Genomic DNA, 57,671 nt, shown 5'->3' on the forward strand with positions numbered 1-57,671 from the left:
GGCTACAACATGTCCGGGTACGGGCGGGAGAACGGCCGCGACAGCTACGACCAGTACCTGCAGACCAAGGCCGTCTGGATCCGAAGGAAGTAGCGAACGCAGGTCACACGAGCCGTCCCCTGACGAGCCCCATTATGCAGTAGGTTTTTAGTGAACGGTAAGAAACTACGACCAAAGCAAAGGGGCTCGTCATGGGTCAGCTTGAGGGCAAGACCGCGATCGTCACCGGCGGCACCACCGGAATCGGCCAGGCGACCGCGCAGCGCTCGCGGCCGAGGGCGCGCACGTCTACATCACCGGCCGCCGCCAGGACGTCCTCGACGCCGCCGTCGCCACGATCGGCACGGCGCGACCGGTGTACGCGGTGACATAACCGACCTCGCCGACCTGGACCACCTCTACGCCACGGTGGCCGGCGACAACCGGCGCATCGATAGATTGTGCAGTGCCCGACCGTGAGTGGACGGACCCTGACTTCTCTACTCTATCCCGCCATGGGGAGAATCGGCGGGCTGGTGCGCCCCTCTAGTCGTTCGTGCACACCCAGGGGCGACGTCGTCTATCAGCAGTCGGCTTGACTGGCATATTCAGTACCTCACCAGTAATGGCTTCGCTATAGCCGAGGTTGACTATCGAGGCAGCTCCGGCTACGGCCGGAAGTTGCGGCGCGAGTTGTATGGGCATTGGGGCACTGCCGATGTTGAGGACTGCATCGCTGTTGCCGCACATTTACTCGATGCTGGCCGTACCAGCTCGGGTCGAGTATTCATCACCGGTGCCAGCGCAGGCGGCTATACCGCGCTTCAAGCGGTCTCGCAACCGTCGCCGTTCTCGGGCGCCGTAGCGCGTTCGGCAATTACCGACGCTGATCGATGGAGATCGACTGCACCGCGCTGGCAGCGACCTCACGCCGCCGCCTTGGCTGGTCCGGCCGGCCCGGTATCTCCAGAGCGAATTCAGCAGCCAGTCCTGTTGATCCACGGCAGCGATGACCACGTCGCACCGGTGGCTGAGGTACGCCGGCTCAGTCGCGGCCTCGAGGCTAGGGGGCTGCCTCATAGGCTGCTCATCCTCGATGCCCGCCACCAGGTTTCTGCGCAGCAGGCGGCGGCTCAGGCACTGGAAGCGGAACTCGATTTCTACCGCGGCCTGCTTGGGACCTAACCCCGAAACGTCATGCCGCAGCGGGCAGCACCTCGTTGATGTAGTCGATCAGGTCCCGGACCGTCTGCACATCCTCGTACGGGATCAGGTCGGCCCTGACCTGGGCGACACACGCTGAACGGCGCGCAGAGGCGGTGCAAGTTGCAAGATCGACAGCGTCACGGGCCGCCGCAAGCACATTGTTAGGCGTGATCACGGCATCGCTTCTGCGCGGCATCGGCACCTTCCCTGGTCGCCACTCGTCCCCACTCTGCAACCGAGGCGCGTGCCCCGGGTAGGAAGGATTCTCCGGCATCCTCGACGACGATGACAACCACGCTGCACCGCCACGACCGGCGCCATCCCGAGTATCTCGATGCCGCCCAAGGCAACCCGGTCCCCGAGGCGGCGTCGGCTATGCCGTGGCGCTGATCCGATCGAGCTTCACCAGCAACCCGTGAGACCAACTCGAGAGCTCGCTGATCTCGAACGTTGGCCAAGCGGCGGAAATCGACGGTGCGAAGCCTAGGCCTTCACTCGATCGCGGGACGGCAAGGACCAGCCGATCCACTGCGTGAAGAGATAGAAGCGCTTCCGCTGCACGTCCTTGGCCGCACAGTAGAACCGTACGGACACCTGCCTTCTGCGCGTCGGCAAGCCACGTGGCTAAGTGCTGCCGTGGCGGCTGAAGATCGCGCAGGTCAAGGTGTCGAGTGCTGTGACCGCCCGCAACGCCTTCCTCGATCCGATCATCCGTGACAACGATGTCCGCGCTCGAACGCAGCTGGTCCAGCAGCGCTTCCCCCCGTTCGTCCTCGGCCTCCACCACGTACGCCAGCGTTAAGTGGGGCGTTTTCCGGGTCGTTGCCAGCAGCCAGGGGCCCAGCACGCTCATGACTTCGGCGGCGAGCACGCCGGTTTCAACGTCAATGCCCATTGCGGCCAAGACCGCGGCTCCTCCGTCACCTCGGGAGGTGGGATCCATGACGCCGATGACGACGCGGGCTATGCCTGCGTCAATCAAGGCTTGGCGGCACGCAGGCGTCACGCCGACATGGTTGCAAGGCTCCAAGGTCACCACTGCGGTACCACCTCGGGCTGCTGAACCTGCAGCGCCAAGGGCGTTGACCTCAGCGTGGGCTTCTCCTTTGCGGCGATGAAACCCGGTGCCCACAATATGCCCCTGCCGGTCAAGGATGATGCAGCCCACCGGCGGATTCGGACTTGTCGTTCCCAAGCCGAGTGCCGACAGGATGATCGCTTGCCGCATCGCGGCGCATTCGACTTCAGATGCCATCAGGCTGTCCCCGCGAGGTCCTCAAGGTAGGCCGACACCTCGGCCAAGTTGCGGTGCGGTTCCAGGCTAGCGCCGAGATCATTGAGGCCCTGCAGAAGGCGCCGTGCCCCGGCACGCCGTGCGATCGGCAAGGCGGAATGCGCGGTGGTGGCGGCTGCCTCGGGCTCGTCCGCGTCGTGGTGCGCGGCGGCCTTGGTCAGCAGGGCAGAGGCGTAATCTTGCCGGTGCAGCCGCGGTATCGCAGGGACGGCGGCCTCCAGGACCGCGATGGCCTCCGTCGGCCGGCGGGCGAGCCGCAAGCACGCGCCGCGATACACCTCGATGTACCCGCTCGTGCAGTACGAGCCGTGGTCACCGTCTGGCGGGCCGTGGTGTCGATCGGCGGCCCAGCGGTGGGCCTCGTCGATCAACGTGAGTGCTTCGTCGACGGCTCCCCCCGCTGCCAGCGCATGAGCCTGCTGAACGCGGATCGCCGCGCGCATCGGTGCCGGCAGATTGAACTCGTGGCGCGCGGCGATATTGGCGTGCTCCGCCGCACGCCCCGGGACGCGCCGGGAAAGCCAGTGCTGGCTGCTGCGATACCGCGCCCATGCGGTCATAACCTTGTCATCGGTTCGCGAAGCCAACGTGAGCGAGTGTCGAGCCCAGCGCTCCGCGGCGGCATCATCGTCAAGCGACTGTGAGAGCCACGCGGCGGACTCCGAGTAAAGGGCGGCGAGCCGGTTGAGCTCACGATGGAAAGTCTTTGGGGACTGGCCAAGATGCGTATCCAGCAGATCGAGTTGCCGGGTGACGCCAACCAATGCATATCCCGGGCCGAAGAGCTTGTCGTTGTCCACGAGCAACCGCCATTCGGCCCGGAAGTCCTCGAGGGTCGCCTCCCAATCGTCCGCGCCGACGCGCACCGTGGCGCCGTGATCGGACTGCGCACTCTCGGTGCGGCGAGGACTGAATAGGTCGAGTTCGATGTCGGTAGCAACGCCGAAGACGTACCGCAGGGCGGCGCGGCGTTCCTCAGACGGCCACCGAGTCTCGCCGCGTTCCAGTTTGCCCACCCAACGGGCATCGACGTAGAGGGCACTCAGCGCGCGGCGGGGGTACAGCCGGTAGAGTGCGCGGTTGACGGCGTCGGCGAATTCGGGGCGGGACATCTTCTGTCCGGGCCTATACGGCGACCGGAGCCCCTCGCGCAAATCAAGGAGCACCTTATTGGGGGTGACGATCGCTTCAGGATGCCGTGGCAAAACGTCTCCCCTTCCCAGCGCCGACGTCGCCGTGCTCCCGGCCTGCTCCGCGCCGGTGGTGTTAGAAGCATCCGGCATGTCGTGCGGAGACAGCAAGGCATGGCCTCTAGCCCGTCGTCGTGCTGCCTCACTACTCGGCGTACCAGAGTCCGCCAGCTAACGGCATCGACGTAGCGTGAGCGTCGTCAATCTCGCTATTAACTGGAGGGGCACCATTTCAAGGCGACGACAGAATCTTCGGGTGCCTACAGATCGAAACGACCGGCGCGAACTTCTTCAATGAATCTTTTCCACGAATTTAGGTCGAATTCCAGGATCGACCCACCCCGGTCTTTGGTGTCTCGTACTCCGACGTGCCTTCCGCTGTCGGACGGGGATACCTCCACACAGTTACCCTCGTCGCTTCGCGTGGACTTTCGCCACGCACTGTAGGTCTCAGAGGTCACGCTGCTACTCCTTCGATGACATTGAATTGATCGACTACAGCGGTGAGCATCCCAATGCTTTCCTGAGGGCTCAGAGAAGCTGCCTTGAGTCGACTATGCAGGTGGCGGTAGGCGTCGACTTCGGCCGGCTCGGTGAAGATTAGATCCGTCGTCAGTGTGTCCACGGCCACCGCTACGGTCTCATGTCGGTCCCGATATCGGTATATTGAGTACGCCGACCGGGGAGCACTGTGTCCCTTCATCGTGGCCGACATTGGCAGAATGCGAACCCTGAGCGAGTCGTGCGCCCGGCACAAGGCGACGATGTGGCGCAGTTGCTCAGCGACGATATGCCGCTCAGCCGCACACCGACGAATGGCGGATTCGTCAATCACCACGTCATAGATTGGACCGCAGGCAGCAAGCAACAAACTTTGACGACGCGCCCGAGCCGCCACCGCCACAATTGGGTCAACCTGTTCAGACTGCCGGGCGGGGTCGCTACGGATCCGCGCGTCCGCGAACTCCGCCGTTTGCAGAAGGCCAGGTATCAGCGCTAGCGCGTACTCGGCAATGGCCGCTGTTCCGCTTTCCAGATCCGCATAGCAAGCCTGCCGCTTACCCATCTGATCGGTTTGCTCATCCCACCAGCCGCGAGCCCAGCCGTCGGTAGCTGCGCTGATGATGTCATCGCGCCGTTTTGGCCCGACTTGCAGGTAGTCACAGATTCCCGAGACGAGGTCGATATCGGGTCCACGATGAGCGTTCTCGAGGGCACTGAGTTGCTGCGCGGAAAAACCGACAGCTCGGGCAAGGTCCGCCGCCTTACAGCCGTGCTCGCGACGAAGACTACGGATCTCCTCAGCAAGCCATCTGCGGCGAACGTAGGGACTGGGGCCAGTCACCGGCAGCCTCCAACAGGGATCCACGTCGGCGCGGCCAGGGCATAGCGCTAGCCGAGTGCGACCACTGTAACCCCTGTAGCGGCTGAAATGATCTTCACGAATCGGATCGTCCGGACGATTCTCCAGGTCAGAGCCCGGTCGAACCGAAAGTCGGTACAAGAAGTCGGACACAAGGTGGGTATTCCCGCCCACCGCACAATTCGTGATCGTTGGATGCGACGAACTCATCGCGACGGCGTCCACAGGCTCCTGTCAGCTCCAGAGAACCACACATCGACGTCAAACGCCCTAAGCGTTCAGGTCACTTCAGCTCCAGGAACCACCGACCAGTGTCAAACGATTACGGAGAGGAGTCGAGATGGTCTGCACGGTCGCATCGGGCCATCTCGCGGCCGGTGATGTCGTGCAACAGCTCAAGAACGTCAGAAACTGCACTGCCGGCGAACGGACGCATTCGAGTCGGTCAGCGATGAACTTCTCCGGGGCGGGCGCGCTTCTAATCGCCGCCCGCCTCGGAGAGAGCCGCGAAAGTTTCTGCACGTCGACCCGGTAGACGTCGCCTTAATGCGGCCGGAGCCGAAGGAGGAGAAGCCGATGCATCCGCCCCAACGAGCCGATCGGCTTCGCCAGCGAGACGTGCAGTCCCCTGGTGGTATGCCGGCCCTAAACGCCCCCCGAACTGGTCGGCACACCACCCCAGGTTGGCGCCGTCTCCCTCCTTCTCATCCCAACGAGAGACCTCCGTCCATGGCCTTTGGCAAGTCCGCGAGCGTCCTCTCAGATCCGGTCGGCGTCCACAGCCAGCCGCTGCGGAACGCTGCATCGCGGGCCACGCAAGCAGCGGAAGCGGATTATGCGGTCCGCTCAACCGGGGCGAGGTGAGAAGTGGTTCAGCGAACGCTGTGGACGCTCTCGCCACGAGGGCCAGCGGTCAACCGCGGGCTGGCTCTATACCGGTTGCGGAAGGTGGAGGGGTGATGGCCGTGGAGTTGTTCAGGCCGGACGCGAACACTCACTTGGTTTGTCTCCTGGGTGCGCCGATGTCGGGAGTGTCCGAGGTCGCCGGCGAACTCGGTAGGCGTTATGAGCCGTCGGAGCCTGCCGTCGGAGCCGACCTGGGTGCTTGGAGGTGGGTGGCGTCTCGCCCGATGATCTCGTTTGAGGCCGGTCCGCTGCCCTCCACGGTGGTCGTGATGCCTGACGTTCCGGCAACCGAGCGTGACGTGCGGCTTCTCGCGGTGGTCGCCCGCACGTGCGGCTTGCCGCTGACCGTGTTGGAGCTGACGGCCGATGACCTCGACTTGGCGCGCCGCGCCTACCAGCGCAGCTGGCCGAACTGTACCTCGAGACCATCAACCGAGCCGGCTGCGGGATGTGGCTCGCGAGGTTGCATGACCTGCGGAGGCGTCGATGCCACGTCGTCGGTTTTCGAGCCGTCGGCTTTCCTGCGGGACTTGGACGGCTATCGCCGGCGCGTCATCGGGTTGCGGCAGGAAGCGGCCCGTCTTGACCTGGCATGGATCAGGTTCCCCGGCCCCGACGACCTACATGAACGCGTTGCCGTAGTGCGGGAGGCCATCGAACACTTGATTGTTCCAGCGGCCTCGGGCCGGACTGCCGCAGCTATGCCGGGACGGCTGAACACGGCAGCCGCGTTCCTCGAGCCAGCTCCCAGGGTTTCCGCCTCGGATTCCTGTGGTTCCGGTGCGCACCGGCCGTCGCTCGCACGAGGGCGGTTCTCGTGATCAGCAGGCAGAAGGACTTGAGGGAGTGTTCGTGGTGAAGGATGGCCGTGACGGTGTGGGATACCCCGAGGTTGGGCCGCTGGGAGTCAATATCAACGTGCCGCACTCGGCGCGGATCTACGACTACTGGCTCGGCGGTAAGGACAACTTTGCCGTCGACCGCGCGGTCGGTGAAGCGATGATCCAGGCCATTCCCGGGATGCGATTTATGGCCGCAGAGAACCGCAAGTTCGTGCACCGGGCGGCCCGTGAACTGGTCGTGCAGCAGGGCATTCGGCAGTTCCTGGATGTCGGGACGGGTATACCGACGCGCCCGAACTTGCACGAGGTCGCGCAGGGCATCTCCCCGCAGGCCCGGGTCGTCTACGTCGACAACGACCCGATCGTTCTCGTGCACGCCCGCGCGCTCATGCTCAGCACGCCTGAGGGGCGCAGTGAGTACGTCTCCGCTGACCTAAGGCAGCCGGAGTCGATCCTTTCCGATCCGACGGTCAAGGACACTCTGGATCTGAGCGAACCGGTCGGGTTGACCCTGATCGCGATCTTGATGCTGCTCGGCGACGACGATGACCCGTGGGGCAAGGTGACCGAGCTGCGTGATGCGTTGCCGTCGGGCAGCTGCCTTGCGATTACGCACCCGACCGCTGACTTCGCTCCGGCCGAGGTGGAGCAGGCGGTGGCTGCCGCCACGGGCGCCGGAATGACCCTGGTCGCCCGTTCCGAGCATGACGTGCTCCGGTTCTTCGGTGATTGGGACCTGCTGGAGCCCGGGCTTGTGCCGGTATCGGCGTGGCGGCCTGACGAGCCGGTCGGGGAGCCGCGGGCCGCGTACTACTGGGCCGGCGTGGCCCGCAAACCGTAGGGGCGAGGCGGTCCGGCTAGTCGGCGCCATCACAGAACTTGCGCCCGCTCTCTTGGTTCGAGGCCTCGCTCGTGCGCAGCGCGCAAGGCCTCCTACCGGACGGGCACCTTCATTGTCATCGACCTTCTGTTGGTGAAGCCGCGCCCGGCTTCATCAACAGCACGAGACGGGGATAGCCATGCCAGGTCATACCCAGACCACCGATCGGCCGAAGGTAGCTAGCGGCGCCGCTGATCGGCCGGGCAAGGGCACGGTCACGCCGAACCAGAAACTGGTCGGCCGTCTGTTGCGTAAGCCGTCGGCGGAGCAGACGCTTCCGGATGGCAGGCCGGCGCGTATGCCGCGGCCGGAGGCGGTGGCAGCGATCAACGCGATCATGACGGAGCTGTTCCCCGACGTCGACCTCGCGGTGATCACCGGCGGTTGGCTCGACGAGGCGGAACTTCGCCGCTATGAACGCGGCGAAGTGCACTGGCCGTCGCGATACCGGCGTGCCGCGATACGCGCGTTCCTCGGCGCCACCTCCGATCAGGACCTCGGGTTCTACCGGTCGCAGAAGCTCGAGCCGGTGCTCGACGACGACGCCCTGGTGGAACAGTCGGACAGCCTCAGCGGCGCCCCCGGCCAAGGCCCCGCGGCCACGGCGCCATTCGTATCGGGCGCCGGCGCCGACCTAGCCACGCAGGCCTCTACAGCCGACACCGGGATCGCTAAGGTGAAGGCTGGCGGTACGCCGCCGGCCCGGCGACCCGGGAGGAGGTCAGGCATCGTGAACACCAGCGAAGCGCATCCCGCCCGGGTGTACGACTACTGGCTGGGCGGCAAGGACAACTTCGCCGCCGACCGGGCGTTCGCTGATGCCATCACACAGAAGTTTCCCTGGGTGCCGGTAGCCGCTCGGGCGAACCGTGACTTCCGGGCCCGAGCGGTGCGCGTAGTGGCGCAGACCGGAGTACGGCAGTTCCTGGACATCGGGACCGGGTTCCCGGCTCCCGGCAACACCCACGAAGTCGTTCAAGAGGTCGACCCGGCCGCCCGTGTGCTCTATGTCGACAACGATCCCCTCGTGATGTCACACGCGCGAGCCCTACTGACCCCCACGCCGCAAGGCCGCACCGACTACATCGAGGCTGACCTGCGCGACCCGGATGACATCCTGGCCAACCCTGCTCTGGCGGACACCCTCGATCTGGGCGAGCCGGTATGCCTGGTGCTGGCGGCGGTCCTGCATTTCATCCGCGATCTCACTGAGGCGCGGCAGGTGGTGCGGACGCTGCTGGGTGCGCTGCCGTCGGGTAGCTATCTGATCGTCTCGCACGGCACCCCGGATTTTGTGTCACCCGAGGAGGCCGCGGAGTACGAGCGGATGTACGCGGCCGGTGAAGCCGCTGCCCGCACCCGGTCCAAGCAGGAAATCGCGTCGTTCTTCACCGGCCTAGAGGTGCTGAATCCCGGGTACGTCGCGGTCAGCCAATGGCGCCCGGACGACGACCCCACTAAGCGGCCGGAACCCCGCCACGTGAGCCTCTACGGCGTCGTTGGCCGCGTCCGATAAACCCGCCGCCAGCTGCTGCCCGGCGGTTCCGCGCGGAGCCAACAGCGGCTACTGAGGAGGACCGCCGCCCTCGGCGAAACGCAGGCGGCCCGAATCGTGTACGGCGTCGTGGCTGCCGTATGGCCTGGCGCCGAACGGGCCGGGCGGTCCACAGCCGGCGGCCTCCGCCGGTTCTCGCGAGCTGAGGACTGCCAGATCCTGCAAAGCGACGGTGTGACCGCACCCGGTAGGTGGTGCTGGCGGGATCCCTTGCGGTGTTTTGCCCACCGTCCTGCGCGTCCAACCAGCTGCGGGCAAATCTACTGCGCAACAGGGTGTTGCCGATCGCTATATCGCATGCTCATGCAATCGCAGCACCAAAGAGTGTGCGTGACAATTCCGGCCGCCCTTCACGCCCCGGCCCTTGAGCGGGCGATGGATGCACCCTTTTAACAAGGTCACACGGCGACCGAGGGAGCCAGACCGCCGCCGTTAGCGGCTGGGGCCCCTCTGACGGTGGATCCGCTCGGTGTAACCGGAGGGCGCGACGAGCCTCCAGTGTGCTCACAATCGGTAAATCCGCTGGCAATGGCGTTATGAACGTCGATCTGATTGCGTGCATGCGTGTCGATTTGCTATTTCCTACGGCCAATGTTTATGCCATTGTTGACGGCGCGTGGAGATGTATCGGTCCGTTGCGTTGTGGGCAGCTTCGTTGAAGCCGCCTCGAACACGTACTCGCGGCTGGATGGGTTTCTCGGAACGAGAAAGGGTCGCTCGGAGGTGCTCCGCCGGCGTGTTACACACCCGGAGCGCGCATGCCGGCGCGCCTCCTTTCCGCGGATATTTTGCTCTCACTTTTCAAGGGGTGTTTCCTGTGATGTCGTTTCGCCGCGAACTGCGCGGCGGCGTCGCCCCGCAGCCGGCCCAGGTGGTGACACGAGCGGTCGCCGGCGCGGAACTGACGATCGCTGCCTGCGTCGCCATTGCCCGGGATGCGGTCCGCAGCCGGTCGGGCCGGTGCGCCCGGCAGCAGGGCAGGCAGGCCAGCCTCCGTTGGCAGCAGCGGCCTCGCAGGGGGGCACTCCACGGCGGTGCGCGGTTAGGAGCGGATCGCCGTAGCGACAGCGCCGCTGGTGCACCGGACTATCACTCGGTTGCACCTCGTGGCGGCCCATCACCTACCGCTCTGTGCCTATCGGGACCGCCGGGCAGAAATGTCGTCCGAGACATCGTCTCTACCCGGTAGCCGCTCATGGGCGCCAGCGCGGCAAACGTGCCGGCCGCTTACGCGTACACCGCACCCGCTGACAGCACGCGGCGGCTTCGGTGCTCAGCCGCTTACTCGATGAACCAGCGAATAGGCACACCAGGCGACAGAACCTTGCTCGACGCCGAACCTATTGAAAGGAGCGGGCCCGTGGTCACCCATCAGAGCCCGCCCGGGCAGACGGAATGGGCGACGGGCGCGCCGTCACCTCGTCGTCCCGGGCATCTCGAACCACTGCGCGCTGCCGACCCTATGGTCGACGAGACGACGATGCTGCCGGCGTACCAGGTGCCGATAGTCCCGGACCTTCCGTCGTCGTCATTGATGACGAGTCCGATGTCGTCGGCCGGAGATCGGCGGGCTCGCCATGCCGCGCAACCTGGGCCCGAACGGTATGACTGGTCGCAGTTTCTGAAGGTCTCACCATGGTCGGATTACAAAGCGGATCTGAAGTGGTCGCCGCAGAAGTGGCCGCTGGTCGCCGATGATCTGTGGCGGATCGCGCACGAGGACCGCAAAGGCGCCCGCCGAGCGGATTCCCGGGTCATCGGGTTGGGGCTGGCCGGGGCGTTGCTCAGCGAGCTGATTCTGACCGGGCAGGTCGACCTCACCACCGGGCGAGTCTGTCTTCCCGAACAGGTCCTGGCCGCGCTGAGCCGTCCGGCCGCGGTCAGCGCCCGGCAGCAGTTCGGGTCCGCGTCGATCGTGCCGGACCGGATCGCCGACGAACTGCTGACCCTGATCTTCGACGAGCCTGAGCCTCTTCCCGTTGAAAAGTGGCTGGAGTACCTCACGCCGCGGGCGGCAGGGCACGTGGCGAGGCGGCTGCTGGACGCCCGGCACGTGACCAAGGAATCGACATGGCGAGGGCTGCATCGGGAAGCGGTCTACCGGCCGGTCGACGACAACGCGGCGGCCTGGCCTGCTGCGCGGTTGCTGACACCGCTGCAAGGCGCGGTACCCGACGCGGTGGATGCCGTACTACTCGGGCTGTGCCGGTGGACGGGCCTGCACCGGTGGCTGTTCGCCGGCAAGTCAGCTGAGGCCGTGGCGCCCCTGATGGAGGTCCCCGACCAGTTGAAGGATCCGTTCCCGCTGTTGTGGGACCGCCTTGACACTCTCGCCTCCGCGTCGGCCAGCCGATTGCGCTGACCTGCGGATTCTCCTAGCCCCGCAATCTCGTCCCGCGTCGTGATCCTACGAGGAGACAGCTGGTGACAACACCGAAGCGGCCACACCCATCGGGCCGCAAGCCGAAACAGACCGGCCGCCAACTCGCCTCGGACGGGCTCAGGGTGTGGGACATGGTCACCCTCACCGCCCCGCTGATCGCCCGCTGATCGTCTTCACCGCCGACGCGACCGGCTTCCCGGCCGGAACGAGCGGCACGTGGGTTGTTGTCAGCGTCCTCGTGTTTCTTTGCTGGCTTCCTGTCCTCCTGCGGTCCGTACGAGATCGCGTTCGTCCCCTCATCAAGGAGATTCGTGGTGACCAGACCAATACCACAGCAGCGTCCACCAGGCCGGACAGCGAGCCGGGTCAGCCAGGCGCTGGCGGCTGACCGGCTCGGGGTGTGGACGGTCGTAGCCATCGTCGGCGGGGCGATCGCCCCGATGACCGTGGTCGCGGGCGGCGCGACCACCGGGTGGGCGGTCTCTCACGTCATCGCAATCCCCCTCGCTTATCTCGTGGTGGCGGTGCTGCTGATGGTGTTCTCCGGCGGCTACACCGCGATGATCGGCCGCGGCAGCGTCTCCGCCGGCCCGCTCTACACCGTCGCCGCTCGAGGACTCGGCCGGCCCATCGGCGTGGCTGCCGGATTGGTGGCCCTGGTCGCCTACATCCAGATGCAGGCCGGCCTGTTCGGCGGGTTCGGCGCCGTCGGCGCCCCTTTGCTGCAGCAGCAGTTCGGCTGGAACGCGCCGTGGTGGGCGTGGAGCTGCGCGGCCTGGGCGATCGTCGGGCTGCTAGCAGTGCTGTTCATCGACCGGGTCGGCCAGGTTCTCGCCGTCCTGCTGTTCGCCGAGGTCGTGGTCACGCTCGTCTACACGGCGGTGATGTTCGCGCACCCTGCGGGTCGCCGCGTCGACTTGACCGCCGTCTCGCCGGGCCAGCTGGTCGTTGCCGGGTTCGGCGCTGCCTGCGCGATCGCGATCGCCGGGTACGTCGGGTTCGAGGGCACCGGCAACCTGTCCGAAGAATCCAAGAACCCGCGCCGTACCGTTCCGACCGCCACCATCGTGGCCATCGGCGTCGCGTTCCTGCTCTACGGTGGAGCGGCACTCGCGATGGTCGTCACCGCCGGCCCCGGCAAGATCGTCGAAGCGGCCACCAACGGCGGCAGCGACACCATGTTCAACCTCGCCGCCCCGTATGTGCCTGACTGGCTGATCGTCGTCGGGCGCTTCCTGTTCCTGTCCAGCCTGTTCGCCAGCGCTCTGGCGTTCCACAGTGTCATCGCCCGCTACCTGTTCACCCTGGGCCGCGAAGGGGTCCTGTTCCGGTCGCTGGCCCGCACCAGCGCCCGTTCCAACGCCCCGATCGCCGCATCGATCACACAGACCGTCATCGGGCTGCTGATCATCGGCCTGTACGTCGTCAACGGCTGGAAACCGCTGACCCAGATGTTCTACCAGCTCACGATTGTCGGCGGTCTCGGTGTCCTGATTCTGATGATCATCGCGAGCGCCGCGACCACGGTCTTCTTCGCCCGCCGCCAGAACCGGGCCGGCATCAGTGTCGTGCGCGGAGTGATCGCCCCCGCATTGTCGACCCTCGCGCTAGCGTGGGTCCTGGTCGAGACGTTCCAGCAGTTCACCATCTTGATCGGCGTCGACGCTGGCAGCCCGTTGCGCTGGTTCTTCCCCGGTCTGTTCGGCGTCGCGTTCGTCGTCGGCATCGGCTGGGCGCTGAACCTGCGCCGCCGACCGGACGTCTATGCGGCGATCGGCACCAGCAAGCCACCGCAGCCGGTCACCGCCCAGCCGGCGCCGGCCGTTGCCCCCGCGGGCTGGTGACCCGGCCATGACCGATATCGCGACATCCGCGTCGGCGCCCTTCGCCAGGCCGGTAAAGATCGACCGGGCCACCCGCGCGGACCTGCCCACCATGGTGGAAATCCTGGCGACCGGGTTCCTCGACGGCGACTTCGCCGACTGGCTCGTCCCGGACCCCACCGAACGGGCCGAGATTTACCCCGACTACTTCCAGATCCTCGCCGAGCACGCGATCGACACCGGCTGGGTCGACATCACCGCTGACCGCGACGCGGTCGCCGTCTGGCACGACATCCCGGGCCACCCCGCCACACCCGCCCCGATCCCCGACTACGCGCGGCGCCTCGCTCAGGCCGTCGGGACAGCGCTACCTCGCTTCCAGGCGCTGGACACCGTGATGGAGGCGCACCACCCCGCCGGGCCTCACCACTACCTTGGTCACCTCGCCGTGCGGCCGCACCGCCGCCGGCAAGGACTCGGCAGCGCCCTGCTGTTGCACCACCACCACCACCACCTCGACCAACACGGAATATCGGCGTACCTGGAAGCCACCGGCCCGGACAACCAACGCCTCTACCAGCGCCACGGCTACAAACCACACCCGCCCTACCCGATCGCCGACGGCGCCCCGCCCGCGCGACCGATGTGGCGCAAACCGTCCGCCGATACCACCGGGTAAACGGCGGCATCTGCGACCGGTCCGCGGTAGCCCCCCGCACGCGGCCCGGCCCTCCGAGGTGGCGTGCCACCCCTGCCCCGTCACATCACGTATGTGGGGCGGCACGCCACCTCATCCCCATAGAGCCGGTTCCTTCGACCCCATTGCTTCCACCATTCCGAGGGCGACGAGAGCGTGACCACGATGACGACTAGACCGGACGGCCGCTGCGAGCACCCGGCGACAATCCTCCGGCGACCGCGGTCGTCACCCGGTTGTCCACCCGGCGCCTCCCGGCGCCACACCCGTCCCGCCCAACGGCGCCTCCCCAACTTCCAGGCAGTCCCGGCCGGGTGCGCGACCCTCACCGGGCGAGCAGCCGATCGCACACCTGCAAGCCCGACGTCGGCCGTCCAGCACGGCGTGACCGGCGATGATCCATCAGGCCGTCGCTGCGGCACCCGCTTCGGGCACCGGCGCGGCCCGCACGCGGCGCATCGGGCACTGATCGAAGGGTCTCACCATGACCGGTGAGCCGATCGGCGCCAACGACGCCAGCGTGAACCGGGTCCGTGCACTGGCGCGCCACGACCCGCAGCAGGCGATCGACGCGGTCGCCCACGACACAACCGCCGATCCGGTTGTGCTGGCCGTGCTGGGCGCCGAGCTGCTGCTCCGCCTCGGTCAGCGGGTCGGCGCGGCCGAGGAGGCGGCGCGGGCCGTCCGCCTGGCCGAAGGCGGTTCGCTGCAGATGCCGGCTATGACGGTGTACGCCGACCTGGCCTGCACGACCGGCAGCATCCTCGACGCCACCGAGGCGTGCACGCTGCTGCAGGACCTCGCCGCCTACCAGCTGGTCGTCGCCCACCCACACCTGTGCGGCGACGGCATCGCGCCCGAACCAGAACACTGCCAGCAGGTGCGCGAAGCCCTCGGGCAGGCCCTGCCTCGGATGCGGCTCGCCCGCGTCCTCGGCGCGGTCGCCACCTATCACACCGACTGCCAGGCCGGCCGAGCCCAGCTGCACCGGATGCACTGCACTCAAACCCTCCTCCACCGGCGAAGCCCACTGATCACCGCTCTCGGCCGGGGCATCGAGGCGATGGACGCGTGGTGCACCCCGCCCTGGTGCGGGCCCACGATCGTGACTCGGCCGCTGACCCCTGTCCCCGGCGGGTTACTGCAGCCCGACCCCGCCCGGGTCAGCACAGCCTGGCTCACCGACCGGATCAGAGCGAAGGCCTGCGCCGGCACTCACTCTCCCAGCAGCCCGGCACTTTCCAACGGCCCGCTTTCCGGCGGTTCAGTTGCCCCCGACACCAAGCCGGGCCACACCACTTACACCAGGAACCCGACATGACCCACTTGCCAGACTCCGACCCGAGGGTCAACCGTTGGGCGGGACCAATCTTCCCGTCGCTACGAGGGTCTGCTCGGCCGCGACGCCCGGGCCGCTGCGGCGAGGCGGTCGTGACCGCCATCCGCCCACACGAGCCGGCCGCGCCGTTACGGCCCGTTGTGGCCGGCAGCCTCAACCGGTCCGACAGAGTGGACCCCATCGACGAGCGGCAGCCTGCGCCCGCCCGGGTCCGTAGCTACGCGCTCGGCGACCTGCTGCACCACCGAGCCGATCGCGCAGTGTGGCAACGCGTCCTGCGCGTCTACCCGGAAGCCCAACACATCACGACCGCGCATCACGCTTTCCTCGGCCGCGCCGTGCACGACCTCATCGAGGCCGGAACCCGTCAGATCCTGCATCTGGGCTCCGGCTTCCCGACCTACGGCGCCGCCCACGAGATCGCCGCCGAGTTCGCCCTCGACCTCGGCGCCGATCCAGGTGTCCGAGTCGTCTACGCCGACACCGACCCCGTCGTCGTGGAACACGGCACGTTCCTGCTCACCGGGCAGCCCGGCACCCGGATCGTCGAGGCGGACCCGCGGCGCCCGGCCGGGATCGTCTACCACCCGCAGGTCATCGACTTCCTCGACTTCGCGGAACCCGTCACCGTGCTGATCTCGGCCACCCCGCCGTTGCCCCCTCTTCCAGGGCTGGTCAAGAACAGTTTGCGGGAACTCGGCGACGCGCTGGTCGCCGGAAGCCATCTGGTCATCACCCACCTCGGCCCCGAACCCGTGCCGCACCGCCGCGCGCATCAGCGGCAAGCCGTCCGGGTCCTGGCCGCAGCAGGCATGGCCGCCCCCATCCTCAGTCATGAGCAGCTGACCGCCCTGCTCGAGCACACCGGTTTCCAACCGTTGTCGCCCGGTGTGACCACCGCCGGCGACTGGCTCCCCGACCCGGACGACGCCGACCTGCCACCAGTCCCGGCCGCACTGGCGGTGATCGCCAGCAAGGCACCATCCGGCTACCCGCCGACAGCCGCGACCCGGCCGGCACTGAGCTCACAACCCGCAAGCCCGGCTGCTGCCAGCGGCGCGGCGCAAACCCCGTCCCGGCGGCGGGAGGCCGCCGACGCCCGGCCTGTCACCGGCCGGCACCTGACGCTCTGCCGTTGGCCGGCCGAGCCCAGCGCGCAGTCACCGCCTGCCTGAACCGGCCGCCCCCGCATCTGTTCCGTTCCGAGGAGAACGCGCATGCCTGGCAGTTCCAGAACTCCGTACTTGTGGGACAACCGCAAACTGACCGCCGTTCTACGGCTGGACGCGTTGAGCCAGATGTATGACGCATTCAGCCAGCAACGCCTGGTCGACGTCGGTATCCCAGCCGACGGTCAATGCCTCGAAATCTGCGCCGGCGACCGCGACATGGCCGGGTGGCTAGCCGAACAGGCCGGACCGGACGGCCACGCGCTGGCCATCGACATCGACCCCCAGCACATCACCCCGCACCCACGGCTGACCATCCTTACCCATCACCTGCTCACCGATGCCCTCCCGGACGGGCCGTTCGACGTCATCCACGCCCGCGACGTGGTACAGCACATGCCCGACCCGCAGCAATTCGTCAACGAGCTGATCGCCACGTTGGCCCCCGGCGGGATCCTCGCTCTGGAAGACGTCGTGCCGGACTGGGCCAACGCCGTACTGGACTCCCCGGACCCGCGCGCCCGCGACATCTTCGAGTCCTTCGGGTTCGCCTGGGCCAACGTGCTGCGCCGCACCGGTGACCACGGCAGCTGGATCGGCCGTACCCACCAAGCCATGATGCGCCATGGCCTGGCCGAGGTCACCACCGTCGGCCACGAGCAGTCCTCGCCCGGCGGCACCGCAACGTGCCTGCTCGTCGACGCCACCGCCAGCGAACACCGCGACCGCCTTTTCGACGCCGGGATGCGCGGCCCCGACCTCGACCTCCTGACCGTTTTAGCCCGCGACCCCCGCCTCGTGCTGTTGTCGCCCCGGCTGCTGTCCACCGTCGGCCGCAAGCCGGCATGACGACGCCCTAGGCCCGGAGCGGGCAGATGGCGGGGCAGCCTTCGTCCTGAACCCTCGGACGGCCGGCTGCCACGGTCCCCGCATCCTCTGCTGGCTCCTCGCGGCCGCCCGCGACGCCGAGCAAGGCTGACCGACGTCGCCTCTTCGCCTGGGTAACGCCGACTCTGCTCGGTGGACAGCCGGCATCCCTGAGTTCCCGCCGCCGGTGACGGCGGTGGGCCGGGCGGCAGGCACCCCCGCCGGCCGCCCGCACCGTTCATCCTGTGAAAGGGCATCTGATTTGACCGTCACTATCTGGTCGGCCAGGCTCGCCGCCGTCGGCGCCAGCCTGACCCTGGGGCTGGCCGCCACACTGACCAGCACCACGCCCGCTACGGCCTCCGGCACGGGGTCGGGCGGTGCCGGGGCGAATATCGTCGGTGGCAGCGACGCCACCCGCCCCTACCCGTTCGTCGCGCTGGAATACACGTACTACCCGGAGCTCGGCCAGTCCAGCAGCTGCACCGCCACCGTGGTCAAGGTCCTCGGCTCCAACGGACCGGAGACCGGAGCGGTCATCAACGCGAACTGCGTCACCAACTATCCCTCTACCGAGCCCGAAGCCGCCTCCGACATCACCCTCGAGGTCGGCTCCACCCAGCTCGACGAGCTCACGCCGGTCACCCCGACTCGGGTAGAGGTCTACCCCGGCTGGGACTGGGCCACCGGCGACATGGCTGTGCTCGTCCTGCCGAAGAACCTGCACCTGACCGGCATCCCGATCGGTGAGCAGCCCACGCCTGGGCGCAAGGTCAGGCTCGTCGGCTGGGGCGACACCTCCATCGACGCGCCGGGCATACCGCCCGTCCTGCAACAGCTCGATACCCGCATCACCAAGCCGAGTGCCTGCGCCGACGCCGCGATCGGCGCCGGAGAAATCTGCGTCGCCCCCGCCCCCGACGGCGGCCAAGCCTGCCTCGGCGACGCCGGCGCCCCGGCTCTGAGCGCCACTCGCACCGGATGGGCGCTGCTCGGCAGCGGCAGCCGCGGCACCAACGAATCCGCCTGCACCGGACCCACCGTGTTCACCGACGTCACCCACTACCGGCAGTGGATCGTTCAGGCCCTCACCCACCCCCAGCCGCACCACCCCCGCCACGTCGCGCCCGGCAGCGCCCGCCGCACCGTGACGTACGTCCACTAAACCGCCTGCCTGGCGAAGGTCCGGCCGTGCCGCTGAGCGCGGCCGGACCCGTAGGGATCGGGCGTTCTCCCCTGCAGATCAGCGGCGAGCGCTACGCGGAACGGCCGCCCAGGGCGCACGAACACCGTGGACCGCACACGCTCGCAGCGGCGGCATCCGTGATGTCACCGACCGCGCCCTCCGATCGCCTATCCGGCATTCGATCGAAAGACCCTTGATGCCTGCCGACCTTGACCTCTACATCCGCGACGCCGGGAAGTGGGACACCGCCGCGGTCGTCGACGTCCTGACTGCCGCGATCGCCGCCACCAGCCTGGCACGGTGGATGCTGCCCGGCCCGCACGCCCGGGCCCGACAGTTACAGCCGCGCCTCACCGCCCTCATCACCGAGCAGGTCACGAACGGCTCCGTGCGGGTGGTCGACGACGCCGGCCAGATCACGGGAGCATTGGCGTGGACGACCTGCGCACTGACCGACGGCCCGGCCCGGCCGGACCCGAGCGCGGTCCTGCTGGACACCGACGGCGATGCTCAGCGCGGCCGCCTCCTGCAGACCCAGCTGGCGCACCGTCACCCCCGCCGGCCGCACCACCACCTGCTCGCCGTCGGCGTGCAACCCAGCCGACAACGACGAGGCGTCGGCACCGCGTTGTTGACCGACTGGCACCGGCAGCTCAGCCCCGAACCCGGCGAGGTGTTCCTGCTCGCACCCGACACACTGTTCGGCCTGGTCCGAGACGCCGGATACCGGACCCTCGGTGACCCCATCATCCCCGTCGTCTCGGCCCCGCCCTTGTATGCGCTGGGGCTTACCCGCGCCGCCGGCGGCATCCCCGCCTCACCCCACGTGCCGCTGGTAGCCGCAGCAGGCGAGCGCTGGCCGTGGGGTACCCGGCTGCACGACAGCGAGTCGTCGCGGTGACCGCAGCGAACAGCCGGCGTGGCGGCTCTGTTGCGACCGCCACCGCCGACAGCAGCGACCGTGACTTCGCTCGCAAGGTGCTGGCCGCCGGCCTGCTACGCCGCTACGACCACGACGGTGTCAGCCTCTCCGCGATCAACGCCGAGACAGGCCGTGGCGCCACATACATCCGTGACCTGCTGCTCGAACACACGACCTTACGCCGCAACAACGGTTTCCAAGATCGCCGCCCTCGGCGGCATCCCATTCCTACCCGCCTGCACATCGGCTACCTCAAGCTTCCCGGAAGCCACCTCGATGACGACGTGCGCGAGACTGTCCTCGCCGCGATCGCCAAGGCCGGACACGACGTCGTGAGCCTGCCGACAGAACGAGACGACAGTCCGGCCCGGCCAGCCCATCTGCCGGTCCTGACCGCCCTTGTGGTCGAACTGACCCGGGCCTGGCGAAGCAAGCCGCACAACCTGTTCGGAGCTGCCGCAGATGCCGAGCCCGACAGTGCGCAATCGATGATCAGGCACTACACCGTCGACCGCGGCATTGCGACGCTGATCTGGGACGTCGACCGGCAGGTACCGCCCGACAACCCGCTGGGGCAGTTGCCGAACGTGCTCGTCGCCGGATCCCCGGCACCGCCCGGCCGCGGCCTCGAACTCGCGGTTCCGATCGCCGACCGCGCCCTCGACCGCGCCGATCTGCGCGGACTCTGCCAACGGCCCCGCCAGGGGCTGCTCTACGCCGGCAACCGACACGACCAGGACGATCACCTGTTCACCTCGGTTGTCGCCGCCGCGGCGGCCGGTCTGCCTCACCACATCGTCGGCTCGTGGCCCAACACCACCGCCTGGCCGCGGCTGAACTTCACCGGGCCGGTATCCCGTGGCGAACAAGGCCTGGCGTACGCGACGAGCCTCGCCTGCCTGATGCTGCCCGCACCCGGCCAGACGGTTCTCGGTCACCGCGCCAGCGACCTCGCGCTCGCGGTCATCAACGGATGCCTGCCGTTGATCCACGTCAGCGTCAGTGACGCCGACGATCACGTGCCTGAGGAACTGATTGTCGCCGACGCCGCGCAGCTCGACGCCGTCTACCGGAGGCTGGACAGGCTCGCCGGCAGCCGCTACCACCGCGACCTGCTCACCGCCTGCTGGCAATACCGGCAACGCCACCGAGCCTCCGACACGGTGCCCCGGCTCCTCGACGCCTTGCAGCTGCTCGCCCGACGGGCGGGAGATCCAGATGCCCGGTGACAACAACACCCGGCCGGCTGTGCCTGCCGGGGTCGTGCTGCCGCCGCTGCGCGGATATCAGCAGGAGGCGGTTGACGCGATCGAAGACGGCCTGCGCGATGGGGGCCGCGGCCAGCTATGGGCGGCGTGCGGGACCGGTAAGACACTCGTCGCGGTGTCCGCCGCGCTGCGGCTATGCCGTGCGGGGATCATCGCGGTGGCGTGTCCGTCGCTGGACCTGGTCGCGCAGACATTGCGGGTATGGCTCGGCACGGGTGTGGCTGTCCATGTCCTGGCGGTCTGCGGCGACGACTCGGTCACCGATTCGACGACCCGGGTGGCTGATCTGCCCTGCACGGTGAGCACCGACGTCACCGAGATCAGCCGATGGCTGCGTTCGGTGCCCGCCGGTGAACTCGGTCTGGTGATGGTCACGCACGCCTCGGTGCGGGTTCTCGGCGAGGGCCTGCTGGGAGCTGAGACCGCCTTGTCGCTGCTGGTCGTCGACGAGGCGCACCACACCGCCGGGTGGACCGGCAAGTACAACGCGCTGATCCACCACGACCAGCACCTGCCGGCCCGGCGGCGCCTGTATCTGACCGCGACCCCCCGCAGGCTGGTCAAACGGCACAGCCACGCCGGCGACGACCTGATGTCGATGGACGACAAGGACCTGTTCGGGCCGGTGCTGTACGAGTACTTGTTCTCGCGGGCCATCGCGGACGGCTGGCTCGACGACTACCGCATTGTCGCCGTCGGTGTCACCTCCAGCGAGGCACTGTCGATCCTGCGCGAGGCCGACCCCAACGCGGTCACCGACCACCACGAGGCGCCGCTGCGTGTCGTGGCGACCCAAGCCGCGCTGATCCGCGCAGCCGCCGAATTCGGGTTACGCCGCATCGTGGTGTTCACCTCCAGGGTGGCCCAGTCCCGCGAGTTCGCGCGGACCTTGCCGCGCACACTGGCGATGCTGCCCGAACAGGACCGGCCGAAAGGGCCGCTGAGCGTCGCACACGTCGACGGCACCCAAAGCATCCACCAGCGCAACCTCGCACTCTCCCGGCTGGCGGACCCGCCCGACGGCGGCTGGAGCGTCGTCGTCAACGCCCGCTGCCTGCAGGAAGGCGTCGACGTGCCGGCCGTCGACGCCGTCGTCTACACCCAGCCCAAAGAATCGCCCGTCGACATCGCCCAATCCGCCGGCCGCGGCGTGCGCCGCAACCCCGAAGGCTCCGGCATCGCCACGCTGCTCGTCCCGGTGCTGCTGCCCGACGATCCCGACGACCTCAGCGCCGATGCCACCGAATGGGCCACCACCCTGCACGTCCTGCGCGCCATGCGGTCGCACGACGGGGACATCGCCACCGAACTGGACGCCCAACGCAAACGCATCATGCCCGACTTCGACGTCGCCGAGTTGCCGCCCCGCGTTCTGCTCCGGCTGCCCGAGCAGTACCGCACCGAGGACCTGCTGCGGCAGATCACCGTACGAATCATCGAAGGCAGCACCTCAGACTGGCTCGCCGGCTACGCCGCCCTGCAAGCGTTCAAAACGCGACACGGCCATGTGCAGGTCCCCGCAGCGCACCGCGAGAGCGGTGTCGCACTCGAACGATGGATCGTCTACCAGCGAACACTCGCGAAGAAGGGCCGCCTGCCGGCCGAGCACTGCGCGCTACTGGCCGACATCGGCGTCGACCTCGACCCCGAGGCCACCGCGTGGCGGCGCGGCCTGAACGCCGTCACCGCCTACCGCCACGAGCACGGCCACCTAGGGATCCCGAAAGGACACCGGGTCGACGGCATCGCGGTTGCCTCCTGGATCACCCACCAGCGCATGCTCGCGAAGAAAGGCCGCCTGCCCGATGAGCGCCGCGCTCTGCTGGCCGATGTCGGCGTCGACCTCGACCCCGAGGCCACCGCGTGGCGGCGCGGCCTGAACGCCGTCACCGCCTACCGCCACGAGCACGGCCACCTACGGATCCCGAAAGGACACCGGGTCGACGGCATCGCGGTTGCCTCCTGGATCACCCACCAGCGCACACTGGAACGCAAAGGCCAACTGTCCGCGGCACGCCGCGAACTACTCGTCAAGGCCGGTGTCACCTTCGACGTATCGTCCAACTCGTGGCGGCAGGGCCTGGCCGCCGCGACCAGCTTCTACCAGGAACACGGCCATCTGCGCGTGCCCGCCGGATACCAGCACGACGGCATCAACCTCTCCCAATGGGTTAACTCACGACGCAGCGACCACCACCGCGGCCGGCTTGCTCCCGCCCGGACCGCCGCGCTCACCGCGATCGGCATGGTGTTCGACAAGAAGTTCACCGACCCCGCCGAGGCGTACAAAGCCGCCGAAGCCTTCCACGACGAGCACGGCCACCTCGACGTCCCCACCGGCACGATCGTCAACGGCCTCGATTTGTACGCGTGGGTCCGATCCTGGCGAACCAGGCTGCGCGAGGAAAAACTCAGCCCGCAGAACAAAGCCCGACTCGACGCCATGGGCATGATCTGGCAGCCCACACGCCGCCGCTGGAACAGCAGACTCGAGGAACTGGGCAGCTATCGGCAGCAACACGGCAAGCTCCCAAGCAGCCCCCGCGGTGACGCCGCCCACCTCTACCGCTTCTGGAAAAAAGCCCGCGCCGACCGCGAAGCAGGCCTGCTCGACACCGAGCAGCTAGCCGCACTCGACGCCCTCGGCGATCCCAAGTGAACCAAAAAGCCGCCGTCATCGGCGCCCCCCTCCGTCCCTTGGAGCCAGACCGCCGCTCCGGACGAGGGCCTCCGCAGAGCCGCTGGGCCGGTCGATCCGCAGGCCGACTTCCCGCAGCAGCGATGCCACCGGCTGACCGTCCTGGCCGCCACCTCTACCCAGGTCCTCTGCGCCGGCCTCTGCGGGACAACGCCCGCAGCGTCTTCCGCGTCCCACGGCCACCAATCTGGGTGGGCGGCACATCCCACCCGAGCCGGTCTGGCAGCAGAACGACTTCACCTGCGCCAACTGGCGGTGCCGCGAGCTGACCGGCACCGGTTTGAGCCGGCAAGCCCGGGCCATGCGGCCCAAAGCCCTTGAGGCCAAGACCCTCTGGAGACACCCCACCTTGCTGATCGAGGCGCACCCGGAGCCGTCGTTCGCACGATGGCCGGCCGGCCGCTGGAACACGCCACGCAGTCACATGTCCTCCTCATGTGCTCGCCGGGATCAGCATGGTCAATCGGTGATCCGGAGACTGCGGCGGCTGCAACGCGACAACGTCAATCAGTTGGGGCCGGCTTAAGCCCGGAACCATGATCGACCGGGGACTTTCCCGGGCCTGGAAGTGGGGCACCGGTTCCTGCCATAACCGGCGCGCCACGGGGTTGACATCCAAAATTTCGGCGATGATCCGGCTGAGGCGCGGATCTGCCGGACGTCGTAGCTGCCGGACGCGTAACTCAGCAAGCAATGACGGGGCCCACTCAGTGTCCCAGCGGTACAGCCGCCGAGGAGCATCCGGGTCGGTGAACACCCATCGCATGACGTTGGCATCGCGTTGTTGCACCCATGGAAACCACGCGCGCATCTTCGGGTTGTAAGCAGTCACATCCCAAATCTGATCGCTGAGATAGGCCGGCCATGGCTGCGCCATCAAAACCGGCTCGAGACCGTCCGGAGCGGCGTCGAGGCTGCAGGTCGGCGGCTGTTTGCCGGCGAGCAGGAACAGCAACCGGGTTTCGTCGCTGTCCAGCTGGAGCACCTCGGCGACTTTGGTCAGGAAGCGATCGGAGTAGTTGTGCGGATGGCCCAGCTCGAGGCGGCCGAACCAGGAAGTACTGCAGCCGACGAGCTGGGCCAGGCGTTCCTGGCTGACAGTGCGGCGATGCTGGCCGGTGGATCGTCTCGGGCGCAGACCCGGAGTCCTGCTGGGATCGAGACGCAACCGCCAAGCCCGGACCTGCCGTCCGAGTTCGTAACGGATCGCCGGGCCGGAGGAGTCTTCACGCGCAGGTAGCGGGCTGATCGACATGTCGTCCTTGCCTCGAGTTGCCACACGGCCTTGCCCACAGAACAGCAGCGAGAACCCTTTCGCAGTGTCCCTGATCGATGCGGAATCGACCTTCAAGCGTTCGGATTGAACGCATTGGTGACTGACTTATCAATCCTTATTGGACTACCGGCGGATGCACCCGCGCTCTCGGAGTGCGAATCCCCGGACTGCCAATCCGGAGATTTGCAGATGCTGGTGGCGCCTGATCGATCCCGGCAGGCTATGCACCCGCCCAGCTCATGAGTCCTAGCCTCGGTGCGTAGTACTTCTGCGTTATCGACAAGTGACTCCCTGCAAATCTGGAGAATCCGCCGATGGCCTGCGCCCATTCAACCGGTACCGCAATAAATACGGACATTCATTCGCGCGATGTCGGGTTTTTGTCATTGACATCGTCATGGGTCGCGCACCGACTGCTTTTGCGCCGGCGACCCTTCCGGTGACCGTCCACCAGCGGAAGCGGCGCTCGCCAGTTCGTGATGCAGGCCTGGGTGGCGTCTCCACGGCGATCGCCGGCCGGCCGTCATGGCCCCGGAGCCGAGGCCCGCCGAGCCGCTCCCCCATCTGGCGACCAGCCCGGCACGGCGTTCACCGTCGCCGGGCGCAGCAAGCCCGCGGGCTCCTGCAGACCTCTGGCAGATGCCTGGCGGACGCGGCAACCGTCTGCGTACGCCTCGCTGCTGGTAAGCGCGGCCCGCTTCACCCGAGCACCACATCACGGCCGGACGGGCGTCTCAGACGACGCCGCGATCCGCCGCCTTCTTGACGTAGCCGTCAACAGCTTCCAGGAGTTAGCGAATATGACTATCAGGCTTGCCCGCACCGCTGCGGCCGTCCTGACCACTGTCCTGATCGGACTGTTGCTCACCTCGCCGGCGCAAGCCGCGAGCTACCGACAGTTTAAGGACATCACCAACGGCTACTGCCTACGCCCCGGCAGCAGCGACTCCTTCGACGTACGAGCGAACCCGTGCAGCACCTCACCGACCACCCGCCGCGACTGGACGGTCATCAACCGAGGCAAGCTGAACGGCCACTCGCTCTGGCAGCTGCAGGACCGGGGAACGGGCCGATGCTTGAGCAGGGGCGACAATGGCGGGGTCGGCTATATCGAACATCAGAGCTGCTCACAGGCGAACGACCAGATCTGGGAAGTCTTCCCCATCGCATCCGGCGTCATCGCCTTCGGCTCCTACGGCGCGTGGACCGAATACCACCTGCACGGCTGCGTGACCTATCTGGGCGGCACCCGCGCGCTCAACACCGACGTGCGTACCTGCAACACCAACCTCGCTAGCCAACGCTGGCGGTAGCCAACAGACCGGAAAACGGTTCGCTGCGCGGCATCCATGCCGCGCAGCGCACCACTGGCACACCAGCATCGCCTAACGAGCTATCTCAAACTGCGCAAGACTAACCGTCGGGCACGCCGCGGCCCCGCGGCAATCGCCGACAATTTGTTCACGGTTTAACGGCCGGGCTTTGAGATCAGCCGCCAGCAGCGGCCCCAGCCCTCTCGAGGCCGGCTGTGATCGTTGATTCGTCGTCGTGGATTCGGCATGGACGAGACGGCAGTGACCGTCAATCACGGTGTGCAGGCGGCGTAGTGGACAGCTGCCGACGGCCGCATTCAGATCAGCCCGGCGCGCCAGTAAGGCGTCGGACCGCCTGGATCACCTCGGGCGGAAGGCAGGCTTTCAGGATATCGGCGGCCTCCTTTCGTCGGGCCGACGGGCCGCCGTGCAGTAGTCCAGCTGCGGATGGCCGCCGGCGGCCACGGCGACCCCAGCCATGGCCGGGTCAAGGCCTGGCCGGCCGACGGCGGAGGGTAGAGCACCGAGAACCGGCCGGAGCTCAACGAGCCAGAGGATGAGGCTTGCGATGCGATGAGGTCACTCGCCATGGGCGAGGCGTTCCTCGGCTTGCCGGAGCATCTGCGCCCGCTGCTCTTCGCTGAGCTGGGCGTCATACTCACCGAAGCGGTCCATCGCCGCCGACAGCGGCACTGCGAACGCGGCGCTGCGGGTGACTTCGCGCAGCGTCATGCGGCCCTCGAGGACGCCGCGGGCCATCTCGGCGAGCGGCGAGTCGCCGCCGTAGTCGCGCAGCTTCTCGAGGTTGCGCTTGAGCTCGTCGGCGAGAGTGCGGCTGCCCGCAAAGTTGCGTAGCTCCTGCTCGACCTGGTCGTCGTCCAACTCAGGCTCCAAGCCCGGTGTACGCGGTCGACGGGAGCTGCACGGTGGACAGGTCGCCGCCCTGGTAGCCGAGGTCCATGCCGGTGCCGAGGATGCCCATGATAACGCTGCCCGCCGTGTTGATCTTGGTGGAGGCGTCGTTGAACTTTTCGAGGATCTGCACCGCCTGCAGGCCGGCGACGCCGTAGCCGACCACCGCGCCCACGCCGGTCTCGGCGGTGATGGTGCCGGCTGCGGAGGCGATCGCGGCGATCAGGAACTTGTCGGCGATAGCCTGAAGGATGTTGCCGAGCTGGTTGGACAGCTGCCAGGCGCCCATCGCGGCCCTGTGGTAATTCTCCTGAATGTTGCGCAGGTCCAGCTGTTGCCCGCTGACCGAGGCAGCGAACTGGGAGAACCACAGGTAGGCGGCGTCGGCGGCGTTACCGCCCCAAGATTCGTCCAGGTCGATGGCGCCGTGCTGGATGTCGATGCCCAGCTCTTGCAGGCAGTCAGCGAGGTTGCCCATGGCGTCGCCGAACTTCCATATCGCGTCCCACTCGCCGGTGATCGCGTCCGTGAAGTAGCCGAAGATGTCGATGCCAGTGAGCTTCTCGATCCCCGAGTTGATCCACGCCGACGGGCTGGCGTAGTTGAACAGGTCGACGGGGTTGACGAAGCCGTTGCTGATCGACTCGTCCGGCGCCGCCGGCGTCACCAGGTACGCGCTGGGATCATTCATGCCACGGGTCCGCAGGCGAGTCGTCCATGTTCGCGCCGGGCCGCTGAACGGGCGGGTACGTCGCATCGATGCGGGCGGCCGCGGCGCCGTCGGTGCGCTGGTAGACCTCCGCGGCGGCGCGCAGCGCCTTCTGCGAGTCCACGCCCAGCTCAGCCAGGTGGGTGAGCAGCCTCTGCAGGTCGGCCATCAAGTTCCGGTGTCCCGGGCTGGCATAGCCCATGATGCCGGACTCGTGGAAGCTGAAGTTGCCATTGGCGGCGACGTAACGCTGGGCGTCGTCGGCCACCCGCTCCACCTCCTCCAGCCGGCTCGCGTAGGCCCCGATCGCGGCCGGGTCAACCTTGAAACTCATGAACTTTCAATCCTGTTGATGATCACGACCGCTGCGACCGTCAACACCGATCCGATCACCGCGTAAAGCAGGCTCCGGCGCCACAGCTTGGTGGATTCGACGTCGTCCGCCGTCCGGTGCAGCTTCACCGCATCAATGAACGCATAGACGAAGGCAATTGCAGGGACCAGCGCGATCGGCCAGCCGACGATCGGAATCGGGTTGCCGGTAGCGGTGGAAACCACGAGGCCGAAGACGACGATCAGGTACACGCCAGCCAGGAAGAAAGCCAGCTTGCCGGCGGTGCGCTGCATCTCCAGCTTCGGACTGACCACGAACCGTCCTTCCGGTGACTGCCTGAATCCGGAGAGTATCAAGCAGGCCTAGCGTGTCGCTGCCCGTGTCCATGGCAGAAAGACAACTACTGCAGGGGTGTATCGCAGCCGAGCACGGCACTCAACTGTCGGACAACCTCAACGACTTTGCACTCCTGCTCAACAGCTCGACCGGCGCATCGGACCGGCACGCCACCACCCACCGGCTCCAAGCCCTGAACGCGGCCGCGCGCGAATCCGGAGGCACACCAGCGGTGTGCGTCCTGAGGACCACCCGTCACGCAGCGTAGGCGACGGCGCTCCTCGCGAACGCACAAACATGCCCGCCGATGAGCGGAAGTGTGTTCGGGGTTTGATGCTGCTCGCCTGTGGATTCTTATGCACTTGGTTGATCCCGGGTGCATACAGCTTTGCGGGTGAGTGCCTGTCCTCGAGGGCGCGGCCTTGCACCCATGTGGTGCAGGGCCGCGTCGAGTCGTCGAGGTGGCCTTCCTGGCCGGGTCTGCGGGTGATTAGTTGGGTTTGGTGGGGTCGTCGGAGTCGATCAGGGTGTGCAGTTTTTCGAGGACCCACAGGGCTGTCAGGGCGGTGGCCAGTTGGCTGACGCCGGGCTGGTGAAAGTCGAGGTGGGTGGCGATGGTCGCGGCGAGTGCGCCGGCGGTGGAGCCGGCAGCGGTCGCAGCGGTGGTGATGACTGCGGTGCGCAGTGTTAGCGGCTTGCGGGCCATGGTGGCCTTTCCCCTCCTCAAGGGCGGAGTTGTTGTGGTGTCACCAGTGGACGGCCGGGCCGAGGTTTTGCTGCGCGTTGGCGAGCAGGGGGTCGGTGTGGTCGGGGTTGGCCTGGCCGGATGGGTGGATGTTCGCTGATCATGGGCGAACGCCTGGCGGCGGATGGTGGTCGGTCAATACTGTGTGACGGTTCCGCTGGGCAGGGGAGGTCCGTTTGGCTGCGGGCGGGGAGCGGGTACCGCTGGTCGGGTACGCCCGTTATCTGAACGACTTGTTGCGCCGGTTGCGGGTGGAGAACGGCAGCCCGTCGTTGCGGGAACTTGCCCGCCGGATCCCGGCGTCGCCCGGTCATGTCAGTGGTGTCTTTAGTGGCAAGAAGATGCCCAGTCCGGAGTTCGCCGAGTCGATCGCGAAGGCGTTGAACGCTGGTGACACCGATCGGCGGGCTGCGCGTCAGTATGCGGAGGCCGCCGCGGGTGACGAGCCGTCGGGCACCGAGGGTGATGCGGTGCCGTGGCGGGTGGAGACGTTCCGTGCGGTTGTTCCTCCGGTGCCGGAGGGTGCGGCACCGAGCGCGTTGCTGTCAGCGCGGTACCAGGTGGTCGGCTTCACCGGCCGAATCGACGAACTGCGCGAGTCGGCGCAGTGGCGCGACGGGCCGGGCACGGGGCTGCGGGTACGGCTGCTGCACGGGCAGGGCGGCCAGGGCAAGACCAGGCTGGCCGCCGAGTTCGCGGTCCGCTCGGGCCAGGCGGGGTGGGTGGTGGGGCAGGTACGGCACCGCAGTGACACCGTCCGCCCTGGCAAGGCGCTGCCTGCGGGGCGGTCGGCTGGGGCGGCTGGTGTGTTGCTGGTGCTGGACTACGCCGAACGGTGGCCGGTAGAGGATCTCGTCTCGTGTCTTGCAGGTTTTCAAGGCGGAGTGCGCGGGGACGGGAAGGTGTTGCCGGTTCGGGTGCTGTTGCTGGCTCGCCCGTCCGGTGGCTGGTGGCAGGGCGTGCGTGCGGCGTTGCACGAGCATGACATCGCTGCGGTGACCGATCACCATTTGCTGCCGTTGGTTACGGCTGCGGCTGATCGGCAGGCGCTGTTCGACGCGGCCCGTGACCGTTTCGCCGATCTGCTCGGGTTCACCGGTGCCGAGACGCTCGGGCCGCCATCAGGGCTGGGCGGCGACCCTGAGTACGGCCGGGCGTTGACCGTGCAGATGGCCGCGCTGGCTGCTGTCGGCGCCGCCATGAGCGGCAGCACCCCACCGGCAGCGGCCGGGGACCTATCCACCTACCTGTTGGATCGGGAACGTCGACACTGGCAGAAGCTGTACGCCAAGACCCGCGCTGGCGACGGCGGCGGGACCGACGAGACCGCGCTGGCCACCAGCCCGGCTGTCATGGCCCACACCGTGTACACCGCGATCCTGACCCGTCCACTGCCGCAGCCGGCCGGGGCTGCGGTCCTGGTCCGGGCCGGTATCGCCACCGACACCGATGCCGGTCGAGTGCTGAGCGATCACGCCGTCTGCTACCCCCCGACGGACCCGGGCACGGTGCTGGAACCGCTGTACCCGGACCGGCTCGGCGAAGACTTCCTCGCCTTGAGTTCACCTGGCAACCCGAGTGGCGGCGCCGACCCATGGGCCGCCACCGCAATCAGTACCCTGCTGACCCCCGACTCCAATAAGGAGCTTGCCCCGTACACCCGGCAAGCCGTCACCGTCCTGATCGAAGCCGCTCGACGCTGGCCCCACCTGGCCGATCACCTGTTCCCGCTGCTGCGGGCCCATCCGCGCCTCGCGCTGGCCGCCAGCGGCGCCGCGCTGACCACCCTCGCCGAGACACCCGGCGTCGACCTGGCCCTGCTCGAAGCCCTCGAACCGCTGCTTCCCGCCGACCGGCACATCGACCTAGACATCGCCGCCGCCGCGATCACCACCCAACTCACCACACACCGGCTCGCCCGCACCACCGACGCCGCCGACCAAGCCCAGCTGCACGCCACCCTCGCCCTCCGTCTGGCCAACGCCGGCCGCCGCGAGCAGGCCCTGGCCCCGGCCGAGGATGCCGCCAGCATCTACCGCCGGCTGGCCGAGGCCCACCCGGACGCCTACCTACCCAACCTCGCCACGTCGTTGAACAACCTCGGCACTTGCCTGGCCGTGCTGGGTCGCCGCGAGCAGGCCCTGGCTCCGGCCGAGGAAGCGACCGGCATCTACCGCCGGCTGGCCGAGGCCCACCCGGACGCCTACCTGCCCGACCTCGCCACGTCGTTGAACAACTTCGGCGCCTGCCTGGCCCGGCTGGGTCGCCGCGAGCAGGCCCTGGCTCCGGCCGAGGATGCCACCGGCATCTACCGCCGGCTGGCCGAGGCCCACCCGGACGCCTACCTACCCGACCTCGCCACGTCGTTGAACAACTTCGGCGCCTTCCTGTCCGAGTTGGGCCGCCGCGGACAGGCCCTGGCTCCGGCCGAGGAAGCCGTCACCATCCGGCGCCGGCTGGCCGAGGCCAACCCGGACGCCTACCTACCCGACCTCGCCATGTCGTTGAACAACCTCGGCAACATCCTCTCCGAACTGGGCCGCCGCGAGCAGGCCCTGGCTCCGGCCGAGGAAGCCGTCACCATCCGGCGCCGGCTGGCCGAGGCCAACCCGGACGCCTACCAACCCGACCTCGCCGGGTCGTTGAACAACCTCGGCACCTTCCTGTCCGGGCTGGGCCGGCGCGAGCACGCCCTGGCTCCGGCCGAGGAAGCGACCGGCATCTACCGCCGGCTGGCCGAGGCCCACCCGGACGCCTACCTACCCGACCTCGCCGGGTCGTTGAACAACTTCGGCGCTTTCCTGTCCGGGCTGGGCCGGCGCGAGCGCGCCCTGGCTCCGGCCGAGGAAGCGACCGGCATCTACCGCCGGCTGGCCGAGGCCCACCCGGACGCCTACCTACCCGACCTCGCCATGTCGTTGAACAACTTCGGTGCTTTCCTGTCCGGGCTGGGCCGGCGCGAGCGGGCCCTGGCTCCGGCCGAGGAAGCCGTCACCATCCGGCGCCGGCTGGCCGAGGCCAACCCGGACGCCTACCTACCCGACCTCGCCGGGTCGTTGAACAACCTCGGCACCTTCCTGGCCAAGCTGGGCCGCCGCGAGCAGGCCCTGGCTCCGGCCGAGGAAGCCGTCACCATCCGGCGCCGGCTGGCCGAGGCCAACCCGGACGCCTACCTACCCGACCTCGCCACGTCGTTGTGGGCGCACGGGTGGGTGTGCGTGAACGTGAAGGCCAACTACGCCGAGGCCCTGGACTCATTGACCGAGGCGATCAGCCTGTACGAGCCGCTCGCGCGCCAGCTGCCGCAGATGTTCGCTGGGCATCTGATCTCGGCGTATCGGACTCTCACGGACGTGCTCGACGGACTTGGTCGAACTGAGGAAGCCGCTGGACTACGCCAGCAACTTGACGACGCGGCCGGTGGCAGGCTGGGCACGCAATGACAGTAAGGACCCAGGAAGGAGCCCAGCGTGCGAGAGCACTCTGGCTTCCCCACGACAAGACCCTGATCTTGCCGTTATCCGGCGTATCAGCCACCGCCTCTCGACAGCACCAGACTCGCCGCACTCGAATCATTGCCGCTTGCATAGCTATGCATAGCTGCAGCGCCAGAAGACGCACGGATTCGCCGCCGATCGTGTACGTCGGGCCTCGACGGTAGTCACGCAATGTAGTCGTCGACCTGTATCGCCTTCCCGTTCGCTCGTGTCGATGAGTGAATATCAGACCCCTGCTTGCGAGTCGGTCTAAGCGACGTCTCGTAATTGGCGTTCGCTCTTGCTACATGCGATGGTCCCGTTTGTGAACGGACGATCTTGGGACAAGGCGGACGTGGAACACCAAGCAAAGGTGACTGCGCTGGTGGAGCAGATCGTGACCGCTCAAGATCCCTACGAGGCGGGGGTGGAGCTTTGGGGCGCCTCCGGACGGGCTCCGGGCGAACTCGCCTACAACATGCAACTGATCTGGGGCGCACTCACCGACTGGGTGGAGTTGAAGCCAGAGGAAGGGCAGCGGGCCAGAGCCGAGATGCGCCGCGCAGCACGAGAGTGGCTGGCGCTCGATCCCGCCGATCGAGCCGCCGCTGAAAGGTATCTGGACTACTGGGTACACGACGTGTGCGGCTACAACAGGTAGCGGTGAATCCAGTCGACTTCTCGGCAGCCCGGTAGCAGTCGGGTGCAGAGCTTGGGCGATCATCGATCGGTGCAGGTGTTTTCAGCCTCTCGCTCGGACTTGATCCACCCGTTTACCGGTCTGCATCCGACGCAGTTGCACCGCCTGGTGCGTCTGGTCGCCCGCCGTGGCGGTGACACCCTCGCCGACGGCCGTCCGGGGCGACAGTGGGCGCTGACCCTGCCGGATCGCGTCCTACTCGTGGCCGTGTACTGGCGCACAAACCTGACCATGCGACAGATCGGCCCGCTGTTCGGGGTGTCGCACTCCGCCGCCCACCGAGTCATCGACACCTCGGACCACTGCTCGCGCTGGCGCCGCTGCGCCGGCAACCCCGAGGTCGGGTGGCCATTGTCGACGGCATTCTGATTCGACCCGCGACCACCGGCTCGCGACCCAGAGCAAAACTACCGCTACTCGGCGAACCTGCAGGTCGCGATCGACGCCGACACCCGCCTGGTCATCGCCCTGGGTGACCCGCAGCCCGGCAACCGCAACGACACCATCGTCTACCGCACCAGCGGTATCGACCAGCGGCTGGCTGTGTATGAGGTGATGGCCGACGGCGCTTACCGCGGCAATCCCGAGGTGATCATCCTGTACCGCAAGCCCCGCGACGGCAGCGAACTGCCCGCCTGGAAAACTGGACTACAACACCGGGTCACCGCAAGATCCGAGCCCGTGTCGAACACGCGCTGGCTCGCCTCAAGACCTACAAAATTCTGCGCGACTACCGCCGCGCCGGACATACCCTCGCGGTCATCGCGCCCGGGATCGCCCACCTACACAACATCGTTCTGGCAGGCTGACCTGCCGCGTGCTGCCAGGCCATCTCTACATCGAGTTACGAGACATCGCTTAGGCAAGCGGCATCGCCATCGACTCATGGGCCCCTCGTAAACGCACGTTCAACAGCGAGAGGGCGCTGTCCGTACACTGCCTGACGTCAGTGGGCAGTCTCAACCTATCTCGGCGATCGTTCCCACCGGGATCCAGGCGGGGGCCGGGCGGGCTCCAAACCTCGCGCCGGGCCATAAAAACGCCGAGATCGTAGCGGTTGATCGGGTCCGATCCGGCCACGTTGAGAATCCCTGCATAGTCGCTGACGGCAAGTTCTAGCAGGGTGTCAGCCAGGTCTAAGACCTGTACGGGCTTACGGATCATGTCGGTGAAGGAGAGGGGGCCGAATCGAACGATATTGATCAAGGGAACCGCTCGATCGGGTAAAGTCTCTTGTCTGCCACTTCATAGGGCGAAGCCTGTAGGTCACTGGTGTCGCATGGGGCGTTGAGGTAGATCTTGATTCTGGGCGTCGACGGCCGGGGCTTGTGCAAGAAGTTCTGCCGCCTCAGGGTCTGCGGTGTGGTCGGCGACTGCGGTGTAGGCATCGACAACATCGCGCCGTAAGGCTTCGCGGGCCGCCTGAAGCCATGGCCAGTGATGGCCGGCGGCGAGTTCGCCCCTGTTGAGGGCGATCAGTTCGTGAGTAGCGCGGAGTCTGATGGCGCCGTCGGGTGCGTGTGCCGCTGCGTGTGCGGACCTGCGCCACGCCTGCAGGTCGGTGTCGATAACGTTTTGATTGAGCTGGTAATGCTCGCCGTTTCGCGTTATCGGATCCGCGTTGACCAAAGGGCGGAGCTGGTTTCGTAGGTCGCTGATGGTGGTGTGCAGTCGTTGGGTGATCGTCGCTGGGGGGTGCTGGGGCCAGCAGGCCCGGATGAGTTCGGCCTTGCTCGCTCCCTGGGGATGTATGGCGAGGTAGGCAAGGATTTGCAGGCCGGCGTTACGTCGGATACGGACCGGGCGTCCGGCCACGGTCAGTTCGCACCCGCCGATAAGCCTGAGGCTTGCGGGGGCAGGCAGGTCGGCCGGCAGCGTGGCGACCGGGGGACGGTTCTGGTTGTGGGGTCGGGTTGGTGGGGCGCTTTCGGAGGGCTGCACGAGGGCGTGACGCACGAGGATGATCAGATCGTTGGCTGCGTGGGGGTCGAGCATGCAGAGCCGTTGTGGCGTGATCAGGCCGGTGCCGGTGGTGATGCCGTCGCGATCTGTCTGCCAATGCACCGTAGCGGCGGGGTCCGGGACGAGCCGGATCATCGTCCGTCGGGGGTCAGTTGGTTCTGGCGATCGCTCGATTCCGGCGGCGTGCAGATCGCGTGGGTCGGTGTCGGGCAGTAGTGCCGCGAGGTCGTCGGGGTGTAGGTGCAGTGGTCGGGTGGGTTGGCCGGTGGCGGCGGCCAGTGCTGTGCTGACGATGATGCCTCGGGCAGCGTAGGGGGCGCCGGGGCCGTCGAGGTAGACGATTCCGGCAGGGAGCTGGTCGATAGTCAAGGCGGGGGTGTCGTTGCGGCCCGCGAGGAGATGCTCGCCAGTCACGGTCGCGGTGATCGCATCCGCTGTCGGGGGCAGCGGCTGCAGGTCGTCGTCGCGGGTGAGCCGCGTGAGGTGCGGTGGCTGAGGCCGGTAGCTCTGGCGACGGCGCAGCCAGATCGCTGAAGCGGTCGCTGCGACAGCGAGAGCGGTGGAGGTCGGCAGCCAGTTTCCGCCCGGCAGGTCGACACCGGCTCCGAGTTGTCCGTCAGGTATCCGGTAGGGCGCAGAGGGCGTTGCCGACGGTTCCGGCGAGGTGCTGGCGGGCGCAGGGGGAACAGGGTGGACAGCATGTACGCCGGGCAGGGTGAGCGCGGCAACACTGGCCATCGATGATGCGGTCAGCTGGGCCGGGCCCGGCAGGTGCAGGTGGCGACGGCGGCGGCGATATCGCAGGCTGCGAGACGCTTGCCGGGCCAGGTGGGACAGCAGCAGAAGCCAGCCGGCCATGGCAACCGCGATGAACCCGGCGACGACAGCGCCGGGCGTCAGCGGCTGCCGCAGCCAGGTATGGACTTGGTGGAAGGTCGGCGACACGGGCCCTGCGTGAACGATCCAGGCGGTGGCGGCCAGCGGCGGACCGGCCACGAGGAGAAGAACGATTATCGCCGTGCCGAAGCGGTTGATCCAGCGCATGCGGGGGCGGCCTTTCAGCCGAGCGGGCCGGACGGTTCGGGCGGAGTCCTTGCCAATGTCCAAACGTGCCGGCCGCACCAGAGTGCGACCGCGATGGCGTAGATAGTGGCGGGGATACCGAGCCCGGCCCGCGAAAGGATCAGCATGAAGAAGCAGAACGGCACGGCGAGCACGACCCTGGCGATCAGATGCCCGGTCATCACGCAGGCGACGGCAATACCGAGGAGAACGGCGCCGAGGTAATCGGCCAGTTCGATCCGGCTGTCTTCCAGCTCCGCCACGTTGTACAGCGCCACCCCGACGGCGCCCGCCGCTGCGGCGATCGATGAGCTCAATGGGAAGGCGAGCAAGGTGTCCCACCCGCGGTCCGGACGGTGGCCGCGCCAGGCAAGCCCGGCCAGCGCCGCCGCGCCGGCCGCTGTCGGCAGGCTCGGCAGCAGCGCCCAGCGCAGCAGCTCGGCGGTCGGGTAACTGAAATACACGGCGCCGGAGACGGCGTACATACTCGCCGTGGCCGTGCCGGCGACAGCGGCCAGGCCAAGCTGGGAAACGATCCGCCTGTCTCCGTCAGCCGTTCCAGATTCTGACAGCGCATCCGGCAGGACGGCAGCGAACAGGCTTGCCGCCTGCACCCAGAAGATGACGGCGAGCACTCCGGCCATGGCCAGCTCGCCCCAGCTCGCCCAGACGTAGAAATGGCCCGGTGCCCGGCTGAGCCGGTCGCCCTCGAAATCGGCGCCGAACACGAAATGGGCGTACAACAGCAGCGAGAACAAGCCCGGCAGGGCGAGGGTGACCAGCCGGCGCCAAGGCGGCCGCCGGGCCGCCGGCGCACGTGCAGCGGGCTGCCGCAAAGCGGTTGATCCACCACCGGCCGCCGCGTACGCGGCCACGATTTCCGGCTGATGCGGCGTCTGGACGGCGATACCCAGTTTGGCGCCGATCACCTCTGCGGCCCCCGGGGTCGCGGCGGCACCGCCGATGAGACAGACCGTGCCCAGTTGCTCGAAAGTCAGGTCGGCGTTGCTGACCGCATCCCCGGCGACCTGCCCGGCCTGGTCCAACACTGCCGTGGCGGCTTCTGTCACCTGACTGGCGTTGACGACCGTCGGCGGCCTGCCAGCGGGCATCGGCATGGTGATCGCTACCTGCTCGGACAGAGCCTGCTTAGTCGCCCTTACGTTGGCCAGCACGCTCCACCGCTCGTGCGCAGGCAGGTCGCCCAGGCTGCTACCGGTCAAGACCGCTATCAGCTGCGCGTCGATGCGGTCGCCGCCAGCTTCGCGGTCGGTTAGCGTCGACAACACTTCGAACCCGGACGGGCCGCGCTGCAACACGGTTGCTTCGCAGCCGCCTCCGACATCGATAACCAGCACAGGGCCGACGGCCGCGTGATCGCCGGTCAACAGACCGGCGGCGGCAATCGGCGCCTCCAGGAGCTGGACGGCCGGAATTCCGGCCTCCCGGGCGGCACGCCGCAGCCAGGTCCGGCGCACCGGGCCCCAACCGGCCGGTACGACCAGAACGACATCCTCGACCCGGCCGCCTGCCACACGGCAAGCTCCGCCGTTAACCTCTCGTAGGGTCGCAGCGACCAGCTCAGCGACACCCACCACCCGGCCGCCGACGGTGATCTCGTTCATGCCGGCATGCAACGGGGAAACCACGAACCCGTCCGGGTCTTCGGCGGCTCGCCGCCACGCCAGCGCACCGATGCAAGTCTCGGTCCGGCTGACGTGCACGGCGCTGAACAGAGCGGACCCGCCATCGAAGGTCAGCGCGACCCAGCGTCCATCCGGCCACGCCAACACCGCCCGGGTGAACACGGCACCGTAATGGATCGCTAGCCGTGGATGCACGCACGACAGTGAAACAGAAGGCCACCGAACAGTCATCCAAATTGGACGACAAGTCGCTGTCACCGGCACACAGTCGTTGATCACGCTCAGGCTGGACACCGGTCATCAGTGAACCGGCCACTACCGCCCTTTCAGGGAGCGAGGACCGCAAGGGCCGCATCAGCGCATTCGTCGTTTTGTCCCGGGGCGCCATGCCGCCGCTCACCGCCAGCGCACCGAGCACGGTGTGGAACGTCCCAGCGGGGCCACACCAAGCCGTCACCCATGCGCGACCCGCACACCCCGGGGCCAAGTTAAGCCGTCCGGGTAAGGCCGTTAAAAGGCCGCCAGAACCAACCCACACGCTCCCCCAACGGGCACTGCGAGCTGCGGTGTTAGCAACTGTGAGCGTTTGTGAGTGGTTGTTAGCGGCACCCGGCCGGGCAGCTCGCCTACCGTCAACTGCGCCGTCGCAGCCCGCCATCCGGGTCGGACCACACCAACGCCCGCCGTACCTCGCCGTACCTGCGCGACGGCCGACGACCAGGCGCGACCCTTCGCGCAGCAAGGACGGCAGGAAGGAGCACACCGTGATCAGGCTTGTCAGCGCGATCCGGAAAGGTATCTTCGCGGCCGTCGTTCTGACAGGCGCTGCGTTGCTCCTGCTCGCTGTCTGCGGCAATCCGCTGCCAGCCCGATTGCCTGACGCCGGCCAGTTCCGGGCATGGATCGACGCACCTTTCCAGCCCCGCTACGCGACGGCGACCGCCCGCACCTTCGCCTGGCTGCTCTGGTCCGTCATAGCGGTCACCGTGATCGCCACCGGCGTCGCTCGCCTGCGCCGGCTCCGGCTCACACAGGTGGTCGCTGCGCTACCCGGTCCGGTGCAGGGAGTCACCGCGGCTCTGCTCGGGGCAGCCGCCGTCACGTCAGCAACCCCTGGACTGGCCACGGCCGCACCCCCCGTGGACGCCGCCGTGCCCGCCGGACTACCCACTGCCGGCAGCGAGTCAAACAACGCACTGCTGCACCGCACCGCGGAAGCCTTAACTCCGGCCAACACCGAGACGGTCCAGGCCGTCGTCGCCGTAGCGCCGCGGGAGACCAGCAGCAGACTTTCTATCGCAAGGCCGACCGACGTACCACTAACCGCGGCGGCAGCAGTCCCGAGCGGCTCGCCTACTTCCATTCTGGCCACCGCGCGCGCTGGCATCGGTGCAGCCACCATCGGCTCGCCCAGCCACGGTGCCGGCACGCCTGCGGGGCCGCGCGGTGCTCCTGCCGGGACCTGCCGCGTCAACCCCGGCGACACCTTGTGGGATCTCGCCGAAAAGCACCTCGGCGACCCGCACCGGTGGCGCGAGATCTACCTGCTCAACCGAGGCCACCGCCAGGCCAACGGCTACGCCCTGACCGACCCCGACGAAATCGACGTCAACTGGGTCCTCGCCCTGCCCTCCCGGCACCCCGGCCATCGACCGGCCGGCCCGCCGACCGCCCACCAGCCGCCCCCACCGACCAGCCACCCCGCAATCCCGCCAACTGCGCCAATCGCCCCGCCGACCAGCTCGATCACTGCCCCGACCACGCCGACGAAGGTACCGTCCCGGACGGCTACCAGCGCGAACCACCAGGCCAGTAACACGGCTACCACTCCCCCGTCGTCCAGCAGTATCGGCAGTCTGGCGACGTCCAGGTCTGCACCTGCGGCGGCCGGCGATGACCAGGCGGCGGGCCCGCTCGATGGCATCGACGTGCCCGGCGGATGGATCACGCTCGGCCTTGGTGGAGCGCTCCTTGCCGCCGTCGCCATGGTGTGGCGACGCCGCCGGCATCGCTACCAGCCCACCCCGATCACCCGGCCGCGCCTGGACGACCTGGACCTGCTACCCCCGCTGGCCGCGATGACCCGCATCCGCACCAGCCTGCGCCGGACCGCACCCGAAACCCTCGACGAACACCCCGTGACCGCGCCGACCGTCCGCGAGTACCGCAACGCCACCGTCCCACCCGAACTGCCGCCGATCGGCCCGAGCGGCTGCGAACTCGCCGGCGCCGCCGACCTGCCGCTGTCCGCCGGTCTCGGCCTGACCGGCGACGGCGCACTGGACGCCGCGCGTGGTCTGCTCGTCGCCACCCTGGCCGCCGGCAACGACAACGACCCCGACGCGAAAGGCCGCGCCATCATCGCCGGGGCCACCCTGGCCACCCTGCTCGGCGTGTCCGCCGCCGACCTCGGCCACCTCGACCGGCTCACCGTCACCGCCTCGCAAGCCGACGCCATCACCGCGCTCGAAGAAGAAATCATCCGCCGGTCCCGGCGCATCGCCGACGCCCAGGTCGCCGACGTCCACACGCTGCGCGACAACGACTTCCACGCCGAGCCCATGCCACAACTGCTGCTCATCGCCGAGCAACCCGAACCAGCCTGGACCAACCGGATGGTCACCGCCGTCCAGCTCGGCCACAGTGTCAACATCGGGATCGTCATCATCGGTGACTGGCCGACCGGCACCACCCTGACCATCGCCGCCGACGGCACCACCGGCAACAACGACACCCCACGCCTGTCTGTTCTAGACACCGCCGCCGCGATCGCCATGCTCGGCTTGCTGCGCGACGCCCACCGCAACCCCGAACACCCCGCCCCCGCCGAACCGGTCGACCGCCCGGAACCGCCCGATATCGCGGCCGCCACGGACTACGACCCCGAACCCGGCCCGCAAACTCGCAGCAAGCCCACCAGCCCTGCGGCCGAAACGGCCGCCTCGACAGCTCCCGTGGGGGGGCTTCCGATCAGGCTGCGAGTCCTGGGCAGCCCCGCCGTACTCGATCACGACGGGCAGCCATCGCCCGGCATCCGGAACAAGGCGATCGAGTTGCTGGTCTACCTCGCGGTCAACCGCAAAGGCGCCGACCTCAGCGACGTCATGGAGGCGCTCTACCCCGACGCCAACATGCGCCGCGCCAGCGAACGGCTCTCCACCGTCGTCGCCGACCTGCGTAAACACATCCGCCGGGCCGCAGCCCACCCCGACGACACCGACACCACGCTGCGGCAGCGCCTGGAACCGGTACCCAACACCGGCAGCCGCTACCACCTCGACCCGGCCATCGTCCGCGTCGACTGGTGGACCGCCCTCGACCAGTCAGATGCAGCCGCCGTAGCCACCGACGACCAGCAACGCCTCACCCACCTGCTGACCGCCATCGACGCCGCCAACGGCGGCCTAGCCGAAGGCGCCGAATACGACTGGATCGACACCGACCGCGAAGTCGTCCGCCGGCACCGCATCAAACTGCACGCCCACGCCGCCGCCCTGCTCGCCGACACCGACCCACACCGATCGTGGCTCCTGCTCGAGCAAGGCTGCCAGATCGACCCGCTCTCCGACGAACTCGCCCGCACCACGATGCGCGCCGCAGCCGCCCTCGCCGACGCCGACGCGATCCGCCACCGCCTCAAGACCCTACGCGAAGCCCTCGACGCCCACGGCCTTGAAATCTCCGACGATACCGAGACCCTCGCCCGCGACCTGCTCCGCCAACTCCAGCCACCCAACCGCCCGAGTGAAGCCGCGACGTAAAGGCTCATCACCCCAGCCGCTCGACCCGAGCCTGGCCCACCATAGATCCAGAAAGGGTCCTCTAACCATGACGCCCGCCCTGGCCGTCGAAACCGCGCCGACGAGCCCCGCGCCGCCGCGACCCACCCTCGCCGAGAAGTCAGCCTGGGTCTTCTACGCCATAGCCGCGCTCGGGTCATCGATCGGCCAGACCTGGGTCGGCGTCGACGTATCGCCCTGGCCCGGCTGGATGCCGCTGTGGGCAAGCATCCTGGCAGTCGCCCCGTTCGCGCTCGTCATCGACCTCGGCGGCGCCGTCGCAGCAGCCTTCGCCGACGCGCGCCGGCGCCTCGGCGAAAACGCCTACGGCCCGCGCATCGTCTCAGCCGTCGCCGCCGCCTGCGCCGTCGCGATCAACATCGTCGGCCACTTCACCACCCCCTATCTGGCCGTCATGTTCGGCGGCCTCGGAGTCCTGGCCTACACCGTGTGGCTGATGCACTCCGCAGCCCGCCGCCGCGACGCTCTACGCGCCGTGGGAAAACTCCCCGCCACCCCACCGTCCTACGGTCTATCGCAATGGGTCCGAGAGCCAGAGGTCACCAGCCGCGCCAAACGACTCGCGCTGCAACACGGCTACAACCTCAACGACTCTCTCACCAAAGCCCGTATCCAGCTGCGCACCGAAGAACGCCGAGCCGCACTGGCCCGCCACATCGAAACCATGATCCGGGCCCGGCACGACACCAATCCCGTCCTCGCCTCGATCGCCGCCACCACTACCCCGATCGACGACATCGCCGACGCCCTCATGACCATGATCGACACCGACGGCTGGGCCCGGGCAATTGCCGCCGAGATCCAAGCCCCTACACCCGCACCGCTGCCGGGAACACCTGGACCACAGCCAGAGCACAGCGAACGGGAGTCCGCGAACCCCGCCGAGGAAGAGCGTGAGGATCACAGAGACGAGGAGATCGACGCTATCGATCATGCGGCCGATCCGCTAACCGACCTTGCTCTAATGATCCCCACCAACCCGACCGCCTACCGACGGTGGCGAGAGATGTGGATCAAAATCGCTGGACGGTCCGAAGTCACAAACAAGCAACTCGCTGACGACCTCAACGCCAGCGTCCGCACCGTGCAACGCATACGCGCGGTTGGCGCCGCCGGCCTACTCGATTTCTCCCGACCACCACGACCGCTCCGGCTGGCCAGCACCAGCGGGCTCTCCCATCCTTGAACCGGGTTATTGACATCCGCCCGAGTGCTTCGTTGCGTGCCGGCGGCCCTGTGCGGGCTCCCCTACGCCACGTCGCTCACCGTCTGCCCGGCGGTTGGTTAGATTTCAAGTTGGTCCACAGCGGGTCTTCCGGACCACGCGACCGCCGCGACATCGGTGACCGATCCAAGCCTTGTTGAGGATCCGCCGAGCCGACATCAAGCACGGGCAGCGACCGCTGCGCTCGCCGAAGCTGATCCCAATGCCGTCGAGAATCCAGCATCGCCCCAAGAGACTGGTGTAGGTCGCGCAGCACCGCGACGTCGCTCACAGTCCACTCTCGGACCTCTGCGTCGCGACCGGGATCAATCGGGACGCCCCGCGCCAAGAACTGGCGATGCGCACCAAGAAACGCATGAGCGGCTGCTACATACTGCGCTCGCGCGAGCGGCATCTCGCGCTCCGGTCGTGTCGCCCCCACCCGGTCATCGTACATATGTACGAAGCTGCAGGCGACTCAAGGACAGGGGCACGTACTGGTTACTTCTCGACCCAATTGACGGTTTCCCCACTAAGCGGCACCGCTCCCCCACCGTGATTACAAGGAAGGTCGCACCTGCAGCGCCGACTACGGATCGTTACGTGACACGGCGCGGCGGGCGCCCGGATCTGCCGAATTGAGTGTATCTGAGTATATACTCATCGCCCAATTTACCACGGTCATTAATGACTAAGTTCGTTCACTTTCGACATTGCTATACCAAGTTCTGATGACAGTTCCGTAGTGCACAATGAATTTACAAGCAGGCCCTGTAGGAGGTTGCGCAGGTCGCGCTTAAACCAGGGAGGTCGAGCATCGAGACGTTCCTCGTTGGCCAGCTTCAGCGCTTCTCTTGAAATGCTACTGTGCGCTTGATCGCCGCATTCAATGGAAACACTCGTCAGCGTCGCGCGAATATCCTCGTTCCCGTGCCACTTTTCGCCGTATTGCTTTTCATACCCATAGTCAAACGCGATCGGAAGAATCTTTCCGTAGGTTCCATCGGGAAGAGTGTGAGAAAGTCGAACCATTTCCGCTATAAGGCCCGTGGCTGCTGGGCGGAGGCGGGCGTCATCGACGCGAACAATATCAGTGAGCCGCTCGACGACGAGCACTCGCTGACCTGGTGGGAGGCTTAAAAAATCGTTCGGGCTCATGTCGTTCAAGGCTCGGCATATCTCCTGCAGGGATCCATCTATCAAGATGGAGGCGAAGCTGCGATGCGGCTTGAGGGCCTCGATAAGGCGATCGCCAAATTCCTGTGCCGTTTGGGGGCGAAGTGCCGAGTCTTGTTGCAGAGACTGTTGAATTAATTCGTCTACTGCAGGAGGGATGGATGCATTGTGAAGCACCAGAGATCGGTACTCGCCTCTCGGAGGCATGCTTCCGGCCAGCGATTCGTACAAAATAATCGCAAGTTGGAATACATCGGACGTCGCAGTCACGTCCTCGCCGCGCTCCTGCTCGGGAGACATGTAGCCCGCAGAGCCTATAGGCTCGCCTCGCGTCAGTCTGGCCACGTCACCTTCGGTTAAAGCTATCCCAAAGTCGACAACGTAGCAAGAAATTCCTTCGCGGAGAATTATGTTGGCAGACTTAATATCGCGATGGATTATTCCTTTCGAGTGCGCATGCGCAAGAGCAGAGCAAATAGGTCCGAATATCTTGGGGGCATCTTCCACGTCTAACACCCTGCGACTTTGCAGAACGCCGCGCAGACTTTCCCCCTCAATCCATTCGAATATGATAATGAACTCAGAATTCTCAGGTGACAGGCGCACATCGTAAATAGCAGGAATGCTCGGATGGGAAAGCTGGGCAAGAGTTCTCGCCTCTCGCCGAAATCGCTCTATGTCGCTCCCGCTTGGAGATTCCTTAAACAACGGATCCAGCGTCTTTAGTGCGACCGGGCGTTCCAGATCCGTGTCGAACGCCTTGTCAATGCGCCCAAACCCGCCTTCCCCGATTGCAGCGATGTCTACCCTGTATCGACTAGTAAAAGATGCCGTGACCTGATCCAAGGAGTTCCCCCCGGTTAGTCGATCCCAGATTCTCAGACGTGGCGCATGATGGCGCGGCGGTAATTGCACTTCCGCCCATCACGGTTTGAAATCGCTTCTGGGGTACGCTCGCGACCGTTTCGTGCACTGTCTGCAATGCAGAGAAGGATAACCGCGGATTCGCTGGTCCGCGTGAGCTTGAGCCTATTCTGAGAATGAAGTTACAGTTGAATCCAAGAGGAACGCATGAGATGGCGATACTCTCTTCTGCCGCCAACAGCGCTCGGCGGCCGATGCCGGCATGACGATTGGTCATGACGTGAGCACGTTTGGAGCGATGCATGCTTGGCGCGCGCGGCAACAAGCGTCATGCAGCCCGAGAGATGAAAGCGATGAAGGCAGCAGCCGACTATCTGTTGGCCGTGGTCACTGACGACGGTCGAAGCGCCGACGAGGCGGTCAATCGAGCCGGGGCGTTGCCTTGTCAGCGCTCGAGCAGGACCGCGAGTAGGCGTGGGAGAAGTCATCGGCTCCCTCACGGGATTCCACTCGAAAAGCGTGGACGATCGAGAATCGTCGCACTGCATCCTTATCTGCCGCGGACCGCGCGTTACGCAGCGCCAAGCTGCGCCGAGGCCTTGCGCAAGTTCGTTGTGATGTACATCTTGATCGATGATGCGGGCTGTGCCTTGACGATCCAGTGTGAACTTGGTGCAGGAACGAAGTCTGGAGAAGCGATGGAACAGACAGCCGACACCAACCACGACATCGAGATCTTGAAGCTGGTGCACTCGCACTTCGACCAGGACCTACGTCAATTCTGGGTACGAGGCAACATGTTCTTGATCGTGACAGGCGTACTGGTTTCCACCTTCGCTGCCACGGCCGCCAAGAGCGAATACTCGCTCGTCATCGCCGCCTTCGGCCTTATCGTCAGCCTCTTCTGGTTCGCCGTAGCCCGAGCCAGCTATCTGTGGATTTGCGCTTGGCGCGACGAGTTGTGCCGGCTTGACGATCAGGTCGACAGGTTCAAGTCGATCTCCAGGGTTGAGCGTCTTCCGCTTCGCCCCTTTGCCTCGGCGAGCGGCATCACGCGCTGGTTTCCCATCGTCGTCGCAGTCGGCTGGCTGATTATCCTGTCAGGCTCGTTGGGACGCTGACCGACGAACTCATTTGCCGCCGTCGGGCCTTCGCCGCGCATGGCGACGATGGGGGTGCCGGAAGGTAGCAGACTGAGGAACCAGGCGATGGTGTCGGCCCCGACGGTGGGGTACCCCGATCTACGTGCTGACCTCGGGAGCGAACGTGCCCGACATCAGCCGCGCGATCGACCTGCTCGACGGCTACCCACCGATCGCCGGACGTCGCGGCCGCCCGCACCGCAGGTTCGATGTCCCGCTCGCCGACACGGGCTACGACAGCGAAGCGTTCCGCCAAGCGTGCCGTGAACGCGGCATGCAGCCGATCATCCCCCGTCGCAAGACCAGCCGGATCAAGGGACTGGGCAAGCTGCGCTACGTCCTGGAACAGACCATCGCCCTGCTGCATCAGTTCCGCCGCCTCGCCATCCGCTGGGAACGACGCCTCGACATCCACGACGGCTTGGTCAGCCTCGCCTGCGCACTCATCTGCTGTCGCCGCTTGATCCAATCCGGTCAACAGAGATCGTGTCAGCACCTCTAAGGACCGGATCTGCGCGGTCGAGGGCTGCGGCGGCATCGGCAAACACCTCGTCCAGCGTCTGGCCGCCGACGACGAGATCGTGGTGGACGTGCCCGCGAAGCTGTCCGCCCGAGAACGAGTGTTCGACACCGGTTAGGAACGCAAGACCGACCCGGCCGATGCACCCGCCGATCGGTTACTCCCCCTTCCAAGTCGTCACCTGGAACGTAACCGACAACAGATCGTGCTGATCGTCCTGGTGCTCGACGGCGACGACGTCCAGCAGGGATAAGTTGTGGTCGGTCGTCCGCACGCAGAATCGCAGGCCTTTCACGACTTTCCGGTCGGACAAGATGGGCGAAAGGCTCGTGGCTCCCTGGCAGGAGGCAAAGGTGCCCGGCGTCGACTCGTCGAGGATCGCGAAGTCGGTGTTGTTGGGACCGTAGAAGCCATGCTCGAAATCGAGGTTACGGATATCGCCGTCCCCGTCGATCGCCCCGACTGTGCCGCAGTCACTCTCTGTCACCGACCAGTTCGCCGCTTGCGTGTCGAGGTCGGCGCAATAGTTCTCGGAGAGCGTCAGCCGGCCGGTGCGCAGCACCTGGCCCACCGAAGCGGCCACACCCGGAGCGGATGGCCCGGAAACGGACGTGGACAGCGAGGACGGTTCACCAGTGGGCACTGAGGTAGGAGCCGACGTCTCTGTTCCTTCCGACGCCGCAGGGGTAGATGGCCACGTCGCAATCGACGCCGTGGGGCTGGACGGGGCCGTGGCAACCGCCGACTGGCTGTCGTGACGACCGAGGAGAAACGCCACCAGGGCCACCAGCAGCATGATGATGATTAGCAGCCCCAGCACAGCCGGCGACAATCGAGGGCCCCGAGGTGGCTGGACGGTGATGACTCCGCCGCCTGGACCTTGCTGTTGAGGTCCGTGTCCTGACGAAGTGCCATCGGCTGGAACGAGGTCGTCCGGCTGTCGGCCGCGAGCCACCTCACGTCCATCAACACGGGGGGCGGGCGTTCGCGGTGGCAGGGGCTCCAGGTCGGCGTCACCCGCCCGATCGGTACTCCAGGGTTCCGTCCTCGCTTCGCGCTCATCCGAGCCGCTATCAGTCATGGGCAAATTATTTGGACAACGCACCCGGAACCGCTCATCCCTTCGGATGTGGCCGGGGACAGCAAGGGGCAAGTTTCTGGACGTGACGCCGAAGCCTTTGAGCAGGATCGGCCGGAGGAATGCGTCCGTCTCCTCATGCGCGCAGATTCATGCGGGCAACTCGGGTACGCCACTCGCTCCGGAACCGCGGTCGCACAATGGCGCTGCCGGACCAGGTGGTCGACCTTCTCCACCAGTGCCGCACGGTGGTCTCCCGGCCAAGCGCCACGCAATGGACGCGTGCTCTGAAATGCCGGGTAACGGGCGGTTTCGATCGGACTATTTGCGCCGGAGTGGTCTTACCGAAGCCGCCGGACCCTCAATTTGCCGCTTCAGCGTCCACAGCCCCTGCGAGAAGACCTGCCGGCGCCCCACAGCGCAGCGGAGGCCGCCGAAGAGATCATTAACCCATCATCGAACGCCCCACCCATTCGCCTGGAAACCCCCGAATGGGCAGCTCAATGGCTATGGCCAGCTGCTCAACTACGGCGCAGGTCCGGATTAATCCGACCACCGCGATAGACATGTACCTCGCTCACGTTTGCGCACCTCTCACGGAGACGCAATTCGGGCCCTCCGCGTTCGGTGCCAACTTGCTCCCCCACCACGCAGCCTCGGCAAGCTGCGCTACGTCGTCGAGCAGACCTTCGCCCTGCTGCACCAGTTCCGCCGGCTCGCCGTGCGCTGGGAACGACGCCTCGAGATCCACGACGGCTTCGTCAGCCTCGACTGTGTGCTGATCTGCTGGCGCAGATTGATCAACTGGACGACAGGGAGATCGTGTTAGTACTCCAGCAGGAGATCACTTCTGGCCTGCGGTGACGTGTGGTTTTGTCCGTGGACGGCGAGCAGCCACCGTCGAGCCTGAGGTTTGTGAGGACCAAACAGGATGCGGCGGTGGCTGCCGCCTACAGAGTAGATGCCCGGCGATGGTCTGCGTTGTTCGGCGAGTTGATGGACCCGATCGAGGCACGCTTCAGCAGGCCGGAACCGCGGCGGCGGGTCCGGGACTTCGTGAACGGATTGCTGGCGCCGCTGCCGAGCAAGAACTGCTGGACGATCGCCGAGCATGCCGGTGACGACGACCCGGGCGGGATGCAGGATCTGATCGGCCGTGCCAGCTGGGACGACGCGCTTGTGCGTGCCGATGTGCGGGACTTTGTGGGCCGCCGGCTGGGTCACCCGGATGCGATCCTGGTGATCGATGAGACCGGTGACCTGAAGAAGGGCCGGCACACCGTCGGAGTGCAACGCCAGTACTCCGGCACCGCCGGGAAGATCGAGAACTGTCAACTCGCGGTGCATCTGACCTATGCCTCTCCGCTCGGGCACGCCTTGATCGATGTCGCGCTCTACCTGCCGAAGTCCTGGTCCGACGACCCGCAACGCCGGGCAGAGGCAGGAGTGCCCGAGCACGTCGGGTTCGCCACGAAACCGCAACTGGCCCGCCGCTTGATCGAGACCGCGCTGGCCAGTGGCCTGCTCTGCCGGTGGGTCACCGGTGACGAGGCTTACGGCGGTGACCCGGCTCTGGCAGCGGCGCTGCGACAGCATCGGTTCGGCTACGTCCTGGCTGTCGCCTGCTCTCACCGAGCACCGACCGGCCTCGGTATCCAACGCGCCGATCAGATCGCCGCCGGCCTGCCCACACATGCCTGGCAGCGGCTGTCCGCGGGCGACGGCGCGAAAGGCCACCGCTACTACGACTGGGCATTCGTCACCTTGCCCCTGGCCGTCGACCGGCACGCTGGACACCACTGGCTCCTGATCCGCCGCAACCGCACCACCGGTGAACTCGCCTTTTACCGCTGCTGGAGCCCCGAAACCGTTGCCCTGCGCCGTCTGGTCACCGTCGCCGGCCGACGCTGGAGCATCGAGGAATCCTTCCAGGCGGCCAAGACCGGCCTTGGCCTCGACCAGCATCAGCACCGCCGCTGGAAAGCCTGGCACCGCTGGACGACCCTGGTCATCGCCGCGCACGCCTTCCTCGCCGCCGCGACCACCATCTGCACCCCAAGCCCGAACGGACTGATCGCGCTGACCGTCAACGAGCTACGCCGCCTTTCCCACGCCCTGGTCATCGAACCCGCCCGACGCATCGCCGACGTCATCGCCTGGTCCATCTACCGCCGCAGACATCAAGACGCCGCCAAGACCAGCCACTACGCCCAGCAAGCACTCACCGAACCCTAAACGGATCTCCTGCTGGAGTATTAGGGGCTTTAGCGTCCGGCCTGCGCAGGCGGCGAGCGCCCTGTCGACGGGCGATAGTTGCTCGGTAGGTCGTCGAGCGGGCCTGTCCGCTCGACCAGGTCGCGGGTCCACGAGAGCGCCCGGCGGGTAGCCGGTCATCGCGCAAGTCACCGCGTTCCAACTGGCCGTGCTGTTAGTCGTCTGGCTCGCTTCGGCAGGGGTGTCTGCGAAAGGTGCGCCGGGCAGCGGTCGTCGCCTGGGGAGAACCAAACGAAGTGGAGGCCACCGTCCGGCTTCGATGAGTGTAGGTTCCGTGATCAGTGTCTCGCCTTCCCCAGCTCCAGGATATGCGGCGAGTACGGGGTGACGTTTCGCTCGGGGAATCGATGTCACGCCGTGTGACCGCACCTAACTCGCGGAAGTGCGCGGATCTGCCGAGATGATTGAACTCGGCCATAGTTTAATTTTCGCGTCAGATTGTGCAGATAACATGCATTGCCGATTGTTGCACTCCAATTATATCGGCCGTCGTTCTATTCGTCGCCGAACTCTCCAGCCACGGCGCTATCCCTTCCCACGTGCCTGGTTGATTAGGTGACCGATTTCTTGGCAAAGCTCAGCAGCGTTAATTGATTCGGCTGCGGCCTTGCTGGTCTCCAGTACAGAAATCGCTTGCTCTCGCGCCCCTGCGGCCAGCAGAACACTTCCTATCATGGCTCCGACAGCCGCGATGCCGTCGGGCCGTTGTAGCCGTTGCAGTGCTCGAAATGACTCGCCAAGCAACGGGAGAGCGGACTCATAGTTCCCTCGGTGCAGTTGCACCAGCGCGAGGCCCCATTTTGCTGCTGCAATACCGTCCACGTCACCGAGCCCCTCGTTGACGCGCAACTGCTTGGTACGCAACGCAGCCACCTCGTTGTAGTCACCACGCAGGTACAAGATGTCGGCGATCTTGCCCCAGGTGAGCGCGCTCTCACGGGCATCCCCGAGCCGGACAAATACCGGTAACGCCTCCTCACGGTGGATGCGCAACGCCTCGTCGTAGTCACCACGCTTAAACAAGATGTCGGCGATCTTGCCCAGAGCGATTGCTCGAGTGCGGATGTCACCGACCTCGCTATACGCAGGCAACTCGACCTCGCGGCGTAGGCGTAGTGCTTCGTCGTAGTCACCACGCTCGAACAAGGTGTCGGCGATCTTGCCCCAGGTGAGCGCGCTCTCACGGGCATCCCCGAGCCGGACAAATACCGGTAACGCCTCCTCACGGTGGATGCGCAAGGCCTCGTCGTAGTCACCACGCTCGAACAAGATGTTGGCGATCTTGCCCCAGGTGAGCGCCCTCTCACGGGCATCCCCGAGCCGGACAAATACCGGTAACGCCTCCTCACGGTGGATGCGCAAGGCCTCGTCGTAGGCGCCCCGCCGGAAGGCGATGTCGGCGATCTTGCCCCATGCGCTCGCCGCGGAGCGGGCTTCGCCGAGCCGGTCATACACCGGCAACTCTACGTTGCGCCGGATTTGTAGCGCCTCGTCGTAGTCGCCGCGATACACGCAGATGTCCGCGATGTCGCCCCAGGCGCTCGCCGCCGAGCGGACGTCGCCCAGCCGGTCATATACCGGTAACACCTCCTCGTTGAGGATGCGTAGAGCTCGGTCGTAGTCGCCGCGCTTGCAGTAGATATCGGCGATGGCCTTTTGGCACGAGGCGGCTTCTTGCTCAGCGCCCGCGGAGGCGAACAGTTGTCGCGCCTTCTGGAGGAGCTGTTCAGATCGGTGCATTTCGCCGCGGTCGATCAGGTAGGTGGCGTGTTCGGCGGTGACTCGTGCAAGATCGACGGGGTCGGCCTCCAGCGCCTGCTGGGTCGCCCGAGCAAAAATCTGCCCAGCCGTCTCGCCGTCTCCGCTGAGTTTCGCGGCGTTGGCGACCTGCCGCAGGAGCGTGACCGAGACGGGGCGATGGTGCTGGTCGAGCAGCGCGATCGCGCTATGGCCGAATTGGAGGGCCGCGGCAGCCGGACCGGCCGTCAGGGCCAGTACCGCGCTGGCGGCACAGGCCGCCGTGACCTGGGGATTGGCGGCGTGCAACGCCAACCGGGTCAACTCCAAGTCCATCGGCAGACTTCGGGGTTCGCCACAGTCGCCGCCCCAGGCGACGAACAGCGGGGTGATCGCCAGTGTGGCCAGAGCGGTGATCTCTTCGTCGTTCAGCGGGGTGATACGTCCCGCCGCTAGCATGTTGACGGCCGTAGCCGTCAGTCGTGGCTGATGCGAGTCGGGGAAGGTGTCGAGCAGTCCGAGCCCGCGCAGCCGAGCGGCCGATCCTCCGCTGTGCTGCGCGACCGCGGTGACGGCCGGTTCCGGGACCGGAAGCTCGAACAGTGTCAGGTCGCGCAGTAGCGCGCGGTGTGCAGGGCCGGCCAGCTCGAGCAGGGTGTCCAGGGCCAGGTTTTCAAGGAACTGCCGAAGCTGGGGTTCGGCGGGCAGGTCGCCGTGACGCAGGTAGGCCTCCATGTCGGCGACTGCGGCTTCGGCGCGGTCGGTGTCGACCTGGTCGCTGTAGACCAGCCGCAGCCCGATCAGGTCCTGCAGGCCGGGGTTGCCGCGGCTGACTTCGGCCGCCCGGGCGGCCAGCGGGAACCTTTCGGCCTGCAACTGGGCGCTGGCGTGGGCTTGCTGCCGATTGAGGAGCTTGAGCCGGGCGACTAGTGACAGGGGGCGCAGCGGGATCTGTTCCAGCCGCTGCGGAAGCCCGTCGAGGGTGAACTGGTATCGGCTGGTCAACAGCAGCCGGCTGTCGGTGACGGCCGGGTCGAACGCCCGCAGCACCGCGGCGAGCACCGGCGCCAACTGCGGATCGACTCGATGCGGCCCGTTCGGGTCCACTATCAGGATCTGTTCCAGGTCGTCGATGATCAGCAGCAGGGCCCGCTGCCCCTCGTCAGCGCGGGCCAACGGCCCGGCCAGCAGGTCGGTCAGCAACGGTTCGAACGCTTCCGGCTGGTCCCGTACCTGCCCGCGGCGCTGCGCGATCATGTCCCGGGCGGCCGGAATCGTCCGGACGGCCTGCTCGATCACCTCCAGGATCGCCGTCGCGCTGTAGTCGCCGAAGACCACCGCTGGGACCAGCTGCGGGCTGCGGTCGGCGATCCGAGCCGCGAGGCTCGACTTGCCGAGCCGGCCCTGCCCGTGCAGCATCACCCCGGCCCGGTCCGCCCGTAAGGCCCGCAGCGCCTGTTGCAGCTCAAGGCGGCGGCCGACGAACATTTCCGGTGCGGCGACCGGCACATGCTCCTCATTGTCCAGGAACACCTTCGTGCCGTGCACCGCAGACACGTGCGAGCGTCGACGCGCCCCGCCCACCAACGGACCACCACCGGAGGGGCCCAGCCACAACCTGGCGAGGTGCCAATCCGCTCGCACCCGCTCATCGTCGGCGCCGAAGACGACGCGGCGGGCGTCACCGACCGCCCCTGCCAGATCGGCCCGGTTGCTCAGCTGCCGATACAGATGCCCGGCGAACAGCGTCGCGGCCCGGTCCCCAACCGATCCGTCCCAGCCCAACACGGCCGGGATGCCCGCCGTGACCAGCGACGTCGACATCGAGTGGGCGACCGTGCCGTCCGCGTCGACGGCCGCCGCTACGGCAGCGCGTTGATCCAGGCCCGGTGGCAGATGCCCGTCCGCGTCCGCCGACGTCGCGGTCAGGCACGCCGACAGGAACACCAGCCGCGGCGTTTGGTTCATCACCTCGATCAGCTCGCCGGGCGTCGTCGGTAGCTCGTCGCCGACCTCGTCCTCCATCATCAGCACCGGCACCCGCGGCCCATCCGGGCCCACCTGCCACCGGTTCACCCCGTGGCAGGACAGGTGGACCACCGGCATCCCACCCAGGTCCGCCAACCGGCGACCCAGCTGGACCGGATTGCCGGTGTCCTCCACCAGCAGATCGACTCGGGTCTCATCGACCGCGGCGAGGATCGCCGCCTCCTCGGCCTCGAAATCCAGTTCACGCTGCTGCCGCGGCGCGGAAGCCATGAACGCCAGGCCGAGCCGATGCCCGTCCGGCGCTGGCACTACCCCGGGTGCCCCTAGCCGGCGCACCACAGCGAACCGCGACACCGCGTCCGCGGCCAGGAACCCGCTACCCGGACGGGCCAACAACTCCCATGGCGCCCGCAGCACCGCCCACGCCACCTCCGACGGCGACTTGGGCCCCCGCACCTCGAAGGTCACCGGCGCCGCGGCCCGCTCCAGCAGAGTGCTCAGCTGTCCCTGCTCACCGTCCAGCCAGGACCACAACTCCCGGCCCAACCCCACGAACAGCTCATCACCTGCACGAGCGTGGATCCCGCGCACGTACCGGGCGCTGATCTCCGCCAGCAGCAGCCGATCGTGCGCGCTCAGCCCGCGGCGGGGCCCGGTCCGGTCGCCGCCGGTCACGACCTCAAAGCCCCAGCCGTCCATCACCAGACCGGTAAACACACCCGACCCCCCTCCACGCCCGGACAGGCCCGCACCCGGACGACAAGTACACCGAAAAGGGTCCCGGAACGCACGACCAATCCGTCCCCCAGGCACAACCGAAAGTACCGCCATCGGAGTGTCGCGGATCGACAGCCGGCACCGGATCGGGTTCAGTAGTAGCTCGAGCAGGGAGGTCCGGATGGAGCCGTACGACGAGGTCACGACACTCGTCGAGGTCGTCGCGCAGGTGTGGCCGCGGCTACCCTCGCTCGATGAGTCGTTCGAACGCACCGTCCTTTTCCAGCTACGTTCCATTGAGGCGGCCCGAGCTGCCGGCAACACCGGCGACACCGAGGCCGCCGCCCTGCTGACCACCTTCCAAAACCAGCCGGCCGCCGCCGACGTGCTCCTGCGGGAACTCGACGCCACGATCAGACGCGGCCCGCGCCCCCCAGACATCCCCGGCGTCATCAAGCACCAGCGACATCTCGAAATCCCGATCCTGTACGCCACCGACCGCGCCGCCGCCCCCGCCGCGGCCGACCCGTTCACCGGCACCCGCGGAACACTCAGCTACGGCGTCGCCCTAGTCAGCGTCCCCGACGACCACCGTATGGGCGCACTCGAAAAACCCCGACTATGGAAACTGCAATTCCGCGCCGACCCCGCCAAACACGTCATACTCCTCGGCACAGAACAGCTAACCCAGAACCACTTCATCCAGCGAGCCGCCGACACCATCGCCAGCGCCGCCACCCCCGAAGCGCTGCTGTTCGTACACGGCTACAACGTCACCTTCGCAGACGCCACCCGACGCGCCGCCCAAATCGCCTACGACCTGCAATTCACCGGACTGCCCATGCTCTACAGCTGGCCCTCGGAAGGCGCCACCCTGCGCTACCTCACCGACGCCGACAACAGCCTTTGGACCCGCCCACACTTCGCCGACTTCCTCCGGCTGACACTCGGCCGACTCGGCGCCCGACGACTACACCTGCTCGCCCACAGCATGGGCAACCGCGTCGTCACCCAAGGCCTCGCCGACCTCACCCCCACCGAATCCACCGGCCTCGGCCACGTCATCTTCGCCGCACCCGACGTTGACGCCGCCGTCTTCACCCAACTCGCCGCCCAATTCCTCCATCACGCCGACCGCTACACCCTCTACACCTCCTCCAACGACCTCGCCCTCAAAGCCTCCCAAAAACTCGCGCGCTACCCACGAGCCGGCCAATCAGTTCCCACCATCGTCGTCATCGATGGCATCGACACCATCGACGCCAGCCAACTCGACACCGGCCTGATGAGCCACTCCTACTACGGCGACCGCACCTCCATCCTCTCCGACCTCTACTCACTAATCCGAAACAACCTCGAACCCACCAAACGATTCGGCCTCGCCCCGACGGACAACGGTTACTGGACGTTCCTCCCCACCGCGCAATAGGCACACCAGCGCAAATAAAACAAGGGGCCAATCGCAAGATCACGTATCCCCATCTGGCAGTCAGTGCGTGCCGGACCGTCCGGACCGTCACCCGGCGTAAGCGTCGACCAGAAGGCCGTCTGCACGCTCATACCGACAACCGGGCCGCCCTACGCGACCACATTGAGACGCGACGGGGACCGCAATCGGGGCAGGAACCGGTCATACGTTCAGGGGACGCCTGTCCGGTATCAACAGTGTCATCCTGCTCTTCCCGGTTCGGATGAGGGAGGAGCATGCAGGCATCACTAGTCGTGGCGGCGGCAATCGTCGGAGTGTTGCTGGGCTGGGGAGTCAACCAGCTGCCCACCCTGAAGACACACGTACCCACCAGCACCCGTTTGTTGATTGTGGTCGGTCTCACTGTTATCTCAATTCTGGTGGCGCTCGGCGCTGCCCATCTGGCCGGCACAAACAACGACGGTCGGCAGACCGGCTCGGCGCCTTCGAGCACCGTGGTGGCGAGCGCGACCGGATCGGCACCATCCGCGCTCCCATCTGAGCCCACAACCACTCCGACGTCAGACCCATCGACTTCGCCATCTCCGAATACGGGCTCGAGTCGGGTGATCTTCAAGGACAGCTTCAGGCTCGCCACGGGTGAGGGCATCAACCTTGACGCCGGCAAGACCAAGATTCAGAGTGGGGTGTCGATTACCGACGGCGACGGGATGGACTTATACGTCGATGGGTGGGCCGACGGCAACCTCAAAGCTGCTCCGACTCCTCAAGGGCAGGGAAGATTCTTCAAATCCCGGAGTGGGACGCTGGACGACTGCGCTTCCCTCATCGAGCGCGGCCAAGACTCCGACACCAGCGCGGTTCCGGTGACGACATCAAGTCTGTGGTACTGCTTCCTGACCTCCGAAGGCCGCGTCGCGGCCGTTCGAATCGGCGGCCGCAGTGACGGCGCCGTACCTATCAATGCGACCGTCTGGGATCGAATTCCACCTCCCTGATCAGGAGTCACCGTTGAGCAGACTGCGGGCTGGCGTCGCGCAATCGCCGACCTTGAAGGGGTGTTCATAAAGTGCGCTAAGGTGTCTGGCAGATGCCCCGATGAGATAGACCGGCGCACTCATTTGCCGCAAGGAGGCCGCCCGGTTTTGCAAGGCTTCTCACTGTGTTAGCCGGGGACTGGTGAGGCGCTTGGGCGAGACCGGGTCGTGGGTCGTCAGGGGCGGTCGTGCAGGAACCAGGCATCGGTATGGGGCAGCGCCAGTGCGAGCAGCCATTGGTCCATTTGCAGGCTGGTGCCGACTTTCTTCAGTTGGCCGGCGAGTTCCCATGCCTGCTCGCCCGGCTCGGGTTGTCGGCTGGCGAGGAACTGCAGCATCGTGCCCCATGAGGCGACCAGTTCGGCGCCCCACCGGTGATGCCAGTTTCGCTCGACGGCCGAGAGCCAGGTGCTGTCCTGGGTGCCCCAGTAGTCGAACCAGTAGGGCGCGAGCCACGGTAATGGCGTGGGTAGCAGGACTAGTTGCACCGTTTGGGGGACGAACCAGTACTGGGTGCCGATCATGGCGTCGACCTGAGGTTGGAGCGCGGCGGCGAGAGTCGGGTCGGCCAGCAGACGGTCGTAAATCCACCGGCCCAGCGCGGGTTCGGTGCTTGGCATGGCCAGTTCGTTCGTAGCGGCCTCGATCAGATCGGCGGGAAATCCG

At 67.0% G+C, this 57,671-nt stretch carries 44 protein-coding genes and 1 pseudogene (1 of these 45 running past the window's edge); 27 read left to right on the forward strand and 18 right to left on the reverse strand.

Annotated features, from left to right (window positions below; all coding sequences use genetic code 11):
- Positions 1-561: 561 nt before the first annotated feature.
- Entirely contained in the window at positions 562-1,164 is a 603-nt protein-coding gene (locus ACIA5C_RS46990; protein ID WP_396067674.1) for a prolyl oligopeptidase family serine peptidase, read from the forward strand.
- A 10-nt stretch (positions 1,165-1,174) separates the two neighbouring features.
- Here the strand turns inward: ACIA5C_RS46990 and ACIA5C_RS46995 are convergent, their stop codons facing one another.
- The 5 genes from ACIA5C_RS46995 to ACIA5C_RS47015 all read right to left on the reverse strand — a co-directional run bounded on the left by ACIA5C_RS46995 (position 1,175) and on the right by ACIA5C_RS47015 (position 5,014).
- Positions 1,175-1,381, reverse strand: coding sequence for a hypothetical protein (locus ACIA5C_RS46995; protein WP_396067594.1), 207 nt, complete (start codon positions 1,379-1,381; stop codon positions 1,175-1,177).
- 177 nt (positions 1,382-1,558) lie between these two features.
- A complete protein-coding gene (locus ACIA5C_RS47000) occupies positions 1,559-2,440 on the reverse strand; it encodes a bifunctional diaminohydroxyphosphoribosylaminopyrimidine deaminase/5-amino-6-(5-phosphoribosylamino)uracil reductase RibD (protein WP_396067596.1) in 882 nt (293 codons plus the stop codon).
- The gene (locus tag ACIA5C_RS47005) at positions 2,440-3,780 is read right to left on the reverse strand and encodes a hypothetical protein (RefSeq protein ID WP_396067598.1); all 1,341 of its coding nucleotides are present in this window, start codon (positions 3,778-3,780) and stop codon (positions 2,440-2,442) included. The genes ACIA5C_RS47000 and ACIA5C_RS47005 overlap by 1 nt, the downstream gene beginning before the upstream one ends.
- 149 nt (positions 3,781-3,929) lie before the next feature.
- The gene (locus tag ACIA5C_RS47010) at positions 3,930-4,130 is read right to left on the reverse strand and encodes a DUF397 domain-containing protein (RefSeq protein WP_396067600.1); all 201 of its coding nucleotides are present in this window, start codon (positions 4,128-4,130) and stop codon (positions 3,930-3,932) included.
- Complete coding sequence (locus tag ACIA5C_RS47015) at positions 4,127-5,014, reverse strand: helix-turn-helix transcriptional regulator (RefSeq protein WP_396067602.1); 888 nt, start codon at positions 5,012-5,014, stop codon at positions 4,127-4,129. Before ACIA5C_RS47015 ends, ACIA5C_RS47010 begins: the two co-directional genes overlap by 4 nt.
- Before the next feature lie 1,148 nt (positions 5,015-6,162).
- Between ACIA5C_RS47015 and ACIA5C_RS47020 the strand changes: the two genes are divergently transcribed.
- From ACIA5C_RS47020 to ACIA5C_RS47090, 15 genes are all read left to right on the forward strand, one after another.
- Positions 6,163-6,759 carry a hypothetical protein gene (locus ACIA5C_RS47020; RefSeq protein WP_396067604.1) on the forward strand — a complete coding sequence of 199 codons (597 nt, stop codon included), beginning with the start codon at positions 6,163-6,165 and terminating at the stop codon, positions 6,757-6,759.
- 97 nt (positions 6,760-6,856) lie between these two features.
- Complete coding sequence (locus ACIA5C_RS47025) at positions 6,857-7,621, forward strand: SAM-dependent methyltransferase (protein WP_396067676.1); 765 nt, start codon at positions 6,857-6,859, stop codon at positions 7,619-7,621.
- Positions 7,622-7,799: 178 nt separating this feature from the next.
- On the forward strand, positions 7,800-9,176 hold the full coding sequence (locus tag ACIA5C_RS47030; RefSeq protein WP_396067606.1) for an SAM-dependent methyltransferase: 1,377 nt from the start codon (positions 7,800-7,802) through the stop codon (positions 9,174-9,176).
- A gap of 1,234 nt (positions 9,177-10,410) precedes the next feature.
- Complete coding sequence (locus tag ACIA5C_RS47035) at positions 10,411-11,577, forward strand: GPP34 family phosphoprotein (RefSeq protein WP_396067608.1); 1,167 nt, start codon at positions 10,411-10,413, stop codon at positions 11,575-11,577.
- A gap of 62 nt (positions 11,578-11,639) precedes the next feature.
- Positions 11,640-11,765 (forward strand): hypothetical protein, encoded by a 126-nt coding sequence (locus ACIA5C_RS47040; RefSeq protein ID WP_396067610.1) that lies wholly within the window; start codon positions 11,640-11,642, stop codon positions 11,763-11,765.
- Positions 11,766-11,912: 147 nt separating this feature from the next.
- On the forward strand, positions 11,913-13,442 hold the full coding sequence (locus tag ACIA5C_RS47045) for an APC family permease (RefSeq protein ID WP_396067612.1): 1,530 nt from the start codon (positions 11,913-11,915) through the stop codon (positions 13,440-13,442).
- Between the two features lie 7 nt (positions 13,443-13,449).
- The gene (locus ACIA5C_RS47050) at positions 13,450-14,100 is read left to right on the forward strand and encodes a GNAT family N-acetyltransferase (protein ID WP_396067614.1); all 651 of its coding nucleotides are present in this window, start codon (positions 13,450-13,452) and stop codon (positions 14,098-14,100) included.
- A 502-nt stretch (positions 14,101-14,602) separates the two neighbouring features.
- Entirely contained in the window at positions 14,603-15,439 is an 837-nt protein-coding gene (locus tag ACIA5C_RS47055) for a hypothetical protein (protein WP_396067616.1), read from the forward strand.
- Positions 15,440-15,549: 110 nt separating this feature from the next.
- The gene (locus ACIA5C_RS47060) at positions 15,550-16,632 is read left to right on the forward strand and encodes an SAM-dependent methyltransferase (protein ID WP_396067618.1); all 1,083 of its coding nucleotides are present in this window, start codon (positions 15,550-15,552) and stop codon (positions 16,630-16,632) included.
- Between the two features lie 42 nt (positions 16,633-16,674).
- Positions 16,675-17,475, forward strand: coding sequence for a class I SAM-dependent methyltransferase (locus tag ACIA5C_RS47065; protein WP_396067620.1), 801 nt, complete (start codon positions 16,675-16,677; stop codon positions 17,473-17,475).
- Positions 17,476-17,755: 280 nt separating this feature from the next.
- The gene (locus ACIA5C_RS47070) at positions 17,756-18,658 is read left to right on the forward strand and encodes a trypsin-like serine protease (protein WP_396067622.1); all 903 of its coding nucleotides are present in this window, start codon (positions 17,756-17,758) and stop codon (positions 18,656-18,658) included.
- Positions 18,659-18,875: 217 nt separating this feature from the next.
- A complete protein-coding gene (locus tag ACIA5C_RS47075) occupies positions 18,876-19,580 on the forward strand; it encodes a hypothetical protein (RefSeq protein WP_396067624.1) in 705 nt (234 codons plus the stop codon).
- The gene (locus ACIA5C_RS47080) at positions 19,577-20,830 is read left to right on the forward strand and encodes a hypothetical protein (RefSeq protein ID WP_396067626.1); all 1,254 of its coding nucleotides are present in this window, start codon (positions 19,577-19,579) and stop codon (positions 20,828-20,830) included. Before ACIA5C_RS47075 ends, ACIA5C_RS47080 begins: the two co-directional genes overlap by 4 nt.
- On the forward strand, positions 20,820-23,528 hold the full coding sequence (locus tag ACIA5C_RS47085) for a Helicase associated domain protein (protein ID WP_396067628.1): 2,709 nt from the start codon (positions 20,820-20,822) through the stop codon (positions 23,526-23,528). Before ACIA5C_RS47080 ends, ACIA5C_RS47085 begins: the two co-directional genes overlap by 11 nt.
- Before the next feature lie 241 nt (positions 23,529-23,769).
- Positions 23,770-24,093 (forward strand): DUF429 domain-containing protein, encoded by a 324-nt coding sequence (locus tag ACIA5C_RS47090; protein ID WP_396067678.1) that lies wholly within the window; start codon positions 23,770-23,772, stop codon positions 24,091-24,093.
- Here ACIA5C_RS47090 and ACIA5C_RS47095 read toward each other — a convergent pair.
- Complete coding sequence (locus tag ACIA5C_RS47095; RefSeq protein WP_396067630.1) at positions 24,001-24,918, reverse strand: helix-turn-helix domain-containing protein; 918 nt, start codon at positions 24,916-24,918, stop codon at positions 24,001-24,003. The genes ACIA5C_RS47090 and ACIA5C_RS47095 overlap by 93 nt on opposite strands.
- A gap of 725 nt (positions 24,919-25,643) precedes the next feature.
- Between ACIA5C_RS47095 and ACIA5C_RS47100 the strand changes: the two genes are divergently transcribed.
- Positions 25,644-26,156: a hypothetical protein gene (locus tag ACIA5C_RS47100; RefSeq protein ID WP_396067632.1), complete on the forward strand. Its 513-nt coding sequence runs from the start codon at positions 25,644-25,646 to the stop codon at positions 26,154-26,156.
- Between the two features lie 579 nt (positions 26,157-26,735).
- Here the strand turns inward: ACIA5C_RS47100 and ACIA5C_RS47105 are convergent.
- The 5 genes from ACIA5C_RS47105 to ACIA5C_RS47125 form a co-directional block, all read right to left on the reverse strand.
- On the reverse strand, positions 26,736-27,038 hold the full coding sequence (locus ACIA5C_RS47105) for a hypothetical protein (protein ID WP_396067634.1): 303 nt from the start codon (positions 27,036-27,038) through the stop codon (positions 26,736-26,738).
- 1 nt (position 27,039) lies between these two features.
- Positions 27,040-27,759, reverse strand: a complete 720-nt coding sequence (locus ACIA5C_RS47110) for a hypothetical protein (protein WP_396067636.1) — start codon at positions 27,757-27,759, stop codon at positions 27,040-27,042.
- Positions 27,752-28,111 carry a type VII secretion target gene (locus ACIA5C_RS47115; protein ID WP_396067638.1) on the reverse strand — a complete coding sequence of 120 codons (360 nt, stop codon included), beginning with the start codon at positions 28,109-28,111 and terminating at the stop codon, positions 27,752-27,754. The genes ACIA5C_RS47110 and ACIA5C_RS47115 overlap by 8 nt, the downstream gene beginning before the upstream one ends.
- The gene (locus ACIA5C_RS47120) at positions 28,108-28,425 is read right to left on the reverse strand and encodes a hypothetical protein (protein WP_396067640.1); all 318 of its coding nucleotides are present in this window, start codon (positions 28,423-28,425) and stop codon (positions 28,108-28,110) included. Before ACIA5C_RS47120 ends, ACIA5C_RS47115 begins: the two co-directional genes overlap by 4 nt.
- Positions 28,426-28,937: 512 nt before the next feature.
- The gene (locus tag ACIA5C_RS47125; RefSeq protein ID WP_396067642.1) at positions 28,938-29,153 is read right to left on the reverse strand and encodes a hypothetical protein; all 216 of its coding nucleotides are present in this window, start codon (positions 29,151-29,153) and stop codon (positions 28,938-28,940) included.
- Between the two features lie 215 nt (positions 29,154-29,368).
- On the opposite strand from ACIA5C_RS47125, the gene ACIA5C_RS47130 reads away from it, so the two are divergent.
- The 3 genes and pseudogenes from ACIA5C_RS47130 to ACIA5C_RS47140 all read left to right on the forward strand — a co-directional run bounded on the left by ACIA5C_RS47130 (position 29,369) and on the right by ACIA5C_RS47140 (position 34,177).
- Complete coding sequence (locus ACIA5C_RS47130) at positions 29,369-32,635, forward strand: tetratricopeptide repeat protein (protein WP_396067644.1); 3,267 nt, start codon at positions 29,369-29,371, stop codon at positions 32,633-32,635.
- 418 nt (positions 32,636-33,053) lie between these two features.
- Positions 33,054-33,329, forward strand: coding sequence for a hypothetical protein (locus ACIA5C_RS47135; protein WP_396067646.1), 276 nt, complete (start codon positions 33,054-33,056; stop codon positions 33,327-33,329).
- 69 nt (positions 33,330-33,398) lie between these two features.
- Positions 33,399-34,177: pseudogene (locus tag ACIA5C_RS47140) on the forward strand (transposase family protein).
- Between the two features lie 49 nt (positions 34,178-34,226).
- Here the strand turns inward: ACIA5C_RS47140 and ACIA5C_RS47145 are convergent.
- The 3 genes from ACIA5C_RS47145 to ACIA5C_RS47155 are packed head-to-tail and all read right to left on the reverse strand — an operon-like array spanning position 34,227 to position 38,332.
- Entirely contained in the window at positions 34,227-34,574 is a 348-nt protein-coding gene (locus tag ACIA5C_RS47145) for a hypothetical protein (RefSeq protein ID WP_396067648.1), read from the reverse strand.
- Between the two features lie 60 nt (positions 34,575-34,634).
- A complete protein-coding gene (locus tag ACIA5C_RS47150) occupies positions 34,635-36,374 on the reverse strand; it encodes a hypothetical protein (RefSeq protein WP_396067650.1) in 1,740 nt (579 codons plus the stop codon).
- Between the two features lie 14 nt (positions 36,375-36,388).
- On the reverse strand, positions 36,389-38,332 hold the full coding sequence (locus ACIA5C_RS47155; RefSeq protein ID WP_396067652.1) for an Hsp70 family protein: 1,944 nt from the start codon (positions 38,330-38,332) through the stop codon (positions 36,389-36,391).
- A gap of 470 nt (positions 38,333-38,802) precedes the next feature.
- Here ACIA5C_RS47155 and ACIA5C_RS47160 point away from each other — a divergent pair, with 470 nt between their 5' ends.
- Entirely contained in the window at positions 38,803-41,799 is a 2,997-nt protein-coding gene (locus tag ACIA5C_RS47160) for a hypothetical protein (RefSeq protein ID WP_396067654.1), read from the forward strand.
- A 67-nt stretch (positions 41,800-41,866) separates the two neighbouring features.
- A complete protein-coding gene (locus ACIA5C_RS47165) occupies positions 41,867-43,024 on the forward strand; it encodes a hypothetical protein (RefSeq protein ID WP_396067656.1) in 1,158 nt (385 codons plus the stop codon).
- Positions 43,025-43,726: 702 nt separating this feature from the next.
- Here ACIA5C_RS47165 and ACIA5C_RS47170 read toward each other — a convergent pair.
- The gene (locus tag ACIA5C_RS47170; RefSeq protein ID WP_396067658.1) at positions 43,727-45,064 is read right to left on the reverse strand and encodes a serine/threonine-protein kinase; all 1,338 of its coding nucleotides are present in this window, start codon (positions 45,062-45,064) and stop codon (positions 43,727-43,729) included.
- A 320-nt stretch (positions 45,065-45,384) separates the two neighbouring features.
- Between ACIA5C_RS47170 and ACIA5C_RS47175 the strand changes: the two genes are divergently transcribed.
- Together ACIA5C_RS47175 and ACIA5C_RS47180 are read left to right on the forward strand one after the other, a co-directional pair.
- Complete coding sequence (locus tag ACIA5C_RS47175) at positions 45,385-46,203, forward strand: hypothetical protein (RefSeq protein WP_396067660.1); 819 nt, start codon at positions 45,385-45,387, stop codon at positions 46,201-46,203.
- Positions 46,204-46,321: 118 nt separating this feature from the next.
- Complete coding sequence (locus ACIA5C_RS47180) at positions 46,322-46,726, forward strand: transposase (protein WP_396067680.1); 405 nt, start codon at positions 46,322-46,324, stop codon at positions 46,724-46,726.
- A gap of 175 nt (positions 46,727-46,901) precedes the next feature.
- On the opposite strand, the gene ACIA5C_RS47185 is transcribed toward ACIA5C_RS47180, so the two are convergent.
- Positions 46,902-47,540: a hypothetical protein gene (locus ACIA5C_RS47185; protein ID WP_396067662.1), complete on the reverse strand. Its 639-nt coding sequence runs from the start codon at positions 47,538-47,540 to the stop codon at positions 46,902-46,904.
- A gap of 1,278 nt (positions 47,541-48,818) precedes the next feature.
- On the opposite strand from ACIA5C_RS47185, the gene ACIA5C_RS47190 reads away from it, so the two are divergent.
- Complete coding sequence (locus ACIA5C_RS47190) at positions 48,819-50,057, forward strand: IS701 family transposase (RefSeq protein WP_396067682.1); 1,239 nt, start codon at positions 48,819-48,821, stop codon at positions 50,055-50,057.
- A gap of 564 nt (positions 50,058-50,621) precedes the next feature.
- On the opposite strand, the gene ACIA5C_RS47195 is transcribed toward ACIA5C_RS47190, so the two are convergent.
- On the reverse strand, positions 50,622-54,539 hold the full coding sequence (locus tag ACIA5C_RS47195; protein ID WP_396067664.1) for a tetratricopeptide repeat protein: 3,918 nt from the start codon (positions 54,537-54,539) through the stop codon (positions 50,622-50,624).
- A gap of 181 nt (positions 54,540-54,720) precedes the next feature.
- Between ACIA5C_RS47195 and ACIA5C_RS47200 the strand changes: the two genes are divergently transcribed.
- Together ACIA5C_RS47200 and ACIA5C_RS47205 are read left to right on the forward strand one after the other, a co-directional pair.
- Complete coding sequence (locus ACIA5C_RS47200) at positions 54,721-55,968, forward strand: alpha/beta hydrolase (RefSeq protein ID WP_396067666.1); 1,248 nt, start codon at positions 54,721-54,723, stop codon at positions 55,966-55,968.
- A 275-nt stretch (positions 55,969-56,243) separates the two neighbouring features.
- Positions 56,244-56,966 (forward strand): hypothetical protein, encoded by a 723-nt coding sequence (locus ACIA5C_RS47205; RefSeq protein ID WP_396067668.1) that lies wholly within the window; start codon positions 56,244-56,246, stop codon positions 56,964-56,966.
- 215 nt (positions 56,967-57,181) lie between these two features.
- Here the strand turns inward: ACIA5C_RS47205 and ACIA5C_RS47210 are convergent, their stop codons facing one another.
- Positions 57,182-57,671, reverse strand: the 3' portion of a protein-coding gene (locus tag ACIA5C_RS47210; protein WP_396067670.1) for a DUF4253 domain-containing protein. It continues 338 nt past the right edge of the window; 490 of the gene's 828 nt are visible here — the last part of the coding sequence; its start codon lies beyond the right edge, outside the window; it ends in the stop codon at positions 57,182-57,184.

It is taken from the genome of Actinoplanes sp. NPDC051343, from assembly GCF_044455125.1.
Lineage (GTDB): Bacteria > Actinomycetota > Actinomycetes > Mycobacteriales > Micromonosporaceae > Actinoplanes.

Excerpts from the sequence above, each read along its gene's own strand:
- ACIA5C_RS46995 (WP_396067594.1), bottom strand. The coding sequence starts at position 1,381 with ATGCCGCGCAGAAGCGATGCCGTGATCACGCCTAACAATGTGCTTGCG.
- ACIA5C_RS47000 (WP_396067596.1), bottom strand. The coding sequence starts at position 2,440 with ATGGCATCTGAAGTCGAATGCGCCGCGATGCGGCAAGCGATCATCCTG.
- ACIA5C_RS47020 (WP_396067604.1), top strand. The coding sequence starts at position 6,163 with ATGATCTCGTTTGAGGCCGGTCCGCTGCCCTCCACGGTGGTCGTGATG.
- ACIA5C_RS47030 (WP_396067606.1), top strand. The coding sequence starts at position 7,800 with ATGCCAGGTCATACCCAGACCACCGATCGGCCGAAGGTAGCTAGCGGC.
- ACIA5C_RS47035 (WP_396067608.1), top strand. The coding sequence starts at position 10,411 with ATGGGCGCCAGCGCGGCAAACGTGCCGGCCGCTTACGCGTACACCGCA.
- ACIA5C_RS47050 (WP_396067614.1), top strand. The coding sequence starts at position 13,450 with ATGACCGATATCGCGACATCCGCGTCGGCGCCCTTCGCCAGGCCGGTA.
- ACIA5C_RS47055 (WP_396067616.1), top strand. The coding sequence starts at position 14,603 with ATGACCGGTGAGCCGATCGGCGCCAACGACGCCAGCGTGAACCGGGTC.
- ACIA5C_RS47065 (WP_396067620.1), top strand. The coding sequence starts at position 16,675 with ATGCCTGGCAGTTCCAGAACTCCGTACTTGTGGGACAACCGCAAACTG.
- ACIA5C_RS47075 (WP_396067624.1), top strand. The coding sequence starts at position 18,876 with ATGCCTGCCGACCTTGACCTCTACATCCGCGACGCCGGGAAGTGGGAC.
- ACIA5C_RS47085 (WP_396067628.1), top strand. The coding sequence starts at position 20,820 with ATGCCCGGTGACAACAACACCCGGCCGGCTGTGCCTGCCGGGGTCGTG.
- ACIA5C_RS47100 (WP_396067632.1), top strand. The coding sequence starts at position 25,644 with ATGACTATCAGGCTTGCCCGCACCGCTGCGGCCGTCCTGACCACTGTC.
- ACIA5C_RS47110 (WP_396067636.1), bottom strand. The coding sequence starts at position 27,759 with ATGAATGATCCCAGCGCGTACCTGGTGACGCCGGCGGCGCCGGACGAG.
- ACIA5C_RS47115 (WP_396067638.1), bottom strand. The coding sequence starts at position 28,111 with ATGAGTTTCAAGGTTGACCCGGCCGCGATCGGGGCCTACGCGAGCCGG.
- ACIA5C_RS47125 (WP_396067642.1), bottom strand. The coding sequence starts at position 29,153 with ATGGCCCGCAAGCCGCTAACACTGCGCACCGCAGTCATCACCACCGCT.
- ACIA5C_RS47150 (WP_396067650.1), bottom strand. The coding sequence starts at position 36,374 with ATGCGCTGGATCAACCGCTTCGGCACGGCGATAATCGTTCTTCTCCTC.
- ACIA5C_RS47165 (WP_396067656.1), top strand. The coding sequence starts at position 41,867 with ATGACGCCCGCCCTGGCCGTCGAAACCGCGCCGACGAGCCCCGCGCCG.
- ACIA5C_RS47175 (WP_396067660.1), top strand. The coding sequence starts at position 45,385 with ATGCTTGGCGCGCGCGGCAACAAGCGTCATGCAGCCCGAGAGATGAAA.
- ACIA5C_RS47185 (WP_396067662.1), bottom strand. The coding sequence starts at position 47,540 with ATGCTGCTGGTGGCCCTGGTGGCGTTTCTCCTCGGTCGTCACGACAGC.
- ACIA5C_RS47190 (WP_396067682.1), top strand. The coding sequence starts at position 48,819 with ATGGACCCGATCGAGGCACGCTTCAGCAGGCCGGAACCGCGGCGGCGG.
- ACIA5C_RS47200 (WP_396067666.1), top strand. The coding sequence starts at position 54,721 with ATGGAGCCGTACGACGAGGTCACGACACTCGTCGAGGTCGTCGCGCAG.
- ACIA5C_RS47205 (WP_396067668.1), top strand. The coding sequence starts at position 56,244 with ATGCAGGCATCACTAGTCGTGGCGGCGGCAATCGTCGGAGTGTTGCTG.